The sequence below is a fragment of the Variovorax sp. MPBD4-3 genome (assembly GCF_058809745.1).
In genome coordinates this window covers 1-40,797 of record NZ_JBXASW010000055.1, presented here as the reverse complement: position 1 = coordinate 40,797, position 40,797 = coordinate 1, and the positions used below count along the sequence as shown (strand labels likewise).

The window sequence follows — 40,797 nt, the reverse complement described above, 5'->3', positions numbered from 1 at the left end:
GGGGTGGGAGAACTCATCGCCGAATTGTCTTTCAGGCCGCTTTCCGGGCGCCTGGCGCCGGGGGAAGTCGGGGCGATGGCCGACAAGACAAGTGCCGCCGTGCTGCCTATGCTGTGGTCGCTTACACAACCCAGGAGATAAAGCTCATGACCAAATATGGCACCTTTTTGCGCGCAGCCCTCATTACCGGCGTGGCCAGTGCCGCGCTGGTCGGCTGCGGAATGATGTCGAAGTCGAACGTCGCGAGCTTCAGCGGCGCGATGAATGCGGCCAGCGAAGTCCCGCCCAACATGACGCGCGGCAGCGGCATGGCAGAGGCCTGGCTCGACCGCGACACCAACGTGCTCAAGTACAAGATCACCTACACCGGCCTGAGCGGCCCCGCCACCATGGCGCACTTCCACGGCCCAGCCGCCGCGGGTGCCAATGCCGGCGTGGTGCTGCCCTTTGCCAATCCGGCGAGCCCGATCGAAGGCCAGGCCACGCTCACTCCGGCCCAGGCCGCCGATCTGAGTGCTGGCAAGTGGTACGCCAACGTGCACACCGCTGCCAACCCCGGCGGCGAGATTCGCGGGCAGATGCTGCCGAAGATGTGATTCCGCCAGGGGCAAGACCCCTGGTCAGGTTGGTGTCGCGGAGCTGGGGTCAAATGAACGCATGACGACGACACCACCCAAGAAAAAAACCCGTGGCGCCTCCTTTCAGTCCTCTCAGTCCTCCCAGCCCCTGAACCCTTTTGCTTCGCGCCGCGAAGACATGCGCACCGCCCGCAAGGCGCTGGTGCTGCAGGGTGGGGGCGCACTCGGCGCCTACCAGGCCGGTGTATTCGCCGCGCTCAGCGAGACCGAACTCGAGCCGCACTGGATCGCCGGCGTTTCCATCGGCGCCATCAACGCGGCGCTGATCGCAGGCAATGCCCCGGAAAAGCGTGTCGACCGGCTGCGCGAGTTCTGGCACCTCGTGTCTTCCGGAGCTTCGCAGCGCCTGCCTTCGTGGCTGGGCGACCGGGCGGCTCAGAACCAGTACAGCGCCACCATGGCTTCGCTGGTGGGCATTCCGGGTTTCTTCGAGCCGCGCTACTCGCCAGCCCTGCTGATGGGCGGGGCGGCGCCGCTGCTGAGCTACTACGACACCTCGCCGCTCAAGTCCACGCTGGAGCGCCTCGTCGACTTCGACCGCATCAATGCCTGCGAGGCGCGTTTCAGCGTGGGCGCCGTCAACGTGCGCACCGGCAACTCGGTGTACTTCGACAACACGCGCCAGTCCATCGGGCCCGAGCACATCATGGCCAGCGGCGCATTGCCGCCCGGCTTCGCGCCGGTGAGCATCGACGGCGACGACTACTGGGACGGCGGCATCGTGTCGAACACGCCGCTGCAGTACGTGCTGGACCTGCATCCGCGCACCGAGCCGCTGGTGGTGCTGCAGGTCGACCTGTTCAACGCGCGCGGTGAAATGCCCCGCACCATGGCCGGCGTGCTGGAGCGCCAGAAGGACATCACCTACTCGAGCCGCACCCGCATGAACACGGACGCGCTGGCGGCCAACATGAACCTGCAGCAGGCCATTGCCGACCTCATCACCAAGCTGCCCGCCAGCCTGCGCAACGACCCGAGCGTGCTGGCGGTGCAGTCGCAGCTGACGCACGAGCCGATCGACATCTTCCATCTGATCTACCGCGACAAGCCCTACGAGCTCGAATCGAAAGACTACGAGTTCTCGCGCGCCGCCGTCGAAGAGCACTGGGAGTCCGGCGTGCGCGACATGCGCAGCACGCTCGCGCACCCCGAACTGCTGCGCGCCGACGCCACCGTCAACGGCGTGACCACTTTCGACCTCGGCGAGCATGGCTCTGGGCGCGTGAAGCGGCCCGGTCTCGCACGCTGAACCGCGTATCCGGAGAGTTCAGCCTCGACTAAGAAACCAGCGCCAGACTGGGCCCGTCACTTCAACAGGAGGAAATGTTCGTGAACATTGAAGACGTGCGACGAACGGCATTCGCGATGCCGCTGACGAGCCCCGCCTTTCCGCCCGGACCCTATCGCTTCGTACGGCGTGAATTTCTCATCGTCACCTACCGCACCGACATGGACGCCTTGCGTGCCGTGGTGCCGGAGCCGCTGGAGGTGGTCGAGCCGCTGGTCAAGTACGAATTCATCCGCATGCCCGACTCCACCGGTTTCGGCGACTACACCGAATCGGGCCAGGTCATTCCGGTGCAGCTGCGCACCGCCAAGGGCGTGGAGAAGGGCGCGTACGTGCACGCCATGTACCTCGACGACCATCCGCCCATTGCTGGCGGCCGCGAGCTCTGGGGCTTTCCCAAGAAGCTCGCTTCGCCGGTGCTCGACTACGAGACCGACGTGGTCGTCGGCACGCTCGACTACGGCAAGGTGCGCGTGGCCAAGGCCACCATGGGCTTCAAGCACCGCGCGCTCGACCCGGAGCCCATCCTCGCGGGCATCGCGCAGCCCAACTTCCTGCTCAAGATCATTCCGCATGTGGACGGCACGGCGCGCATCTGCGAGCTGGTGCGCTACCACATGGTCGACGTGACGCTGCACGGTGCCTGGGGCGGCCCCGCCTCGCTCGAACTGCATCCGCATGCGCTGGCGCCGGTGGCCGACCTGCCGGTGTTGAAGGTCGAGTCGGCCGTGCACTACATCGCCGACATGACGCTCGCGCTGGGCACGGTCGAGCATGATTACCTCGCCTGATTTCCGCACTCATCTTCCAACCCAACTCTCTCAAGGAACACGCACCATGCAACTCAAGGACAAGGTCGCCTACATCACCGGCTCGGCCAGCGGCATCGGCAAGGAAATCGCCATCTTGTTCGCCCAGGAAGGCGCGAAGATCATCATTGCCGACCTCAACAAGGAGGCTGCCGACGCTACCGCGGCCGAGCTCAAGGCCTCCGGTGCGCAGGCCATCGGCGTGGCGGTCGACGTGACCAACGAAGACCAGGTGAACGCCTCGGTGGAAGAGGGCGCGAACGCCTTCGGCGGCATCGACATCCTCATCAGCAATGCCGGCATCCAGATCGTGCACCCGGTGGAAGAGTTCAGCTTTGCCGACTGGAAGAAGATGCTGGCCATCCACCTGGACGGCGCGTTCCTCACCACCAAGGCCTGCCTGAAGCACATGTACGCGCAAGGCCGTGGTGGCAGCGTGATCTACATGGGCTCGGTGCACTCGAAGGAAGCTTCGCTGCTGAAGGCGCCTTACGTCACCGCCAAGCACGGCCTCATCGGCCTGGCCAAGACGGTCGCCAAGGAAGGTGCCAAGCACGGTGTGCGCGCCAACGTGATCTGCCCGGGCTTCGTGCGCACGCCGCTGGTCGAGAAGCAGATTCCCGAACAGGCCAAGACGCTGGGCATCAGCGAAGAGGAAGTCGTCAAGAACGTGATGCTCAAGGAAACGGTCGATGGCGAATTCACGACCACGGAAGACGTGGCGCGCGTGGCGCTGCTGTTCGCGGGGTTCCCGACGAATGCGCTGACGGGGCAGTCTCTCGTCGTGAGCCACGGCTGGTTCATGCAGTGAGTTTCTCCCTCCCCCGGCGGGGGAAGGAGCAAGACCAACCAACTACAGCTTCAGCTCCCAGGTCTCGCCCACCAGCGGCGAGCCATAGCCCTCGTGCGGCTCCGACTGCGTGAGCTGGAAGCCGCGCCTGGCGTAGATGCCGCGTGCAGCCGCCAGGCAGCTGTTGGTCCACAGCACCATCTTCTTGTAGCCCTTGAGCCGCGCGAAGGCGATGCACTCGTCGACCAGCTTGCCGCCGAGCCCGAGGCCGCGCGCACCGGGCGTCAGGATCAGCATGCGCAGTTGCGCCACCGTGGCCGACTTGCGCACCACGAAGATCGCGCCCACGCGCTCGCCGTTGAGTTCGGCGATCCAGCAGCGCTCCCATTCGGGTTGGAACTTCAGCAGGAACTCGCTCGCGATGCCGGCCACGAGCGCCTCGAACTTGCTGTTCCAGCCGTATTCGCGCGCGTAGATCTCGCCGTGCTGCTGCACCACCCAGCCGATATCGCCGGGCGCTGGGTCGCGAAGGATGGCTGCCTGGGGCTTGGGCGGCGAAGCATCGGGGTCGAGCAGGGACTGCATCGTGCCCATGGCCTGAACCAATTGCTGGCGCTGCGACGGCTCGAGCGACTCGAGCAGCGCGGCGGCTTCCTCGCGCGACTTCTGTTGCAACGGCGCAAATGCGGCGTGGCCGGCTTCGGTCAGGTGCAGCACGCTCTGGCGCGCATCGCGCGGATGGGGCTCCCGGGTCAGCCAGCCTTCGGATTCGAAGCGGCGCAGGATGCGGCTCATGTAGCCCGCATCGAGCCCGAGGTCGCGCCCGATCTCGCTGGCGACCGCGGTTTCGCGGTGGGCCAGCTCGTACAGCACGCGCACGTCGGTCAGCGACATGGGGCTGCCGAGGTACGGATCGAGTGCGCCGATGCGGCGCGTATAGAAGCGGTTGAACTGCCGGATCGCCTTGACGGCGGCGGGATCGACGGGAGTTGAAGTCGTGGACATGCTTGCCATTGTCATTTGATTGATTGACTTTGGCAACCAATCGAAGTCCTGCCGACGGCATGGTCACAGGATGTTTAGAGCGACAGGGGAGGTGGAAAACCCTAAAATCGAGGGTTGCCCACAACGGCGCGCCCACGGCGCCGACTGCCCCCACCGATGAACGCCCCCGTCGACGTCTCCTTTTTCGCGCGCGCCGCCAAGCCGCTTACCAGCTACCGCAAGTACTGGGCGGCCCGTTTCGGCACGGCCAAGTTTCTGCCGACCTCGCGCAAGGAAATGGAAGCGCTCGGCTGGGACAGCTGCGACATCATCGTGGTCACGGGCGACGCCTATGTCGACCACCCCAGCTTCGGCATGTCGGTGATCGGCCGCATGCTCGAGGCGCAGGGTTTCCGCGTGGGCATCATCGCGCAGCCCGACTGGCAGAGCGCCGAGCCCTTCAAGGTGCTGGGCAAGCCGAACCTGTTCTTCGGCGTGACCGCCGGCAACATGGATTCGATGATCAACCGCTACACGGCCGATCGCAAGATCCGCAGCGACGACGCCTACACCCCCGGCGACGTCGGCGGCTCGCGCCCCGACCGCGCGGCCATCGTGTATTCGCAGCGCTGCAAGGAAGCCTGGAACGACGTGCCGATCATCCTCGGCGGCATCGAAGGCAGCCTGCGCCGCATTGCCCACTACGACTACTGGTCGGACAAGGTGCGCCGCTCCATCGTGGTCGACGCCAAGTGCGACCTGCTGCTGTACGGCAACGCCGAGCGCGCCATCGTCGAGATCGCGCACCGCCTGGCCGCCAAGGAGCCGGTGCAGCAGATCACCGACGTGCGCGGCACCGCCTTCGTGCGGCGCGAAACCCCCGACGGCTGGTTCGAGATCAACTCCACCAGCGTGGATGAACCAGGCCGCGTCGAGGCGCACGTCAATCCGTATCTGATGGTGTCCGACCAGGCCAAGGCCAACGGCGCCACCTGCGCCAAGGAAGACGAGGCGCAGGCCGTCGCCAAGGCCGCGGAAGCCGCCGGCCCGGCAGGCGCCTCGGTGGTCAACCCCGCCATCAAGCCGCTGAACTTCGTGCCGAACCCCGCGCTGCAGCCGCGCGGCAAGATCAGCGTGCCGCCGCGCGACCGTTCCGTGATCCGCCTGCCGGCTTACGAGCAGGTGCGCAGCGACCCGGTGCTCTACGCGCACGCCAACCGCGTGCTGCATCTGGAGACCAACCCCGGCAATGCCCGCGCGCTGGTGCAGGCGCACGGCGAAGGCGCCACGGCGCGCGACGTGTGGATCAACCCGCCGCCCATTCCGCTCACCACGGCCGAGATGGACTACGTGTTCGACCTGCCGTACGCCCGCAGCCCCCATCCGCGCTACGCCGACGAGAACGGCAGCCATGACGGCGCCACCAAGATCCCCGCGTGGGAAATGATCCGCTTCAGCGTGAACATCATGCGCGGCTGCTTCGGCGGCTGCACCTTCTGCTCGATCACCGAGCACGAGGGCCGCATCATCCAGAGCCGCTCCGAAGACTCGATCATCAAGGAGGTCGAGGCCATCCGCGATTCGGTCAAGGGCTTCACCGGCACCATCTCCGACCTCGGCGGCCCCACGGCCAACATGTACCGCATCGGCTGCAAGTCGCCCGAAATCGAATCGGCCTGCCGCAAGCCGAGCTGCGTGTACCCGGGCATCTGCCCGAACCTCAACACCAACCACGACCCGCTGATCAAGATCTACCGCCGGGCGCGTGCGTTGAAGGGCATCAAGAAGATCCTCATCGGCTCGGGCCTGCGCTACGACCTGGCTGTGCAGTCGCCCGAGTACGTGAAGGAACTGGTCCAGCACCACGTGGGCGGCTACCTGAAGATCGCGCCCGAGCACACCGAGCAGGGCCCGCTCACCAAGATGATGAAGCCCGGCATCGGCAGCTACGACAAGTTCAAGCAGATGTTCGAGAAATACTCGGCCGAGGCGGGCAAGAAGCAGTACCTCATTCCGTACTTCATTGCCGCGCATCCGGGCACCAGCGACGAGGACATGATGAACCTCGCCATCTGGCTCAAGAAGAACGGCTTTCGCGCCGACCAGGTGCAGACCTTCTACCCGTCGCCCATGGCCACCGCGACGACGATGTACCACACCAACAAGAACCCGCTGCGCAAGATCACGCGCGAGAGCGAGACGGTGGACATCGTGCGTGGCGACAAGCGCCGCCGCCTGCACAAGGCCTTCCTGCGCTACCACGACGCCAACAACTGGCCGCTGCTGCGCGAGGCGCTCAAAAGCATGGGCCGTGCCGACCTGATCGGCAACGGCAAGCACCACCTCATTCCGACCTGGCAGCCGCTGACCGACGGCGGATACACGAGCGCGCGGCGCAAGAATTCGACCGCGGCGCCGGCCACCGCCAAGGCCGCACCGGTCAAGCTGGCACCGGTGAAGCCCTCGAAGGGCCGCATCCTCACGCAGCACACCGGCCTGCCGCCGCGCGACAACGGCTCGGGTTCGAGCCCGCGCAAGCCATCGGGTGGTCCGGTGCGCGGCAACATCCGCAAGCCGCGCTGAGCCGCGCGAGCCGCATCGCATCAGAAGACCGCGAAGCAATCCTTGCCGCGGCTTTTGGCGACGTAGAGCGCTTCGTCGGCAGCTCTCATCAATTCGGAAAACGACTGCTCATCGCTCATTCTTGAAATGCCGACGCTGGCGGTGATTTTTCGGTCGAGCACGTCCAGTTCGCGTATCCGAGCCAGGATCTGGGCGGCCACCGTGGCTGCCCGCTCTTCTCCTCCCTGAGTGAGGAAGATCCCGAACTCCTCGCCTCCCAGCCTCCCGCACGGCTCATCCGCGACGGATCGGCGGATGGCTTGAGCTACCTGCCGAAGGACTTCGTCGCCCATCGGATGGCCGAAATCGTCATTGATGCGCTTGAAGTTGTCGATGTCGAGCATGAGCAGGCAAGCGGAACTCGCATCGCGCGACTTCTGGACCTCATCGACATCGCTCAGGAACTTCCTGCGATTGCCGATGCCGGTCAGCGCATCGGTGAAGGCCAGATCCACGAGCTTGTCGCGAAGCACAATGCTTTGGCGATGTATTCGGGCGAAGAGTGCGTTCAAGAATACGCCGACCATGATCGCGGCTGACATTGAAAGCCATGCCCATTTCACATCTCCGCCGAATGGCGCATTTATCAGCGACCCTTTGCCGAAAATGAGCCAAATGCCGATGGACACGATGATGTATTCGCTGGTCCGGGAAAAGACGGGCGCTACCGCCAGAGATACTCCGATGCTCAGCACCGCCATCCAGTGATTTCTATTGATGCTGGGTTCGGCCAGCAGCGTGAGCGCAATGCATAGCAGCCAGACGGTCGTGATGGAAAAAAATGAGAAAAATGCTATTTTCCAGCTTGCAAAAACCGAGGTGACGGTAAGGGCCGCAAGCAAAATGATCCATCGATGGTCGTATTGATAGGATTCATCCGCAAGAATCCATACCATTGCAACCAGAACCATGCCGCCCAATTGCATTCCGAGCGACAGAGGCTTGATAAGCAATCGGAATTCATTCACTCGTGTGTCTTCGTTTTTCATGATCTGCGCAATCGCAAGGCTATCGGCGCATGCTATTGCACATGTTTTTCCAGTCTTGACAGTTCGATCAGGTCATTCATGGATACTGCCTTGGAAAAAAGATAGCCCTGGCCGAATTTGATGCCCATTTTGACGAGTATTTCCAGCTGGGTTTCGGTTTCGACTCCCTCTGCGACAAGCCTTGCGCCATACCTCGTCGCGCTTTCCAGGGCCAGACCAATTGCCTTGTTCATGCGCGGTTGCTCGATCATCGAGACCATTGCATAGTCGATCTTCACTTCGTCGAACGGGATCTTGGCCAGGGTGGTCAACGTGGAATATCCAGCGCCGAAATCATCGAGAGACAACCCGACACCCGCCGAATTCAATTTATGGATGTTCTCCTTCACGGTGTCGATGTCCGGCACCTGCCCGGATTCGATGATTTCAATCGATAGCATTTCGGAGGGCACACGGTAGCGATCCAGGCGATCCAGAATTCGCTCGCCGAAGTCCGGTACCGTGATGGATGCCGCGGATATGTTGACGGACAGCGGGGTGTGGAAACCCTTGGCCATGCACTGGGCCAGTTCCCGAATCACCATTTCGACGGTACACCACTCGAGTTTCAGCAGCAGCTGGTAGCGGGTTGCAACATCCAGCACGTAGAGCGGGGACAGGGGCAGGCCTTCCGCGGAGTGCGCTCTCAGCAGCGCCTCGGCACCGCAGATCACCCGGGTCTCCAGGTTGAACTTCGGCTGGTAGTTCAATGGCGGATTGATATTGCGAATCCAGCCAATGATCAACTCGTGGACTTTTGCGTCCTTGTCGGCCTGGGCAGAAAAAGAATCGTGAAAATACCTGATCTGTTGATTGCTGCTCTGGAGCGCAAGGCTGATGTTTCTCAGAACGGATGAGGCGTTTGCGTCATCTGCCGTTCGCACATTCGTAACGCCGCAACGCAGTTGCACATTGGAGTAAGGGCCGCCGGCAACTTGCAGGTGCTCCATGACGTCGGCGTACAGACGGGGCACGAGCTGGCAATTTTCTATCTGGGCGACGCAGGTTTCCTGCACAACAAAGGCCAGTGCCAGGTCAGACAATTGAAAGCAATTCGATTTCTCGTTCGAGGTCATCTTGAGGGTTTCCTGATTCGTCAACTGGCTCGCCAGATGGCCCCAGAATTTATCCGTCCAGTCGTGCCCCAGGATGCGGACCATTTCCTTCAGATTTCCGACCTCGAATGTGAGAAGCACATGCTGCGACTGGTTTTTATGGAGAATTTTTTCAAGATACTCGCTCAAGGCTCTTCTATTGGGTAATCCGCTGAGAAGGTCCGTGCGGTACATTTTCATTCGCTGAAAATAGGAATCCCTGATATGTGCGTCCACGCGCAGCAGGGCTATGACGCATCCCAAAATGAAAAGCGAAGTGCTGAATCCGACTATCTGCAATGCAGTGACATGCGCACTCACCTTGGGCGGGACCAGTTTCAATAAGAATATGACGCCACTCGAAAACATGGAGCACGCCATTCGGGCGCTCCATATTTTCAATACTTCTTTCCACCCGAATTGCATCAGCGGCTTTTTGCTGTAGACCGAATGCGCGATGATGCCGCCCGCGGTGGTTATCGACATATCCAGCAGAAACGCTTCCACCTGGTTGAAGCCGCCGAATATCAGGCGCGCCGAAATTGTCAGGGCCAGCGTTATCGTTCCTCCCCTCCATCCTCCCAGCAGGCCTCCAAGGAAGAGCAGATCGGACGAGAGATAGGGCTTTGAGGGCAGGTTGAAAAATTGAGAGGACAGGGCGATCAGGGCGAAGCTGGTGATGCCGAAAACCGAGCCGTACAGAAGCGTTCTCGATTCGACTCTTTCGGTGGGTGTTCGGGAGAGCAGCAGGGTGATGCTCAATATTCCGAGGAGAGCCGCTGCCTGAAGAATCAGCAACGGGTAATTTGCCAGCTCGGCTTGCCAAGCGGCCATGAAAATTTCCTGCACTACGTCGTCCTCCAACGCAGGGTCCGGGCTACCGCTCCCGTCCCCGCGTTCGACAATATTTTTGAAATGGGTGCCGGGAGTCTTTCAACTCGCCGAGTTCCTGCACACCCGACATTTGTCCTTGATTCCGCCTGCCAGAACGCCATGAGCGCGTTTGCGGGCGCCAGTTCGTGCGTTCTAAGATGCGCGCCATGGCCCTGTACCGTTCTCCCCCTCCATCGACCCGCAGCTGAGGCGCGCGCCTTCCGGCGCAGCGCTCTGGCACGCAAGTGGTCGCCGCTGTCCGCCTCGAGGCGGGACGCGGCATGGACGGTCATGCCCGCTTCCGGTCGCAGCCGATCGGCTCTGGCGGGCGTCATGGAGAACTTTCAACAATGAACGCAAGAATGTCTGCCGCCCTGGCCTGGGGCGGCGTGCTGCTGGCCGGCGCGCTGTGGGGCGGTGGCGCCCTGGTTGCGCAATTCCTGATCGAGGGCGGCATCGCGCCGCAGAGCCTGTCGCTGGCGCGCTTCGCGCTTGGCCTGCCGCTGCTGTGGTGGCTGCATTGGCGAACCCCGGCGAGCGCGCAGGGGCGGTGGGCCGACATGACGGGCCGGGAGCGCCTGCAACTGCTGGCAACCGGCGCCGCAATGGCGCTCAACGTGAGCTGCTGGTTCGTGGGTATTTCCCATCTGGGTGCCGCGTTGCCGACCGTGATCTCGATCTGCTGCGCCCCGGCGATCGTCGCGCTGGTGTCGGTGCTGCGCGGCTACGAGCGCTTCGGCGCGCGCCTGCTCGCGGGACTGCTGCTCGCGCTTGCCGGGGTGCTGCTGCTGGTGATGCCGTCCGCGGGGTGGGGGCCGCTCGCGCCGGGGCATGCGGCCGGCGTGGCCTGGTCTCTGGCCTCGGCCTTCTGCTATGCGATGGTGGTGCTGGGCAACGCGCGCATGCCGGCGAGGGTGCCGGCCGCCACGGCATCTGCCTGGGGCATGACGGCCGCGGCCGCATGCATGCTGGCCGTTGCGTGGCCCGGCGGCATCACCTGGCCCGAAGGCGGCGCGCAATGGCTCGCGGTGGGCTATACGGGCGTGGTGACGACCTCGGTGGCGTACCTGGCCTTCGCCTGGGGCGCGCGGCGGCTGTCGCCGACCTCGGCGGTGATCGGCACGCTGGTCGAGCCGCTGGTGGCCGCTCTGCTGGCCGCCGCGTTGCTCGCCCAGCCGATGGCGCCGCGCCAGTGGGCGGGCGCGGTGCTGCTTGCGGGCGCGATGTTGCTGCTGGTGCGGCGCGGCAGATCCGCGCAGGCGGACTGAAGGCACGCCTGGACCTTCCGTTGTATGGTGTGGCCCCATGAGCAGTTCGCCCCACCTGCCGGTTCCATGGTTGCGCTCCTTCACGGGCGCGCTGCTGATCGCAGCTTCGTCGGCGGGGCTTGCCGCCCCGCCCGAATCGCCAGCCGCCCAGACGCTGCGTGCCACCCACCAGCGCCTGAGCGACAGGCTAGAGCACAGCAGCTTCGGGCGTCCCGTGCAGATCGATTCCGTGGAGACGGCCGACGGCCTTCAAGGCGACGTCTATGCCCTGGTCGATCATCCGCTGCAGGAGATCAGCAGCACGCTCAAGGGATCGGCCCATTGGTGCGAGGTGCTGACCCTGCACATCAACAATCGGCGCTGCACGGTGGCCAGCGGACCGCAAGGGCGCGACATGATCACGCTCTACGTGGTGCGGCGCTACGACAAGCCGATCGACCAGGCCTTCGAGCTGCCGTTCGTCTACCGCGTCGCGGGTGCCTCGCCGGAGCATCTGTCGGTCGAACTGTCGGCCGAGAGCGGGCCGCTGGGCACGAGCAACTACCGCGTCAAGCTTGAGGCCCTGGCGCTGGACGAGCACAAGAGCTTCCTGCATTTCAGCTACAGCTACGACCACAACGCGATGGTCCGGCTGGGCACCATGGCCTACCTCGCGACCTTCGGCAGCGACAAGGTGGGCTTCACCGTGGTTGGCAAGACGCCGGAGGGCCAGCCCGACTACATCCGCGGCCTGCGCGGGCTGGTGGAACGCAACGCGATGCGCTACTTCCTGACGCTGGACGCCTACCTCGCGGCACCCGGCTCCGACCAGTCCGACCGCCGCCAGCGCCGCTGGTTCGCCGCGGCCGAGCAGTACCCGCGCCAGTTGCACGAGGTCGACCTCGACACGTATCTCGCGCTCAAGCGCGAAGACCGGCAGCGCGACGGCGTGGCGACGCGCTGAATCGGCCCGATCAGCCGGCCAGCGTGAGCAGCGGCACGTCGCGCTCACGGGCCATGGCATCGAGTTCGGCGCGGGTGCGCGTCGCCAGCCAGTCGGCCAGCGCCTCGTGCGTGGCCGGCGCCAACATGTCGCGCGACGCAATCTCCGCGGCCTCGCAGAGCCGGGCCGCGAAATGCGGCTCGAGCGCAGCCACCGCGACCCGGCCGTCGGCGCAGGGGTAGACGCGGTAGCCCGCGTGCGCGCCGCCGACCGCGCCCGAAGGCTGCGTCAGGCCCCAGGCGCGGGGCAGGGCGAGCCAGTCGGCCGATGCGTTCAATGCGACTTCGAGGTACACGCCGCCGGCCTTGCGCGACCGCAGCAGCATTGCCTTGAGCACCGCCTCGCTCGCGAGCAGGGCGCCGCCCATGTCGGCGTAGAGCGTGGGCGGCAGCTCGGTGCCGGTCACGAGCCCGCTTTCCGCGAGGTAGGTAAGGTCATGGCCCGGCTCCTCGGCGCGTTCGCCCGGCGCGCCGACGATGGCGACCTGCGACAGCCTGGGGTGGCGCGCATGCAGCGCCGGCCAGTCGAGCCCGAGCTTGGCCAATGCGGACGGGCGGAACGAGGTCAGCAGCACGTCGGTCGCCGCGAGCTCGGCATGCAGTTGTTCCTGCCCGGCTTCGCTCTTCAGATCGACCGAGCGGATCTCGACGCCCTCGTGCAGTGCCGCATAGGCCCGCCGGTTGTACAGCGCCATCGGATCGCCGCCGGGCGGCTCCAGCTTGAGGCAGGCGGCGCCCATGCCGCGGCACCGCAGCAGCGCGGCCGGGCCGGGCAGGTTCAGCGCAAGGCTCAGGACGCGCACGCCCTCCAGCGGTGCGGCGTGGTCATGGGCGGGGCTTGTGGAATCGGGCATCGGCTGTTGTCTCCAGGAAACTCGTTTCGCACATTCTCACCCGGGGCGCGGGGTGCACAGGAGCCAGTTCCCGCAAGCCGGAATGCAGGCCCGCGCGTAGCATGTGCCGGTGGCAGCCACCTCCCTTGCCGCTGCCTCGACCACATGCAAACGACAGGAGACGAACCATGTTTGAAGCTTCCCTGATGAGCGGCCAGCGCATTCTCGTGACCGGCGGTGGCACCGGCCTGGGCCGCGCGATGGCCGAGCGCTTCCTGAGCCTGGGCGCGGACGTCGCCATCTGCGGGCGGCGCCAGTCGGTCTGCGAGGAAACGGCCGCGCAATGGCGCCAGCAGTTTCCGGGCCGGCGCATCGACACCTTCGGCGTCGACATCCGCATCGCGCAGCAGGTCGACGAAATGGTCGAGAGCCTGTTCCAGAGCGGCGGCCTCACCGGGCTGGTCAACAACGCGGCGGGCAACTTCGTCTCGCCGACCGAGAACCTCTCGCCGCGCGCCTTCGACGCCATCGCCAACATCGTGTTCCACGGCAGCTTCTACGTGACGCAGGCCGTGGGCAAGCGCTGGGTGGCGCAGGCCAAGGCGGGCGAGTGGAAGCAGGGCGACGCCTTCCGCAGCGTGATGAGCATCATCGTCACCTGGGTCGACAACGGCAGCCCTTACGTCGTGCCCTCGGCCATGAGCAAGGCCGGCATCGAGGTGATGACCAAGTCGCTCGCGGTGGAGTGGGCGCGGCACGGCATCCGCCTGAATGCGGTCGGCCCCGGCGAGATTCCCACCGAAGGCATGAGCAAGCGCCTGAACCCCGGCGAAGAGCCCGGCGCGCGCAGCAAGCAGACCAACCCGATGGCGCGCACCGGACGCATGAGCGAGCTGCAGAACCTGGCTTCTTTCCTGATGGCGCCCGGCCAGTGCGACTGGCTCACCGGCCAGAGCATCATGATGGACGGCGGCAACGCACTGGCCACCGGCGGCAATTTCTACGAACTGCGCCAGTGGAGCGACGCCGACTGGCAGGCCGCGCGCGAACGCATCGAGGCGCAGAACCAGAAGGACAAGGCGCAGCGCTGAGCGCCTATTTTTTCGGCGGCCGGGCCGCATGCACGGTGACGTGCTTGTTGACCGGGCTCGACAGCACCAGCGACGTGGTCACCGCGCCGTCGACCGCCAGCGCGTCGACCACGCGCTCCAGGTCCGCCGGCTCCGCGATCGCGCAGCGCACGATGAAGCAGTCTTCGCCTGTGACGCGGTCGGCGCTCAGCACTTCGGGCATGGCCTCGAACAGCTTCAGGTAGCGGGCGATGCCCGCATGCGTGGTCTCGATGCGGATGATGGCCTGCAGGCCCACGCCCAGCGCGCGCAGGTTGACGCGCGCGCCGTAGCCTTCGATCACGCCCGCTTCCTCCAGTTTGCGCACCCGCTCGCTCATGGCCGGCTGCGACAGGCCGATGCGCTTGCCCAGCGCGGCAAGGCTCTGCCGTGCATCGGCCTGCAGCGCTTCGAGGATCAGCCGGTCTTTCTTGTCGATGTTCATGTGCATGTCGGGAAGGTTGCGCGCCGATGATCGATCGGTCCGAGGCCGCGATTTTCGATGGATTGCACTTCGCCGCGAGAAGCGTGCCGGGTAACGTGGCGGCCATCTTTTCCAGGAGAACCCATGCAACTCGTCGGCTTGCTCGACTCACCCTACGTGCGGCGCGCCGCCATCTCGCTGCGGCTGCTCGGCGTGCCTTTCGAGCACCGGCCGGTCTCGGTCTTCAGCACCTTCGAAGAGTTTCGCGGGATCAATCCGGTGGTGAAGGCACCCACGCTGGTCTGCGACGACGGCACGGTGCTGATGGATTCGACGCTCGTCATCGACTACGCCGAAGCCCTGAGCGGCCGCAGCCTCATGCCTGCCGCGCTTGCCGAACGGGTGCGCGCCCTGCGCATCACCGGGCTCGCGCTCGCGGCCTGCGAGAAGACCGTGCAGATCGTCTACGAGCACAAGCTGCGGCCGGCCGAGAAGCTGCACCAGCCTTGGGTGGACAGGGTGCGCAGCCAGCTCGTGGCGGCGTATGCGGCGCTCGAACGCGAGGTGGCGGCGTCACCGCTGCCCGCCGATGAGAAAACGATGACGCAGGCCGGCGTCTCGACGGCGGTGGCCTGGTCTTTCACGCAGCTGATGCTGCCTGACGTCATTGCGGCGGACGGCTTTCCCGTGCTGTCGGCCTACGCCGCGCGGGCGGAGAGCCTGCCGGTGTTCCTGGGCGCGCCGCAGGTCTGACGGCGGCGGTCTTCAGTCCGCGATGTCCGCACCGCGCTCGGCCAGCAGGCTGCGCAGCACGGAGCGGTGGCAGTGCGACTCGTCTTCGCAATAGCAGCCGACCGACAGGGCCGTGCCGTGCGAGAGCGCGGCCAGCAGGTCGAGGCTGCGGCTCGCGTCGGACTCGGCCATCTCCGCCTTGAACTTGCGCACGAAGGCGTTCCATTGCGCGGGCGTCTGCGCTTCCTGCGCCTGCTTCATCGTCTCGACCGACGGCGCGAGGTTGGGGTACCACACGTCGTACCAGTTCTGCGATGCGAACTCGGCCTTCGGCACGCCGCGCGGCGGACGGCGCACGGTGCCGACGCGCAGGCCTTCGCCATCGGCGCGCGGTGTGCCTAGGCGGACGATGCGGATGCTCATGGGGCTTTCCTTTCTTCTCTTGAAGGCTGTGTCTCAGGTGCCGACGATGCCGCCGTCCCGCCGCCGGATCGCCAGCGTTGCCGAGCGCGGGCGCGCGCTGCCCGGCACGGTGCCGTCGGGCCAGGCGCTGTTGTGCTTGCTGTCGCCGTCGTCGCGCGCCTCGCCCGGGTGCTGGATGTTGACGAACAGCGTGCGCCGGTCGGGCGTCACCACGCAGCCGGTGATCTCGCAGCCGTTCGGCCCCGTCAGGAAGCGCTTGATGCGGCCCGACGCCGGGTCGGCGCACAGCATCTGGTTGTTGCCCAGCGAGGTGTAGGGCGGCTTGCCGATCACTTGGCCGCTCATGTCGGTCTGGATCCAGAGCAGCCCGCCCTGGTCGAAGTGCAGGCCGTCGGGCGCGCCGAACATGTCGGCCTCTGCCGCGGGATAGCGCGCGCCGCTGCCGGGCTGCGCCGGATCGCCGGCGAGTGCGAAGTGGTCCCAGGCGAAGCCGGTGCTGGCGGCGTCGCCGCCGTCCTCGCGCCACCGCAGGATGCCGCCGAAGAGGTTGTTGGCGCGCGGGTTGGCGGCGTCGGGGCCGGGCTTGCCGGCGTCGCCGCGCTGGCTGTTGTTGGTGAGGGTGACGTAGACCTCGCCGGACTGCGGATGCACCGCGATCCATTCGGGCCGGTCCATCTTGGTGCCGCCGACCACGTCGCCGGCCAGCCGCGCGTGGACCAGCACTTCGGCCTGGTCGGCAAAGCCGCCGGCCGCGTCGAGGCCGCCGCGGCCGTGCGTGAGTTCCAGCCACCGGCCGCGCCCGCCGGCGTCGTAGCGCGCCACGTGCAGCGTGCCGTCGTCGAGCAGGTGGCGGTTCTCGGCGCGCGCGGCGGCATCGGTGCCGGGGCGAACCTTGTCGCGGCTCACGAACTTGTAGATGTATTCGAAGCGGGAGTCGTCGCCCATGTAGACCACGAGGCGGCCGTCTTTCGCGACGGTGCAGGTCGCGCTTTCCTGCCGCTTGCGGCCCAGCGCCGTGCGCTTGATGGGCGTGGCGGCGGGGTCGAAGGGGTCGATCTCGACCACCCAGCCGAAGCGGTGCGCCTCGTTCGGATGCCGGCTCAGGTCGAAGCGCTCGTCGAAGCGCCAGTACTCCACCCACTGCGATCCCGGGACCGTGCCGTAGCGGCGCTGCGCGGCCGTCATGCGCGAGGCGGCTTCCTTCGGCCCGCCGAAATAGCCGTGGAAGTTTTCCTCGCAGGTCAGGTAGGTGCCCCAGGGCGTGACGCCCATCGCGCAGTTGGCGAAGGTGCCGAACACCGCGTCGCCCGCCGGGTTGGCGGCGGTGCGCATCAGCGGCGTGCAGGCGGCCGGGCCGGCGATGCGCATCGGCGTGTTGCCGTGCACGCGCCGCGCGAACGGCGAAGGCAGCACCTGGCGCCAGCCATCGGGCGTGCGGCGGATCTCGATGACCGACACGCCCATCGCATGGAGCGACTTGCGCACCTTCTCCGGCGTCCATTGCCTGGCGCCGTCGGCGTGCAGCAGCTGCTCGTCGGTGTACTCATGGTTCATCACGAGCAGGCCGCGGTCGCCGCTGGCGTCGAGGGCGAAGAAATGCATGCCGTCGTGGTGCATGCCGGCCTGCACGGCCTGGTCGTCGGCGCTGTTGGAGGCGTCGGTCGCGAAAGCCGGCATGCGGCCCGCGATGCCGGTGGGCGTACCCCAGGGGTAGAGCAGCTGCCATTCGTATTCGGGCGGTATGGCGACGCCGTCGCGCAGCGATGCGGATACGCCCGTGAAGCCGAGCACGCCGGCATCGGCTTTCCCGGTGGCGGGTGCCGCGCAGCCCTGGCCGAATAGCGCCACGACGGCGGCGGCGGAGCCCGATTGAAGAAGAAAGCGGCGGCGGTCCAATGGCATGGCGGGAGCTGTTGTGTAGGCGACAGCCGCCATCATCGCCGAGCGCCGTGCCGGGCGATACTCGCGCCCGGACCGCCCCAGGAGACATCGAATGACCGACCGCATCGAATGGACACGCCACGCCGACGGCGTGGTGGAACTGCAGCTCTCGCGCGACGACAAGATGAACGCGCTCGACCCCGCCATGTTCGACGCGCTGATCGCCGCCGGCGAAGCGCTGCGCCACGACAAGGCGGCGCGGGCGGTGGTCATTTCCGGGCGCGGCAAGGCTTTCTGCGCGGGGCTCGACATGGCGTCGTTCGAACGCATGCAGCAGGGCGCGGCCGGCGTGCTGGGCGAGGGCGCCGCCGGCACCGACCTGCTGGCGCGCACACACGGCATCGCGAATGCGGCGCAGCAGGTCGCGATGGTGTGGCGGGAAGTGCCGGTGCCGGTGATCGCGGCCGTGCATGGCGTGGCCTTCGGCGGCGGGCTGCAGGTGGCGCTGGGCGCGGACATCCGCGTCGTCGCGCCGGACACGAAGCTGTCGGTGATGGAAATCAAATGGGGCCTGGTGCCCGACATGGCCGGCATGGTGCTGATGCGCGAACTGGCGCGTGCCGACGTGGTGCGCGAACTCACCTTCACCGGCCGCATCTTCTCTGGCGAGGAAGCGCTCCGGATCGGCTTTGCCACGCGGCTGTCGGCCGACCCGCTGGCCGATGCCCTGCAGATGGCGCACGAGATTGCGGGCAAGAGCCCCGACGCCATTCGCGCCGGCAAGCGGCTGCTGAATGCGTCGGCGCACCAGAGTGCCGCCGACCTGCTGATGGCCGAATCGGTCGAGCAGCAGGCGCTGATCGGCAGCGCGAACCAGGTCGAGGCCGTGAAGGCCAACATCGAGCGGCGCGTCCCGCGTTTCGACACGCCCGCCTGACGCCGCCGGCCTTCGCCTGCGGGCGGGCCGCCAACCTTCATTCAGCCATACAGTCAGGACTGCGCGAGCGGCCGGTAACTCCGGGACCGCTCGCGTTGCGTTTTGTAAACGTTTTGCGCTCGTTAAGTCGCCGCGGAAGCCCCCGTGGCGCGTGGGCAGTGCATTTCAAACTGGTTTATGTAAGAATAAAGTAGTTGTTTTAAGGGGAAAATGAATGAATTTGGACACAGTTTCTGTGCAGAAGGTCACGTCTTTCCCCGTGTTTGCCCTAGAGAAGGATGGCTCCTGACGCCACACTCATTAACAATTGAACGTTTTGCCTAGCGACGGCGATCCTGCATGTCGACGACCACGTTTTTCTGCAATCTCAGCGTGCCCATCCTGGTGGGCGAGGATCGCTACAAGTACGTCCCCATCGTCGGGGTCTTCCGCAGCATTCCATTCGATCAAGTCAACGAATGGGTGATGCACCCCGACGGCAGCCCGCGCAGCGACCGCGAACTCGCGGCCGAAGTTCTTGTAGAGATCCGCAAGCCGCTCGGCTCGAGTGGACGCACGGCGCCGCACGCCTTCGACGTGGAGGGCATCCTCCAGCTCGACCGCGCGGCCGCGATCGTGGTGTCTACCTTCCTGGCGGCGCTGCCGCGCGTCTGAGCGCGGCGCTCGCCGCGCGCCTCACGACGCGATGGCGCCCACTGCCCAATAGAAAGTCGGCCGCGCGCCGTTGAGCAGGTGGTCGCCCACCACGCGGCCCTTGTAGATCGTCGGGTTGTGCGACGCCAGCGTGCGCGCATTGCGCCAGTGCCGGTCGAGCCGCCGGTCCTCCTGCAGCGCCGAGGCGCCGCCGATGTCGAACAGCCGCGTAGCGGCCTGCAGCACCAGGTCGACGATGCCGGCCTGGGCCTTGGCGGTGTCCAGCTCCACTTCGAACAAAAGGCTTTCGGGCGCGGCCTCGTTGCGCTGGCGGAAGCGGTCGACTTCATCGAGGCCGCGCGCCACCGCCTGTACGGTGGATGCCGCAACGAACGCCGCGCTCGCCAGTTGCCCGATCACCTGCTGCACCAGCGGGTCTTCGCGCGGCGTGTTGCCGCTGCCGTGGCTGTAGATGCGCTTGCGCGCCTGCACGAAGGCGACCGCGTCCCGCACGATGGCCCGCGCGATGCCCGCCAGCGTCGCCAGGTGAATCAGCTGGAAATGCGCGGTGAGCGGCGTGGGCTGGTCGCGCACGTACAGCAGCACGTTGCCCGGCTTCACCCGCACGTTGCGAAAGCGCGTGGTGCCCGATGCGCTCAGGCGCTGGCCGATGCCGCGCCAGTCGTCGATGCGCTCCACGCCTTCGGCCTGCGCCGGCACCAGCGCGATCACGCGCTCGCTGCTGCCGTCGGCGTTCAGCCGTTGCGCGGAGACCGAGATCCAGTCCGCGTACAGCGTGCCGGTGCTGTAGTACTTGTCGCCGTCGAGCAGCCACGCGTCGCCGTCGGGCTTCAGCGTGGTCTGCATGGTGGTGAGCGAGCCGTCGCCCAGCTCCGTGGTGGCGTTGCCGAAGATCACGCCCTCGGCCGCCAGGCGCATCCACGGACCGTGCAGCGCGGGGTCGATTTCCGCGAGCAGCCTTTCGATGAAGCCGAAGTGCGCGCGCAGTATCTGCGGCAGGTTGGAGTCGGCTTCGCCGAGTTCGACCAGCAGGTCGTAGAGCTGCGCGACCGAGGCGCCGATGCCGCCATGCGCCAGCGGCACGCGCAATGCGCCGAAGCGCTCGGCATTGAGCCATGCCACCGGCTCGTAGGCGAGTTCGCGCTCGTTTTCGCGTTGCACCGCGTGTTCGGCGATGCGCCGGAAGACGGGGCGAAAGCGCGCGAAGAGCTGTGCGGAAGAGGGGGCCTGTGCGCCGCCGACGTGCGCGGCGGGGGATTTCGTTGCTTCGATGAGGGATTCCATGTGCCCCCGACTGTCCGCCCCCCCGCCGCGCTTGTGAAATGCGCTTTCCGAGTTTTCTTATGCCGCCTATCGCTTGCCGCGCGCATCCACCGGCCAGATCGCGACCAGCGCGTCGCCCTCGACCACGTGGTACGCGTCGTGCAGGTTGACGGTCGGGTCGCAGTGCGGCGTGATGAACTCCACGCGCGCGCCGAGCGCGGGCCGTGCATCGGCGGGCAGCAGCAGCTTGCCGTGCTCGTCGCCGAAGAAGGCGTAGCGGCTCGCCGCGGGATCGACGCCGCGCGCCACCAGCGGCACGCCGCTGTCGGTGGAAAAACACTTGGTGCCGCCATCGACCGTGACCCAGTCCGCCGCGTTGGTGCTGACGACGGCCGTCTGCACGTAAAGCGACACCTCGAAGGGCGAGGGCTGGCCGCCCGAGGCCAGCACGTTCGTGTATTCCGCGTCCATGAACACATAGGAGCCGGCCTGCAGCTCGGTGAAGGCGCTTTCCTGCGAATCGAGGTCGTGCGTGCCGGTGCCCGCGCCCGTCACGATCTCGAAGCGCAGGCCCTGGCGTTCGGCCGCCGTGACGATGCCTGCCACGGTCTCGCGCAGGCCGGCTGCAGCCGCGCTGCGCCTGTCGCGCTCCACGATGTGCTGCAGGTTGCCCGCGTACGACTGCAGCCCGCGCAGCCGCAGTCGCGGCTCGGCGGCCACCAGCGCGGCGAGCTCGAGCACCTGCGCCTGGGTGGCGGCGCCGGTGCGGTTGTAGCCCGCGCCGTAGTCCACCAGCACGTCGAGCGGATGCGCGAGCGTGCCTGCGGCCTGCGCCAGGTCGGCCAGGTTGCGGGGGTTGTCGACGACCACCATCACGTCGCCGGGGCGGGCGCGCTGCGCGAGCTTGATGAGGCGCGCGATCTTGCTCGGCGTGACGGCAGGCGAGGTGATCAGCACGCCAGGAATGCCGCCGTCCACCATCACCTCCGCCTCGCCAACGGTCACGCAGCTCACGCCGATGGCGCCGGCAGCCACCTGGCGCCTTGCGATCTCGACCGACTTGTGCGTCTTCACGTGCGGGCGCAGCCCGATGCCGCGCGACCTGGCGAAGGCGGCCATGCGCTCGATGTTGCGCGTCATGGCGGGCAGGTCGATCAGCAGTGCGGGCGTGTCGAGCTGTTGGCGGCCGTTGGGCGCGCCGATGAGCGGGGCGTTGGGTTGCGTGTCCAGGAACATCGTGGGGGAGCCTTTGCGGGAGGTGTCGAAGCGGCGGAGCGCGGGAAAGTGCGTGGCGAAATGATCGCACCGAAATGAACACACTCGACATCGGGGCCGTGCAAGCCTTGAGGACGCAGTCGGCGGCCGCCTGCTCGAGCGCACGCCGCGCCAAATCGCTCGCTGGCGGATAACCTGTATGTCCAATGATCGGCCGTCCGGCCCGCCCGCTGTCCGGGGCTGCAAGGTCAGGCCAGGTGCGACGGCGAGTGCCGGGCCGGTCGCCGCAGCGCCATCCACCACAGCAGCGCGGCATTGAGCGCCCAGCTGGCCGTGAGCATCAGCAGCGCCGTATTCGCCACGCCGGGAGAAAGCCCCAGCGTGAGCAGGCTCAGCGACCACGGCAGCCCGCCCGCGATGGCCACGAGCATGCCCACGTCGCTCTCCGGCACCAGCGCGCAGCCGAGGATGCATACGGCGCCCGCGACCGTGTAGATCAGCGCGGCGGTACGCCATCCGGAGCGGCGGTGTGGCAGGGAATTCGACGAATTCGCGATGGGCATGCCTCCAGCATCGCCGATTGCGTGGCAAGGCGTGAAGGCCTGTTGCGTGAAGGGATGTAGTGTTTTGGCGATCCGGGTTTCAGCCGCGCGCCAGCCCTTGCAACGCGCCCGGAACTGGTGCGTGCGGCAAGGCGGATTCGACGCCCAGCGCGAGCGCCAGCAGCAGCGAATCGGCGCCTTCGGGCCCGGTGAGTTCCAGGCCGGCGGGCAAGCCGTCGCGGGTCAGGCCGATCGGCAGGCTCACGGCCGGCAGTCCAGCCATGCCGGCCGGGCCCGTGTTGCGGATGTACGCTGAGAAAGCCGAGGTCGGGCGCCCGCACAGCGTGACCTGCACGTCCTCGCCGATGCGCGCGGCGGTCAGCGGGCTGGTGGGGAACACCAGCGCCGCGATGTCGTGCCGGGCGAAGCAATCGCGGTAGGCCGCCTGCATGCGCGGCCGCAAGACGTTCAGCGCGTGGGCATAGGCCTCGGGCGTGATGGCGCTGTCGCCGAACAGCCGCTCGAACAGCGGGCGAACGTCGGGGCTCGCCACCGCATCGGTCAGCGCGCGTGCGTCGAAGGGGCGCTGGTGGCGCGCGAAGTAGGCGGCCAGCGCGGGCAGGATCTCGTGGAGCGAGATCGACATCGATCCTTCCTGGAAGAGCGCGCCGGCCTCCGCGAGGTCGCAAGGCACCAGCACCGCGCCCGCCGCCTGCAGGGCGCGCAGGCTCTCGCGGGCCAGTTCGGCCACGGGCGGATCGAGTTCTTCCCAGAAATAAGCCTCGGGCACGCCCAGGCGCACGCCCATGAGCGGCATCGCGCCCAGCCGCAGCGGCCCGCCGGCCACGGCATGGTCGATCAGCACGCAGTCGTCCACGCAGCGGGCCATGACGCCGGCCGTGTCGAAGGTCGGCGATATCGGCACCAGCCCGTCGTCCGGCCAGCGGTGCACCGTGGGCCTGTAGCCGACCAGCCCGCAAAGCGCGGCCGGCACGCGCACCGAGCCGCCCGTGTCGGTGCCGATGGCCGCTGGCGCGGCGCGCAGGCCCAGCAGCGCAGCGTTGCCGCCGCTCGAGCCGCCGGTGATGCGCGTGCTGTCGAACGGATTGCGCGACGGCCCGAAGCCGTGGTTGTGGCCGGTGACGCCTTGCGACCACTCGTGCAGGTTTGTCTTGCCGAGCACCAGCGCGCCGGCATCGATGAGCCGCTGCGTCACGCCGGCATGCCTGCGCGGCCGGTGGTCCGCCATCCACGGGCTGCCGGCGGTGGTCGGCATGCCGGCGACGTCGATGTTGTCCTTGAACGCGAGTGGCACGCCGCGCAGCGGCTGCGCGCCGGGTGAGGGGTTGGGCGATGCATCCAGCGCGGCCGCTGCAGCGAGCAGTTGGCCGGCGTCCAGATGGAGCAGGGCGCCGAAGGGCGCAATGGCCTCGGCGCGCGCCAGCAGCGCCTGTGCGTAGTCCGTGGCGCGCAACTCGCCGCGCGCCATCTGCTCGGCGGCCTCGCGGGCGGAAAGATCGGTCAGCGCATGGACTTGGTTCATCACGGGTTCGAAGTTGGGGCGGGAGCTGCACTCCGGTGCACATTCCGGGCCAATTGCTCAAGATTCAGCAAGAAAACAGCCTGAAAGTGCATGGCATGAATACTGCTATGAGTATTTTTTGTATCCAAGAGGCCTTCCAATGTCTTTCAAGTCCTTGCGTATCCTGGCCGCCGTCGCAGCGTCGATGGCTCTTCTGGCGGGCATGCCCGCGTCCGCCGCGGAGAAGGTGTCCGTGCGCCTCAAGTGGCTGGCGCAGGCGCAGTTCGCCGGCTTCTACGTGGCCAAGGCCAAGGGCTTCTATGACCAGGCCGGCCTCGACCTGACGATCAACCCGGGCGGCCCCAATCTCAACGTCGAGACGCTCGTGGCTTCGGGCAACGACACCTTCGGCCTGGCAGGCGGCACCGAGACCGTGCTGCTCGCACGCGAAAAGGGCCTGCCGCTGGTGTGCATCGGCGTGACCGTGCAGAACACGCCGTTCACCTACGTCACCTACAAGGATTCCGGCATCACCAAGGTGAAGGACTTCGCGGGCAAGAAGGTCGCGACCTGGTTCACGGGCACGCAGTACACGCTGTATTCGATGCTCGCCTCGGCCGGCGTGAAGCAGAGCGACCTGACCATCGTGCCGCAGTCGGGCTCCATGGCGCCTTTCGTCGAGAAGCAGTTCGACGTGGCCGCCGCCACTTACTACAACGAGCTGAACACCCTGAAAGAGCAGGGCCTGGGCGACAAGCTCACGCTCATCAAGCCCGACGACTACGGCGTGGTGGTGCAGCAGGACACGGTGCTCGTGTCCGAGAAATACCGCAACGAGAAGCCGCAGCAGGTGCAGGCTTTCATGAACGCCACCATCAAGGGCTGGAAGTACGCGCTGCAGAACAAGAAGGAGGCCATCGACATCGTCATGGCCGCCGCGCCCAGCCTGAACCGCGCACACCAGGAAGCCATGCTCGACGAGTTCGAGAAGCTGGTGAAGGCCGGCAAGGGCACCACCGACGGCATCCTGGCCATCGACCTGCCGACCGTCGAGAAGATGCAGACGCAGCTCGTCGGCTACAAGGCGCTGAAGGCACCGGCCGACCTGTCGAAGGCCTATGACGCCAGCTTCTGGAACCAGGTGCCGGCCGGCGACAAGAAGTTCTGAGCCGCCGCGCCATGAAGTTCATGCCTCACGAAGTGATGCCGCCGGTGGTTGCCGACACAGCACCGCCCATGCTCGAGCTGGTCAACGTGTGGAAGCGCTTCGGCGAAGCGCAGGCGCGGACCGTCGCGGTGTCGGGCGTCAACCTGCGGATCGCGAAGAGCGAGTTCGTCACGCTCGTGGGCCCCTCGGGTTGCGGCAAGTCGACGCTGTTCAACATGATCGCGGGCCTGCTGCCGCCGGACGACGACGGCTCGCTGCTGTTCGGCGGCGCGCCGCAGCGCGACGGCCAGTTGCTCGGCAAGGTGTCGTTCATGCCGCAGCGCGACCTGCTGTTTCCGTGGCGCACGGTGCTCGACAACGCCATCCTCGCGCTCGAGGTGGAAGGCACGCCGCGCAAGGAAGCGCGCGAACGCGCCCGCGCCATGCTGCCCGAGTTCGGCCTGGCCGGGTTCGCCAACCACTATCCGCACCAGCTGTCGGGCGGCATGCGCCAGCGCGTGGCGCTGATGCGCACCTTCCTGTTCGAGCGCGACCTGATGCTGCTCGACGAACCCTTCGGCGCGCTCGACGCGCTCACCCGCACCCGCATGCAGCACTGGCTGCTGGAGCTGTGGGCGCGCCACCGCCGCACGGTGCTCTTCATCACGCACGACATCGATGAAGCCATCCTGCTCGGCGACAAGGTGCTGGTGATGACGGCCCGCCCCGGCACCGTGAAGAGCGAGACCGTGATCGACCTGCCGCGCCCACGCGATCCTTCTGTGGTGCTGACGCCCGAGTTCATCGGCCTGAAGCAGCGTCTGCTGGCCGAGATCGAGGAAGAGAGCCAGAAGACCTTTGCGCAGGAGGGCACCGCGCCGTGAACACCTTCCTGCAGCGCGCCGTGCGCTCGCCCGCGCTGGCCTTTCTGGGCCTGGCGCTGGTGTGGGAGCTGTACGTGCACGCCTTCGCACCGTCGCCGCGCTATTTGCCGGCGCTCAGCGCCATCGCGCAGGACGCCTGGTCGGTGTGGCCGCAACTGGTGCGCGGCTTCGGCCGCACGTTGCTCGAGACGGTGCTCGGCTTTGCCCTGGGCGCGGTGTTCGGCTGCTTCTGCGGCACGGTGTTCACCTATTCGCGCTGGATGGAGCGTTCGGTGTTCCCGCTGTTCGTGGTGTCGCAGACGGTGCCGGTGGTGGCCTTCGGCGCACTGATCGTCATCTGGTTCGGCAACTCGCTGCTGGCCAAGGTGATGACCGCGTTCTTCCTGACCTTCTTTCCCGTGACGGTCAACACGTTGCGCGGGCTGAAGTCGTGCGACCCGCAGCGCATTGCGCTGATGAGGAGCTTCGGCGCGAACCGCCTCGTCATGTTCTTCAAGCTGGCCGTCCCTTCGGCGTTGCCGCAGATCATGGTGGGGCTGCGCGTGGCCATCGGCCTGAGCCTGATCGGTTCGGTGGTGGGCGAATGGTTCGGCGAAACCGTGGGCCTGGGCGTGATGCTGATGGAAGCGATGAACGCCGACCTCGTGGTGCGGCTGTGGGTGGTGATGTTCGCCTGCGGGTTGATGGGGGCGCTGCTCTACGGGCTGCTCACCTTCGTGGAAAGGAGGCTCGTATGGTGGCGCAGCGAAAGCTGATGGCTTCGCCCGTGGTGCCGGTGGTGCTGAGCATCGCCGTGCTGCTGGTGGTGTGGGAGGGCGCGATCCTGCTCTTCAAGATTCCGCCCTTCGTGCTGCCGAGCCTGGGTTCGATCGTGCAGCATGCCTTCACCGACACGGGCCGCCTGATGGCCGCGCTGCTGGCCACGCTGGGCGAGGCGCTGGGCGGCTATGCGCTGGGCAGCGTGCTGGGCTTGCTGCTGGCAGTGCTGCTGTTGATGGCGCCGCCGCTGGAGCGCATCGTGATGCCGCTGGCGGTTGCGGTCAACGCCGTGCCGACCGTGGCATATGCGCCGCTGTTCCTGATCTGGTTCGGGCTCGGTGCCGCGTCGAAGATCGCCCTGGTGGCGCTGGCCGTCGGCTTCACCATGCTGGTGAATGCGCTGCACGGCCTGAAGCAGGCCGACCTGGCGGCAGTGAACCTGATGCGCAGCTTCGGGGCGGGGCAGCTGAAGATCGTGTGGCGCCTGCGCCTGCCGGTCGCGATGCCCTCGGTGGTCACGGCGCTGCGCATTGGCGTGCCGCGCAGCATGATCGTCGCGATCGTCGGCGAGATGCTGGGCGCCTATGCGGGCCTTGGGCGAATGATCTATGAGTCGACGCAGCAGGTCGACCTGCTGAGCGTGTGGTCCGCGGTGCTCATCGCATCGGTGGCGAGCATGGTCTTCTATGGCCTGCTCGTATGGATCGACCAGAAACTGGTGTGGTGGCGGTGATGAACGTGGCGAAGAACAATCCCGCGGCATATCCGCAAACCGAAGCCGAGCTGCGCGTTCAGCTCGCCGCCTGCTACCGGCTGGTGGCGCACTTCGGCATGGACGACCTGATCTACAACCACATCTCGGCGCGCGTGCCGGGGCCGGAGCATCATTTCCTCATCAACCCGTACGGGCTGCTGTTCTCGGAAGTGACGGCTTCTTCGCTGGTGAAGATCGACCTCGACGGCAACAAGGTGGACGCCACCGATGCCGAGGTGAACCAGGCCGGCTTCGTGATCCACAGCGCCATCCACGCGGGCCGGCCCGACGCGCTGTGCGTGCTGCACACCCACTCCGAGGCCGGAACCGCCATTGCGGCCATGCCCGACGGCCTTGCGCCGCTCAGCCAGTTCGCGATGCGCTACCAAGGCCACACTGCGTTTCACGAGTACGAAGGCGTGGCACTGGAAACCGGCGAGCGCGAACGGCTGGTGCGCGACCTGGGCCCGCACCACACGCTGGTGCTGCGCAATCACGGCATCCTGACGGTGGGCCGCACCATTCCCGAGGCGTTCATCCTCATGTACTACTTCGAGAAGGCGGCCAAGGTGCAGCTGCTTGCGCAAGGCGGCGTGGCGCCCGGCCAATCGCTGGTGTATCCGCAGCCCGAAGTGAGCGAGCTGGCCGCGCGCCAGTTCACCGAATTCGCCGGCGACGTCCTGCCGCCCGGCACGCGCGAATGGCCCGCGTTCCTGCGCATGCTGGAGCGCACCCAGCCCGACTACCGGCTCTGACAGCCGCTTCTTTCCTCAATCCCTGAGACATCTTCCAACCATGCAACTCGAGAACCTCACCTCTTTCATCGGCACCGAAGTCAAAGGCATCGACCTGCGCGAGCCCGTGAGCGACGCCGACTTCGCCCTGCTGCGCGACGCGCTCAACCAGCGCTCGGTGCTGCTGTTTCGCGGCCAGCGCATCAACGAGGCGCAGCACGTCGCCTTCTCGCGCCGCTTCGGCACGCTGCTGGGGCACGTGCTCACGCAGTTCCTCAAGAAGGAATACCCCGAGGTCTACGTGCTGTCGAACGTGTCGGAAAACGGCAAGCCCATCGGCAACCACAAGGAAGGCTGGAACTGGCACTCCGACCTGTCGTACAAGGCCGAGCCCTCGATGGGCGCATTGCTCTACGCACTGGAGGTGCCGCCGGTGGAAGGCGACACCTTCTTCGCCTCGATGCACGCCGCCTACGACGCGCTGGACGACGACATGAAGGCGCGCATCCGCCATCTCACGGCCACGCACAGCTACGCCAACTACTACGGCAAGGCCTTCGCCGACCGCAACCCGCTCACGCCCGAGCAACTGGCTGCCACGCCCGACGTGGTGCATCCGCTGGTGCGCACGCATCCCGAAACCGGCCGCCTGTCGCTCTACGTGGGCGAAGACGTGGTCAAGCACATCGACGGCCTGCCCGCCGACGAGAGCGCCGCGCTGCTGGCCGAGCTGAATGCGCACGCCATCTCGCCCGAGTTCAGCTACCGCCACAAGTGGCTCGCCGGCGACCTGCTGGTGTGGGACAACCGCTGCACCATGCACCGCGCCACGCCGTACGACGACAACGTGTACCGCCGCGTGATGCATCGCACCACGGTGGCTGGCGACCGCCCGTTCTGACACTCGAATCAATCTCACAGAGCGCCCCGCGTTCGAAGACCGAAGACAACCACAAGAAGGAAGGCAAGAACATGGAACACGACGAACCCGAAATGGTGGAACCCACAGCGCTGCGCGGACGCGAGCGCCAGCGCGGCAAGGGCGCCACGCTGTCCGACGAACTGAAGGACACGCTCGAAGACCTGATCGTCAGCGGCGTCATGAAGCCCGGCGCGCGGCTCGACGAAGCCGAGCTGGCCGAGCGCTTCAAGGTGTCGCGCACGCCGGTGCGCGAGGCGCTCAAGGCGCTGGCCGCCACCGGCCTCGTCGACCTGCGAAGCCGCCAGGGCGGCGTGTGCGTGGCGCGCATCTCGCTGCCCATGCTCATCGAGATGTTCCAGATGATGGCGGTGATGGAAGGCCTGTGCGCCAAGTTCGCCGCGCGTCGCGCCACCGAGGCGCAGAAGCTGCGCATGAGCAGGCTGCACGACGAGCTGACCAGCATCCTCGCTTCGGGCGACCACTCGCGCTTCTACGACGTGAACCAGGACTTCCACGACGCGCTGTACGAGGCCTCCAACACCCACTACCTGGCCGAGCAGACCCGCGCGCTGCGCAAGCGCGTGCGCGTGTACCGCCGCTACGTCACCTTCCAGCCCGGCCGCATGACCGCCACCATCGGCGAGCACGGCGCCATCCTCGACGCCATTCGCCGCAACGACCCCGAAGCGGCGTTCTCGTCCGCCATCGACCATGTGAGCCTGCTCGAGGACGACATCGTCGACCTCATCGCCGCGCTGTCCGAACACGACGCGGGCGGCGCCTGACAAACCTCTTTCAACGAACCCGATCTCTCGAACGCATCCCAGGACATCACGCCATGAAACTCGAACTCGAAGGCAAGACCGTACTCATCACCGGCGCCTCCAAAGGCATCGGCCTCGCAGCCGCCCATTCTTTCGCGGCCGAAGGCTGCCACCTGCACCTGGCCGCGCGCGACGGCGTGGCTCTGGCAGCCGCAAAGGAAGAGATCGAGAAGATCTACCCCATCAACGTGCGCATCCACCCCATGGACCTGGCCGCGCCCGGCGCCATGTCGCAGCTGGCCGAGGCGGCCGGCCATGTCGACATCCTGGTGAACAACGCGGGCGACATTCCGGCCGGCCCCATCGAGTCGCTCGACTTCGCCGTGGTGCGGCGCGGCTTCCAGCTCAAGGTGCTGGGCTACATGGAGCTCACGCAGATCTACTACGCACGCATGAAGGCCGCCGGCGGCGGGGTGATCGTGAACGACATCGGCAACTCCGGCGAGAACTGGGACGCCAACTACATCGCCGGTTCCACCGGCAACGCGGCGGTCATGGCGTTCACGCGCGCGCTCGGCGGCGTGAGCCTGGACGACGGCATCCGGGTGGTGGGCGTGAACCCCGGGCCGGTAGCTACCGACCGCATGGTCAAGCTCATGAAGCGCCGTGCCTTCGACACCCACGGCGACGAAGGCCGCTGGGAAGAGCTGTTCGACAACTACCCGGGCGGCCGTCCTGCGACGCCGGAAGAAGTGGCCGAGCTGATGGTGTTCCTGGCCTCGGCGCGCGCGGGCTACATCACCGGCACGGTCGTGACCATCGACGGCGGCATCGCCGCGCGCGGCTCGATCATCAAGACCAGCAAGAAGGTTGTCGAGGCCGAACAGGCCCGGAGGCTCGCGGCATGAACGCGGCATTGAACCCCGCCGTGGCGGTGCCGGCCGTGACCGGCGACGCGGAAACCCGCAACCGCTACTTCGACCGCCTGTTCACCAACCCCGAGTTGATGTGGCTGGGCCAGAACACCAACCACTTTCCGCTGCATCCCGCGGTGCGCAAGGCGCTGCACGATGCCATCGACGACGAGAGCTTTCACGCCTACGCGCCGCCGCTGGGCATGGAGGCGCTTCGCACGGCCATCGTGGACGACCTGGGCGTGCCGAACCAGTCGGCCGTGGTGACGGATGGCGCGGTCGCCGCGCTCGCATTGGCCTGCCGCGCTTTCTGCGAAGCTGGCAAGGGCTTCGTGACCACCGACCCGGGCTGGAAGTGGCCGCTGCAGTTCGCGGCCAAGGCCGGCTGTGCCATCACCGAAATTCCGATCTACGGGCCCGAATATGGCTTCAAGCTGTCGGCCGAGGCATTGGCTGCTTCGACCGACGGGAACACCGCGGTCATCTACCTGGTGGACCCCAACAACCCGCTGGGCACCACCTACACCGAGGACGAGATCCGCGCCTTCGCGGACCGTGCGCGGGAGATCGGCGCGATCCTCATCCATGACTGCACATACCGCGACTTCGCCGACAGCCACACGCTGGCCTCGCGCTTCTATCCGGAAGGCACGGTGACCATCGTGAGCTTCTCCAAGTGGCTGGGCCTTGCGGGCCTGCGGCTGGGCGCGCTGGTGGCGTCGCCGGAACTGCTGGCGCGTATCCTGCCGCATTCGCAGGCGCCGCTGGGGGCCAGCGTGCTGGCGCAGCGCGCGGCCATCGCGGGCCTGGGCGTCAAGGCCGAATGGATGGCCGAGGTGATCGCGCAGCAGCGCGAGAACCAGCGGATGATCTTCGACGCCTTCGCAAAGCTGCCGGGCTTCCTGGTGCCGGTGTTCCCGTCGCAGGCCAACTTCATCGTGGTCGAGTGCACCGGCGCGGGCGTGACGCCCGAGGCGCTGGTCACCGCGCTTGGCGAGCACGACATCATGGTGCGGCAGGGCACGTACCACACGCCGCGCTTCGGCCACCGCTTCATCAAGATATCGACCACCGTGCCAAAGGCGTGGGCGCAGGCGCTGTGCGATGTGCTGCCGCAAGCGGTCGAGCGCGCGCGCACGCTGCCGGCCACGGCCGCGCTGTTCTGAGGAGGCGAACCATGAGCTTCGCCACCACGCAAGACGGCGTCCGCCTTTACTACGAGACCGCCGGCAGCGGCACGCCCATCGTGTTCGTGCACGAGTTCGGCGGCGACCACCGCAGCTGGGAACCGCAGATGCGGTACTTCGCGCGGCGCCACCAGTGCGTGACCTTCGGCGCGCGCGGCTATCCGCCGTCCGACGTGCCCGCCGACGTGGACCGCTATTCGCAGGCCACGGCGGCCGATGACATCGTGGCCGTGATGGACGCGCTGGGACTGCAGCGCGCGCACATCGTGGGGCTGTCGATGGGCGGCTTCGCGACGCTCCACTTCGGCCTGCGCCATGCGCCGCGCGCGGCTTCGCTGGTGATCGCCGGCGCGGGCTACGGCGCGGAGAAAGAACACGAGGAGTACTTCCGCGGCGTCTCGCTCGAAGTGGCCAGGCAATTCGAGACGCAGGGCTCCGAGAAATTCGCACGCACCTATTCGCTGGGTGCGAGCCGCGTGCAGTTCCAGAACAAGGACCCGCGCGGCTGGCAGGAATTTGCCACGTGGCTCGGTGAGCACGACGCGCTGGGGGCTGCCAACACCATGCGCGGCGTACAGGCGCGGCGCCCGTCGATCTACGACCTGGAGAGCGAATTGCGCGCGATGTCGGTGCCCTCGCTCGTGGTGGTCGGCGACGAGGACGACCATTGCCTGCAGCCCGGCATCTTCCTCAAGAAGACCGTGCCGGCCTGCGGCCTCGCGGTCATGCCCAAGACCGGCCACACGCTCAACCTGGAAGAGCCCGCCGCCTTCAACGCCTTGCTGGCCGAGTTCTTCGCACAGGTCGAAGCCGGCCAGTGGAAGCCGCGCGATCCGCGCGCGCTGCCCAGCCAGATCATGAAGACCGACTGACCATGAACGCCGACGCAGCCACGATCACCCATGCACAGCAGGGCGCCTGGCGCATCGACGCCACGCGCCTCTGGGACCGCCTCATGGCGCTCGCGCGCATCGGCGCCACGCCGGGCGGTGGCGTCGACCGGCAGGCGCTGAGCGCGGAAGAAATCGCTTCCTGGCGCACCATGATCGACTGGGCCTTGCAGGCCGGCCTGGAGCCTTCGACCGACGCGGCCGGCAACCTGTTCATCGCGCTGCCCGGCACCGACCGCGATGCACCGCCGGTGCTCGCGGGCAGCCATCTCGACAGCCAGCCAGGCGGCGGGCGCTTCGACGGCGTGTATGGCGTGGTGGCCGCACTGGAGGTGTTGACCACGCTGGCGCAGCGCGGCGTGCGCCCGCCGGTGGACATCGTCTGCGTCGCATGGATGAACGAGGAAGGCTCGCGCTTTGCGCCCGGCATGATGGGCTCCGAAGCCTTTGCCGGTGTGCGCAGCCTGGAAGCCGTGCGCGCGGTGCGCGATGCGCAGGGCGTTTCCGTCGCCGATGCGCTCGATGCGTTGCATGCGGCGTTTCCCGCGCTGCGGCGGCGAACCCTGGGCTTTCCGGTGAAGGCCTATGTGGAGGCGCACATCGAGCAGGGGCCATTGCTGGAAGCGCAGGAGCACGTGATCGGCGTCGTCACCGGCATCCAGGGCAAGAAGACATTCGACATCGTGATCGAGGGCGAGCGAGGCCACGCGGGCACGCTCGCGATGGTCTACCGGCGCGATGCGCTCGAAGCCTTCACGCGCATCGCGGGTGCGTTGTATGCGGAGATCGGCGGCTACGACGAAGCGGTGAAGTTCACCATCGGCCGCCTGCAGGTGGAGCCGAACGCGCCTTCGGTCGTGCCCGAGCGCGTGACCTTGCGCATCGACCTGCGCCACCCCGACAACGCCGTGCTTTCATATCTGGGCGAGCGCATCGGCATGCTGTGCGACACCTTCGCAGCGCCTTGCGAGGCCACCGTCACGCCGCTGGTCGATGCGCCTTCCAACGGTTTCGACCCCGCGCTGCAGCAGGCGATTGCCAAGGCCGCCGAGAGCATCGGCGAGTTGCACATGCCGATTCTCTCGGCCGCCGGCCACGACGCGCGCCACATGGCGCCGCTGTGCCCGAGCGCGATGATCTTCATTCCCTGCCGCGACGGCGTGAGCCATGCCGAGCACGAATGGGCCGAGCCCGAGCATGTGGCCGCCGGCGCCAATGTGCTGCTGCGGGTGCTGCTGCCGTATGCGGGTGCAGGGGAGGGGGCGGCACCGTGAACGAAACCGTCATCGACATGGCGGATCTGCCGATGCAGCATCCGGGCGCGCCGGCCAGCGCGGCGCAGGCACGCGCGCGTTTCTTCAATTCGGGCAACGCCTTCAACGTGAAGCTGCCCGAAGTGCCCGCGCGGCTCTTTTCGCCGCCGCCGGAAGCGCAGTTCGGTGTTTTCGACTGCGACCAGTCCGAGGCGCTGGGCAGCGGCTTTGCGGCAACCACGCCGCTGATGCTCGCGCGCTATGTGCGCATCGCGCCCGGCGACATGCCGTTGCCGCTGGACGTGCGCGCGACCGGAGCGGTCTGGTACGTGATCTCCGGCAGCGGGCGGCTCGATGGCGCGTTCGATGGCTTCGAGTTTGGCGCGGGCGACGTGTTCCTGCTGCCCGGTGCCACCGGCTACCGCCTTGCGGGCGGGCCTGAAGGTGCGCTGCTGTGGAGCGTCGGCAACGAGCCTCAGCTGGCCTTCGAGCGCGCGGAGCCTGCGCCGGTGGTGGACGCATCCATCGACGTCGTTCACTATCCGGCTGCCGAGATCGAGCGGCAGTTCGCAACGATCTTTTCGACAGGTACGCGCGACGAGACCTCGGGCCGCGCGCTGATCTTCTCGTCCGACAGGCAGGCCGCCGCACGCAACCTCACGCCGACCTTGACGCTGAGCTTCAACACGCTGTGTCCCGGCACCTGGCAGCGTTCGCACCGCCACAATTCCGCCGCGGTGACGCTGGTGGTGCAGGGCGAGGGCTGCCATTCCGTCGTGGGCGATGCGCATTGCCCGTGGGAGCCATGGGCAACGCTCGTCACGCCGCCGGGTGCACCGCACTCGCACCACAACCAGGGTGCACATGGCGCGCGCTTCCTGATCGTGCAGGACGGCGGACTGCACTATCACGCGAGGACCATGGGCTTTGCGTTTCTCGAAGCAGCCTGATAAGGAGTCACGCGGCTTACTTCACCCGGAAGCCGAACTGTCACTTGGCGTTGTCACCATGAGTGAATGGCTGGCCAACTTATCTCCATTGCCCTGACTGTCGACCAACACGACGCAGGCGACTATTTCTGGGTGCTCCTGGAGTCCTTCGACAACTCGATGGAATTCGAGCCGCTGATGGAAGCCGCGACAGGCTTTTCAACATACATCGAGGCGCTGCAGGCCGGGTATGTGGTGCTGAAGGGGATGTCGGAAGATTTGAATGTCGGGCCCCGGGAGGAGGGGGAGGAGCTTCTGATTGCGCCAGAGCGGGGTGCCAAAGGCCAGCTCTGATGCGCTGACAGGCGCAGACTATGCTGGCGCCTGTTTGTTTTGCGAGCGACCGAGGCACATGAAGAAATCCAAGCCCCCGAAGAAGGCGGGCACCTATGACATCAAGAAGCAGTGGCACTGGGGCCGCGCGATGCGCGAACTGCGCATTGCCGATTTCCTGAAAGAAGGCCGCCTGCTGGTTCCCGGCGAGTACACGGGGGAGGGGCCCGCCACCGACGACGGAACCGGCGCGCTTCGCACCGTGGGCGGCATCCAGGTGGGCGCCGCGAACTACGAAACTGGAATGATGTGGGTCGGCCGAAAGCTGCGGGAGGGCGACCTGCCTTCCAAGCCGGGCGGGACGGCATCAGACTGAGCGCAAATCCCGGTCACGCACGCGATCGGAAGGGCACGTATATGCTGCCGGGCACGCATCACATCCATCGGAGCCCGAGACATATGTCTGCACAGCCTATCGAGGTCTATTCCTGGCCCACGCCGAACGGCCACAAGATTCACATCATGCTCGAGGAATGCGGCCTGCCGTATCGCGCGCACCCTGTGAACATCGGCAAGGGCGACCAGTTTGCGCCCGAGTTCCTGCAGATCAGCCCCAACAACAAGATCCCCGCCATCACCGACCCTGACGGGCCGGACGGCAAGCCGATTTCGCTCTTCGAATCGGGCGCCATCCTGGTCTACCTGGCGGGCAAGACCGGCAAGCTGCTGCCGGCAGGCGACCGCGAGCGTTATGACGTGCTGCAGTGGCTCATGTTCCAGATGGGCGGCGTCGGCCCCATGCTCGGACAGGCTCACCACTTCCGCATGTACGCGCCCGAGAAGATCGCCTATGCGATCGACCGCTACACCAACGAAGCCAAGCGCATCTACGGCGTGATCGACAAGCAACTGTCGAAGAGCAAGTTCATTGCCGGCAAGAGCTATTCGATTGCCGACATCGCGATCTTCCCCTGGCTGCGCAGCTGGGAGAACCAGGGCATCACGCTCACCGACTTCCCTCACCTGAAGGCCTGGTTCGACGGCATCGCGGCGCGCCCGGCCGTGCAACGCGGCGTGAAAGTGCTGGCTGATCTGCGCCAGCCCATCACCGGCGACAAGGAACGCGAGATCCTTTTCGGCAAGACCCAGTACGAGAAACGCTGAGAAACTTCAGGAACGGGCGAATATCCGGGCTAGAATAGAAGGCTTGTCGGGGTGTAGCGCAGCCTGGTAGCGCATCTGGTTTGGGACCAGAGGGTCGAAGGTTCGAATCCTTTCGCCCCGACCAAAAAAATCGAAATGCACACAGTCTTCACAGGCTGTGTGCATTTTTCGTTCCGGGCCATGAAGAAGGTTGCCGAATCGGCAGCGTCGCCACACGGGGCCAAGTGCGGAACTGGGTAGAATCTGCGCCGCTGCCGGCCCGGAAACAAAGACGTCTAAGTCGTTGATTCTCCTGGGTTCTCTCCGGTTTGCATCTGCCCGTAGCTCAGTTGGATAGAGCACCTGCCTTCTAAGCAGGTTGTCGGGGGTTCGATCCCCTCCGGGCAGGCCATTTCAGTCTCTAACCACAGCGGTTTTCTCTAACCAAGGCAGGTCAGCACACGCTTTTCAGTGGGTCGCCGAGGTCTTTTTCGCCGACTTGTGCCGCATGTACTCGGCGGTCTGATGCTTGGTCGAATACCGTCCCATCATGCGCGCGGCGGCTATTCGTTGCGCTCGGTTTTGTCCGTCAGCGTCTTGGCGCGCAGGTCATTGAAATGCGCGTCTTAGATGCCCGCGTTCCAGCGCCCGATCCCACGCTATTCGCACACCGTGGTACTTGGAGGGACGCACATCTTGGTTGGCGATGACTAAACGGATGTTGGTGTGCTTAATCTTCTGCACGCGCTCAATGACTTCCCTTGACCGCGGTGTCCATTCGATCAGGATTGCAGCTCTGATCGCTTTTGACCACCTTGCCGGGCTTGAACGCTATGCCGTGCTCTCCGATGCCGCAGTGCGGGCAGTCGATGGTGATGCGCATGTACCGGATGTTGGCGTCGGCCGCCTGGTCTTGCTGGCACGCGTTCATTGCGGCTTTCCTCCCGAAGAAACCAGGCGGGGGCCGCGACGGCGGCCGGTGATTTGCTCGATGCCCTTGCGCAGGCGAATGCGCACCAGCCACTCCATGGCCTCGGCAACGCTGGCCAGACCATGCATGCGGCGCACCCGGTCGAACACATCGTGTTCGGCGTCGCTGAGGTCGATCTGGTGAGGCGTCATCTTTTCGGCAGACATTCGGCGTGTGTTGGGCTGGCTTCAAGCCGCGTTGGTGCGGCTTCGTTCAGCCCGCAGCGCGGGGCAGACTCGTGTCGGGCTTGGCGTCTTGACCGAGGAAGGCCTCGACCAGCATCTCTTCGGCCTGGCGCATCGCCAGTTCGCGGATGAGGGTCGAAGGCTGCGCTCCGGTGACCTTGGAAAGGAGCCGAAGCAGTTCCTCTTCGTAGTCGTCAAACCGGACGGTCTGGCGGTTGTCGCGCACGCGCTTGGGATCGGGGTACATCGTCGAAAGTCCTTCGGGCAAAGGGCTGGGAGAGACAGTTGTTTCGGGGTTTATGCTGTGGCGCTGTCGGCCTGCTCGGCCTCGTAATGCGCGAGGCCGAGCAGGTAGACGCGGCGAGCGAAATTGCCGAGCGACCTGCCTTCACGCACTGCGTGCTGTTGCGTGCGTTCCTTCTCGGCCGGTGCCAGGCGGATGGCGATTGGCGCTTCGTTGACGAGGCGAATCTCTGGAGGGAGTTGGGGACGCCCGCGGCGTTTGGTTTTGGTAACCATGCGATTAATATCCGAACGGTTTAAATAGCGTGTGTGCTGGATTTTGAGCATTAAAAGACTCGGAATCAAGGGGTTTGCGTGTCATTTGATGCTCAATGTGGAGGCAGGTTGCGCCAAGAGCGCGATCGGCTAGGTCATTCCCAGCAAGGTCTCGCTGATCTGGTGAGCGTTCAGCGAGCAATGCTGAGCAGATATGAGCGCGGGCTCGTGGAACCGGGCGCAGGCGTGCTTATCCGGCTCGCAGATGCCGGCGTCGATGTGAGCTATGTGCTTTTTGGTGCTCAGTCTTCTGCGGCTCGAACAGTGAGCGAAGAAGAGGCGACACTTTTGGATAACTACAAGGCGGCTGATGAACTGGGCCGCGCTGCGATACGCGGCGTCTTTGCAGCCCTCGCACAGCCGAAGAAGGGCAGGGCGTAGGCTGAACGCGGTTCGATGGCTCGCTGGCTATCGAATGCTTATCGGATGGAGACGCCGCGGCAGAGACGGCGAATGAGGAGGATCGATGCGATGCATTTTGTTTGCGCTCGTGGTCGGCTGCGTGCCCGTTGCCACAGTACACGCCGCCACGGTCGATCAGCTCATCGAACAGATGGCGAGGCGCAACCGCGCCCAGGATGAGGCCGAGCGGCGCGAGGAAGAGGCCGAGGAACGACGGCGCGAGCGTGCCGAAGCAGAGTCCGCGGCGGTGCAGCGCGCGCCTGTGCGTCGGGCCGCCACTCCAGAGCGAGTCAGCAATACAGCGCCTCGACCACAGCAAACCGAAGCGACTCAACGCGCACCCCGTGAAGCCTATCGGTCTGGTGGGCGTGGCTCAGGTGGATGCGGTAGCCGCGGCGGGCCTGGCTGGCGCAAGGCCAATGGCCAATGTGCGAGCTGGCGGGACTAAGCGTTTGGCTGGCTTCTAATTTTTGGCGCAACGGCGCAACGGCGCAACGGCGCAACGGCGCAACGGCGCAACGGCGCAACCGCTGAAGGGGACGCCCACAAAATGCTTGCGGCCCGCGTTGTCTATCCGAACTCGGTCCGCAACTCCGCATGTTTCGGGAGATGCATCCAACCGCGCGGATCGGACGAGCCAGATGCGCTCTCGAAGAGAGAGAGGGCTACCGCGAATATAGGATGGTCGCCTATCTGAAACTTGCGCACGATGTTATTCCTGATCAATGGAGACAGGAAATCAACATGCGAAGCAGCTACGCCCGTTGGCGAGCAAGTGACCGTAACGAAAGTGACGGTGCTGCAAACCTTGCGAAAAGCCTAAGACGGGATCAAACGTGACTATTCTCCAAGAGATCCACAAGTGGTCGCAAAGCCTACCTTTGTGGCAGCAGGATGCGATCCGTAGGCTCTACGTCAATCGAACACTTTCGCCTGCCGACTTGGAGGGCTTGTTCGCGATGGCGAAGGCCTCCTTTGGCATTAATGATCCAGAAAAGACAGAGGCGATAAAGCTAGCCGCGGAAGAGATTGCTGCGTCTTCCGTACCGAATCGTTTGGTTCAAATCGTCGCCGTAAAAAATCTTGTCAACGTCAACGCTTTGGCAGAGAAACAAAGTTTGCCAATTGGCCCCACGGGCCTGACGATCATTTATGGCGAGAACGGCGCAGGCAAGTCCGGATACACGCGGGTGCTCAAGAAGGCTTGTAGGGCTCGGGACCAAGCGGAAGCCATCCTTCCGGACGCTCGCAAGCCAGCGGGCAAACATGGACCGCCAAGCGCTGAGTTTGAGGTTCTGATAGACGGAGTGGCTAAGCCGCTGTTATGGGTTGGCGGGGAAAACGCCCCCGAAGAACTCTCCGAGATTGCGATCTTCGACTCTCACTGCGCTCGCGCGTATGTTGATAACGAAGGCGACTTCGCGTACGTCCCGTACGGGCTCGATATCCTGGAAGGGTTAGTCAAAGCCTGTACCGCTGTCAAAGCGATGGCCATCAAGGAAATATCCGCCAACAGCCCCAACGTGGCTCAGTTTGCGGGACTGGTAAAGACCAATACTAATGTAGGCAGGCTGCTCTCGACCCTGTCGTCTGCAACCAAAGTCAATCATGTCGAGGAGCTAGCTGCGCTGAGTCAGGAAGAACTTGTCAAGCTGGAGACCATCAACAAGGCGCTTGCCGAAACGGACCCTAAGCAGAAAGCCCAGATTCTGCGGAATCGTGCCTCCCGGTTTATCGCCTTGGCCGACCGTATTAACGCCGCAGCATCAACCGTGGGTGATGCGAAGGTGCAAGAGTTGCGCGAGCTTGTTGCTAAATCGAATCTCGCCAAGCAAGCTGCTCAATTAGCCTCGAAGCAGTTCAAAGAGACTCCTGGCCTGCTGCCAGGCACGGGCGGGGAGCCTTGGGAGGCGTTGTTTGAAGCGGCTCGTACCTATGCATTGATCTCGCACGTCGGCCATGCATTTCCCAACCTGCCCGCAGATTCTGCATGCCCGCTCTGTCAGAAGACTCTTGGCGACGATGGAGTCGCGAAGCTCGCGGCCTTTGACGGATTCATTCAGCAGGAAGCCGAAAAGGCGGCTATGAATCGCCCCGGATTTTGTGGAGGCTCAACACTCTGAGAGGATTGAGCCATGAAGAAGTCGAACAAGTTCTCA

General features: G+C 65.9%; 43 protein-coding genes and 2 tRNA genes. 30 read left to right on the top strand and 15 right to left on the bottom strand.

Translation table 11 applies throughout. From position 1 onward, the window contains the following. The first annotated feature begins 146 nt into the window (after window positions 1–146). The 4 genes from AC1RVW_RS24660 to AC1RVW_RS24645 all read left to right on the top strand — a co-directional run bounded on the left by AC1RVW_RS24660 (window position 147) and on the right by AC1RVW_RS24645 (window position 3,546). Window positions 147–596 carry a CHRD domain-containing protein gene (locus tag AC1RVW_RS24660; protein ID WP_081269127.1) on the top strand — a complete coding sequence of 150 codons (450 nt, stop codon included), beginning with the start codon at window positions 147–149 and terminating at the stop codon, window positions 594–596. Between the two features lie 160 nt (window positions 597–756). Next, on the top strand, window positions 757–1,887 hold the full coding sequence (locus tag AC1RVW_RS24655) for a patatin-like phospholipase family protein (protein ID WP_106934252.1): 1,131 nt from the start codon (window positions 757–759) through the stop codon (window positions 1,885–1,887). An 80-nt stretch (window positions 1,888–1,967) separates the two neighbouring features. Next, the gene (locus tag AC1RVW_RS24650) at window positions 1,968–2,717 is read left to right on the top strand and encodes an acetoacetate decarboxylase (RefSeq protein WP_493203155.1); all 750 of its coding nucleotides are present in this window, start codon (window positions 1,968–1,970) and stop codon (window positions 2,715–2,717) included. Window positions 2,718–2,763: 46 nt separating this feature from the next. Continuing rightward, entirely contained in the window at window positions 2,764–3,546 is a 783-nt protein-coding gene (locus AC1RVW_RS24645; protein WP_493203153.1) for a 3-hydroxybutyrate dehydrogenase, read from the top strand. Window positions 3,547–3,588: 42 nt separating this feature from the next. Here the strand turns inward: AC1RVW_RS24645 and AC1RVW_RS24640 are convergent, their stop codons facing one another. Continuing rightward, on the bottom strand, window positions 3,589–4,539 hold the full coding sequence (locus AC1RVW_RS24640) for a bifunctional helix-turn-helix transcriptional regulator/GNAT family N-acetyltransferase (RefSeq protein WP_493203151.1): 951 nt from the start codon (window positions 4,537–4,539) through the stop codon (window positions 3,589–3,591). A gap of 147 nt (window positions 4,540–4,686) precedes the next feature. Between AC1RVW_RS24640 and AC1RVW_RS24635 the strand changes: the two genes are divergently transcribed. Continuing rightward, window positions 4,687–7,092 carry a YgiQ family radical SAM protein gene (locus tag AC1RVW_RS24635; RefSeq protein WP_493203149.1) on the top strand — a complete coding sequence of 802 codons (2,406 nt, stop codon included), beginning with the start codon at window positions 4,687–4,689 and terminating at the stop codon, window positions 7,090–7,092. A 20-nt stretch (window positions 7,093–7,112) separates the two neighbouring features. Here the strand turns inward: AC1RVW_RS24635 and AC1RVW_RS24630 are convergent, their stop codons facing one another. Then, a complete protein-coding gene (locus tag AC1RVW_RS24630) occupies window positions 7,113–8,120 on the bottom strand; it encodes a GGDEF domain-containing protein (RefSeq protein ID WP_493203147.1) in 1,008 nt (335 codons plus the stop codon). Between the two features lie 32 nt (window positions 8,121–8,152). Then, a complete protein-coding gene (locus AC1RVW_RS24625; RefSeq protein WP_493203145.1) occupies window positions 8,153–10,087 on the bottom strand; it encodes an EAL domain-containing protein in 1,935 nt (644 codons plus the stop codon). Between the two features lie 401 nt (window positions 10,088–10,488). Between AC1RVW_RS24625 and AC1RVW_RS24620 the strand changes: the two genes are divergently transcribed. Continuing rightward, window positions 10,489–11,394, top strand: a complete 906-nt coding sequence (locus tag AC1RVW_RS24620) for a DMT family transporter (protein ID WP_493203143.1) — start codon at window positions 10,489–10,491, stop codon at window positions 11,392–11,394. A 37-nt stretch (window positions 11,395–11,431) separates the two neighbouring features. Continuing rightward, window positions 11,432–12,337: a hypothetical protein gene (locus AC1RVW_RS24615; protein WP_493203141.1), complete on the top strand. Its 906-nt coding sequence runs from the start codon at window positions 11,432–11,434 to the stop codon at window positions 12,335–12,337. 10 nt (window positions 12,338–12,347) lie between these two features. Here AC1RVW_RS24615 and AC1RVW_RS24610 read toward each other — a convergent pair whose 3' ends face one another. Then, window positions 12,348–13,229, bottom strand: coding sequence for a CoA transferase (locus AC1RVW_RS24610; RefSeq protein WP_493203139.1), 882 nt, complete (start codon window positions 13,227–13,229; stop codon window positions 12,348–12,350). 167 nt (window positions 13,230–13,396) lie between these two features. Between AC1RVW_RS24610 and AC1RVW_RS24605 the strand changes: the two genes are divergently transcribed. After that, complete coding sequence (locus AC1RVW_RS24605; protein ID WP_081269137.1) at window positions 13,397–14,299, top strand: SDR family oxidoreductase; 903 nt, start codon at window positions 13,397–13,399, stop codon at window positions 14,297–14,299. A 4-nt stretch (window positions 14,300–14,303) separates the two neighbouring features. On the opposite strand, the gene AC1RVW_RS24600 is transcribed toward AC1RVW_RS24605, so the two are convergent. Continuing rightward, a complete protein-coding gene (locus AC1RVW_RS24600; protein WP_081269176.1) occupies window positions 14,304–14,762 on the bottom strand; it encodes an Lrp/AsnC family transcriptional regulator in 459 nt (152 codons plus the stop codon). A 123-nt stretch (window positions 14,763–14,885) separates the two neighbouring features. Between AC1RVW_RS24600 and AC1RVW_RS24595 the strand changes: the two genes are divergently transcribed. After that, entirely contained in the window at window positions 14,886–15,494 is a 609-nt protein-coding gene (locus tag AC1RVW_RS24595) for a glutathione S-transferase (RefSeq protein WP_493203136.1), read from the top strand. Between the two features lie 12 nt (window positions 15,495–15,506). On the opposite strand, the gene AC1RVW_RS24590 is transcribed toward AC1RVW_RS24595, so the two are convergent. Both AC1RVW_RS24590 and AC1RVW_RS24585 read right to left on the bottom strand, forming a co-directional pair. Then, a complete protein-coding gene (locus tag AC1RVW_RS24590; protein ID WP_081269139.1) occupies window positions 15,507–15,896 on the bottom strand; it encodes a DUF488 domain-containing protein in 390 nt (129 codons plus the stop codon). Between the two features lie 33 nt (window positions 15,897–15,929). Beyond that, on the bottom strand, window positions 15,930–17,798 hold the full coding sequence (locus AC1RVW_RS24585; protein WP_493203134.1) for a PhoX family protein: 1,869 nt from the start codon (window positions 17,796–17,798) through the stop codon (window positions 15,930–15,932). A 91-nt stretch (window positions 17,799–17,889) separates the two neighbouring features. Here AC1RVW_RS24585 and AC1RVW_RS24580 point away from each other — a divergent pair, with 91 nt between their 5' ends. Continuing rightward, on the top strand, window positions 17,890–18,714 hold the full coding sequence (locus AC1RVW_RS24580; RefSeq protein WP_493203132.1) for a crotonase/enoyl-CoA hydratase family protein: 825 nt from the start codon (window positions 17,890–17,892) through the stop codon (window positions 18,712–18,714). 339 nt (window positions 18,715–19,053) lie between these two features. After that, on the top strand, window positions 19,054–19,368 hold the full coding sequence (locus AC1RVW_RS24575; protein ID WP_081269142.1) for a hypothetical protein: 315 nt from the start codon (window positions 19,054–19,056) through the stop codon (window positions 19,366–19,368). A gap of 21 nt (window positions 19,369–19,389) precedes the next feature. Here AC1RVW_RS24575 and AC1RVW_RS24570 read toward each other — a convergent pair whose 3' ends face one another. The 4 genes from AC1RVW_RS24570 to iaaH form a co-directional block, all read right to left on the bottom strand. Beyond that, on the bottom strand, window positions 19,390–20,652 hold the full coding sequence (locus AC1RVW_RS24570) for an acyl-CoA dehydrogenase family protein (protein WP_493203130.1): 1,263 nt from the start codon (window positions 20,650–20,652) through the stop codon (window positions 19,390–19,392). Between the two features lie 66 nt (window positions 20,653–20,718). Then, entirely contained in the window at window positions 20,719–21,867 is a 1,149-nt protein-coding gene (locus AC1RVW_RS24565) for a DSD1 family PLP-dependent enzyme (RefSeq protein ID WP_493203128.1), read from the bottom strand. Window positions 21,868–22,094: 227 nt separating this feature from the next. Further along, on the bottom strand, window positions 22,095–22,409 hold the full coding sequence (locus AC1RVW_RS24560) for a hypothetical protein (protein ID WP_081269145.1): 315 nt from the start codon (window positions 22,407–22,409) through the stop codon (window positions 22,095–22,097). 79 nt (window positions 22,410–22,488) lie between these two features. Then, a complete protein-coding gene (gene iaaH, locus AC1RVW_RS24555; RefSeq protein WP_493203126.1) occupies window positions 22,489–23,931 on the bottom strand; it encodes an indoleacetamide hydrolase in 1,443 nt (480 codons plus the stop codon). A gap of 139 nt (window positions 23,932–24,070) precedes the next feature. Between iaaH and AC1RVW_RS24550 the strand changes: the two genes are divergently transcribed. The 17 genes from AC1RVW_RS24550 to AC1RVW_RS24470 all read left to right on the top strand — a co-directional run bounded on the left by AC1RVW_RS24550 (window position 24,071) and on the right by AC1RVW_RS24470 (window position 36,935). Further along, the gene (locus AC1RVW_RS24550) at window positions 24,071–25,078 is read left to right on the top strand and encodes an ABC transporter substrate-binding protein (protein WP_081269147.1); all 1,008 of its coding nucleotides are present in this window, start codon (window positions 24,071–24,073) and stop codon (window positions 25,076–25,078) included. A gap of 11 nt (window positions 25,079–25,089) precedes the next feature. Continuing rightward, entirely contained in the window at window positions 25,090–25,941 is an 852-nt protein-coding gene (locus tag AC1RVW_RS24545) for an ABC transporter ATP-binding protein (RefSeq protein WP_493203124.1), read from the top strand. Continuing rightward, window positions 25,938–26,696 carry an ABC transporter permease gene (locus AC1RVW_RS24540; RefSeq protein WP_081269149.1) on the top strand — a complete coding sequence of 253 codons (759 nt, stop codon included), beginning with the start codon at window positions 25,938–25,940 and terminating at the stop codon, window positions 26,694–26,696. Before AC1RVW_RS24545 ends, AC1RVW_RS24540 begins: the two co-directional genes overlap by 4 nt. Continuing rightward, a complete protein-coding gene (locus AC1RVW_RS24535; protein WP_106934268.1) occupies window positions 26,675–27,433 on the top strand; it encodes an ABC transporter permease in 759 nt (252 codons plus the stop codon). Before AC1RVW_RS24540 ends, AC1RVW_RS24535 begins: the two co-directional genes overlap by 22 nt. Beyond that, window positions 27,433–28,209, top strand: coding sequence for a class II aldolase/adducin family protein (locus AC1RVW_RS24530; RefSeq protein WP_493203158.1), 777 nt, complete (start codon window positions 27,433–27,435; stop codon window positions 28,207–28,209). The genes AC1RVW_RS24535 and AC1RVW_RS24530 overlap by 1 nt, the downstream gene beginning before the upstream one ends. A gap of 40 nt (window positions 28,210–28,249) precedes the next feature. Then, on the top strand, window positions 28,250–29,089 hold the full coding sequence (locus AC1RVW_RS24525; protein WP_493203121.1) for a TauD/TfdA dioxygenase family protein: 840 nt from the start codon (window positions 28,250–28,252) through the stop codon (window positions 29,087–29,089). Between the two features lie 71 nt (window positions 29,090–29,160). After that, the gene (locus tag AC1RVW_RS24520; RefSeq protein WP_493203119.1) at window positions 29,161–29,895 is read left to right on the top strand and encodes a GntR family transcriptional regulator; all 735 of its coding nucleotides are present in this window, start codon (window positions 29,161–29,163) and stop codon (window positions 29,893–29,895) included. 53 nt (window positions 29,896–29,948) lie between these two features. Then, window positions 29,949–30,782, top strand: a complete 834-nt coding sequence (locus AC1RVW_RS24515; RefSeq protein ID WP_081269153.1) for an SDR family oxidoreductase — start codon at window positions 29,949–29,951, stop codon at window positions 30,780–30,782. Next, a complete protein-coding gene (locus AC1RVW_RS24510) occupies window positions 30,779–31,954 on the top strand; it encodes a pyridoxal phosphate-dependent aminotransferase (protein ID WP_493203116.1) in 1,176 nt (391 codons plus the stop codon). Before AC1RVW_RS24515 ends, AC1RVW_RS24510 begins: the two co-directional genes overlap by 4 nt. An 11-nt stretch (window positions 31,955–31,965) precedes the next feature. After that, window positions 31,966–32,847: an alpha/beta fold hydrolase gene (locus AC1RVW_RS24505; protein WP_493203114.1), complete on the top strand. Its 882-nt coding sequence runs from the start codon at window positions 31,966–31,968 to the stop codon at window positions 32,845–32,847. Between the two features lie 2 nt (window positions 32,848–32,849). Next, window positions 32,850–34,139 carry a Zn-dependent hydrolase gene (locus tag AC1RVW_RS24500; protein ID WP_285410896.1) on the top strand — a complete coding sequence of 430 codons (1,290 nt, stop codon included), beginning with the start codon at window positions 32,850–32,852 and terminating at the stop codon, window positions 34,137–34,139. Continuing rightward, entirely contained in the window at window positions 34,136–35,068 is a 933-nt protein-coding gene (locus AC1RVW_RS24495; RefSeq protein WP_493203112.1) for a cupin domain-containing protein, read from the top strand. The genes AC1RVW_RS24500 and AC1RVW_RS24495 overlap by 4 nt, the downstream gene beginning before the upstream one ends. A 66-nt stretch (window positions 35,069–35,134) precedes the next feature. Beyond that, entirely contained in the window at window positions 35,135–35,401 is a 267-nt protein-coding gene (locus AC1RVW_RS24490; RefSeq protein WP_081269158.1) for a hypothetical protein, read from the top strand. 58 nt (window positions 35,402–35,459) lie between these two features. Beyond that, window positions 35,460–35,756 carry a hypothetical protein gene (locus AC1RVW_RS24485; protein WP_493203109.1) on the top strand — a complete coding sequence of 99 codons (297 nt, stop codon included), beginning with the start codon at window positions 35,460–35,462 and terminating at the stop codon, window positions 35,754–35,756. Window positions 35,757–35,839: 83 nt separating this feature from the next. Continuing rightward, window positions 35,840–36,544, top strand: coding sequence for a glutathione binding-like protein (locus tag AC1RVW_RS24480; RefSeq protein ID WP_493203107.1), 705 nt, complete (start codon window positions 35,840–35,842; stop codon window positions 36,542–36,544). A gap of 47 nt (window positions 36,545–36,591) precedes the next feature. Further along, window positions 36,592–36,668: transfer RNA gene (locus AC1RVW_RS24475), tRNA-Pro, on the top strand. Between the two features lie 190 nt (window positions 36,669–36,858). Further along, window positions 36,859–36,935, top strand: a tRNA-Arg gene (locus tag AC1RVW_RS24470). Between the two features lie 336 nt (window positions 36,936–37,271). Here the strand turns inward: AC1RVW_RS24470 and AC1RVW_RS24465 are convergent. From AC1RVW_RS24465 to AC1RVW_RS24450, 4 genes are read right to left on the bottom strand one after another with little or no spacing between them, the layout of a single operon-like run. Beyond that, window positions 37,272–37,454: a hypothetical protein gene (locus AC1RVW_RS24465; protein WP_493203105.1), complete on the bottom strand. Its 183-nt coding sequence runs from the start codon at window positions 37,452–37,454 to the stop codon at window positions 37,272–37,274. Next, the gene (locus AC1RVW_RS24460; RefSeq protein ID WP_422086366.1) at window positions 37,451–37,660 is read right to left on the bottom strand and encodes a hypothetical protein; all 210 of its coding nucleotides are present in this window, start codon (window positions 37,658–37,660) and stop codon (window positions 37,451–37,453) included. Before AC1RVW_RS24460 ends, AC1RVW_RS24465 begins: the two co-directional genes overlap by 4 nt. A 46-nt stretch (window positions 37,661–37,706) precedes the next feature. Beyond that, window positions 37,707–37,925 (bottom strand): hypothetical protein, encoded by a 219-nt coding sequence (locus AC1RVW_RS24455; protein ID WP_493203103.1) that lies wholly within the window; start codon window positions 37,923–37,925, stop codon window positions 37,707–37,709. Window positions 37,926–37,975: 50 nt separating this feature from the next. Beyond that, window positions 37,976–38,248: a hypothetical protein gene (locus tag AC1RVW_RS24450; protein ID WP_493203101.1), complete on the bottom strand. Its 273-nt coding sequence runs from the start codon at window positions 38,246–38,248 to the stop codon at window positions 37,976–37,978. 27 nt (window positions 38,249–38,275) lie between these two features. Between AC1RVW_RS24450 and AC1RVW_RS24445 the strand changes: the two genes are divergently transcribed. Beyond that, on the top strand, window positions 38,276–38,617 hold the full coding sequence (locus tag AC1RVW_RS24445) for a helix-turn-helix domain-containing protein (RefSeq protein ID WP_493203099.1): 342 nt from the start codon (window positions 38,276–38,278) through the stop codon (window positions 38,615–38,617). 857 nt (window positions 38,618–39,474) lie between these two features. After that, a complete protein-coding gene (locus AC1RVW_RS24440; RefSeq protein WP_493203097.1) occupies window positions 39,475–40,761 on the top strand; it encodes a hypothetical protein in 1,287 nt (428 codons plus the stop codon). Window positions 40,762–40,797: the final 36 nt, after the last annotated feature.

Coding starts and splice junctions, on each gene's coding strand:
- AC1RVW_RS24660 (WP_081269127.1), top strand. CDS start 147: ATGACCAAATATGGCACCTTTTTGCGCGCAGCCCTCATTACCGGCGTG.
- AC1RVW_RS24655 (WP_106934252.1), top strand. CDS start 757: ATGCGCACCGCCCGCAAGGCGCTGGTGCTGCAGGGTGGGGGCGCACTC.
- AC1RVW_RS24645 (WP_493203153.1), top strand. CDS start 2,764: ATGCAACTCAAGGACAAGGTCGCCTACATCACCGGCTCGGCCAGCGGC.
- AC1RVW_RS24640 (WP_493203151.1), bottom strand. CDS start 4,539: ATGGCAAGCATGTCCACGACTTCAACTCCCGTCGATCCCGCCGCCGTC.
- AC1RVW_RS24635 (WP_493203149.1), top strand. CDS start 4,687: ATGAACGCCCCCGTCGACGTCTCCTTTTTCGCGCGCGCCGCCAAGCCG.
- AC1RVW_RS24630 (WP_493203147.1), bottom strand. CDS start 8,120: ATGAAAAACGAAGACACACGAGTGAATGAATTCCGATTGCTTATCAAG.
- AC1RVW_RS24625 (WP_493203145.1), bottom strand. CDS start 10,087: ATGGCCGCTTGGCAAGCCGAGCTGGCAAATTACCCGTTGCTGATTCTT.
- AC1RVW_RS24620 (WP_493203143.1), top strand. CDS start 10,489: ATGTCTGCCGCCCTGGCCTGGGGCGGCGTGCTGCTGGCCGGCGCGCTG.
- AC1RVW_RS24615 (WP_493203141.1), top strand. CDS start 11,432: ATGAGCAGTTCGCCCCACCTGCCGGTTCCATGGTTGCGCTCCTTCACG.
- AC1RVW_RS24610 (WP_493203139.1), bottom strand. CDS start 13,229: ATGCCCGATTCCACAAGCCCCGCCCATGACCACGCCGCACCGCTGGAG.
- AC1RVW_RS24605 (WP_081269137.1), top strand. CDS start 13,397: ATGTTTGAAGCTTCCCTGATGAGCGGCCAGCGCATTCTCGTGACCGGC.
- AC1RVW_RS24600 (WP_081269176.1), bottom strand. CDS start 14,762: ATGAACATCGACAAGAAAGACCGGCTGATCCTCGAAGCGCTGCAGGCC.
- AC1RVW_RS24595 (WP_493203136.1), top strand. CDS start 14,886: ATGCAACTCGTCGGCTTGCTCGACTCACCCTACGTGCGGCGCGCCGCC.
- AC1RVW_RS24590 (WP_081269139.1), bottom strand. CDS start 15,896: ATGAGCATCCGCATCGTCCGCCTAGGCACACCGCGCGCCGATGGCGAA.
- AC1RVW_RS24585 (WP_493203134.1), bottom strand. CDS start 17,798: ATGCCATTGGACCGCCGCCGCTTTCTTCTTCAATCGGGCTCCGCCGCC.
- AC1RVW_RS24580 (WP_493203132.1), top strand. CDS start 17,890: ATGACCGACCGCATCGAATGGACACGCCACGCCGACGGCGTGGTGGAA.
- AC1RVW_RS24575 (WP_081269142.1), top strand. CDS start 19,054: ATGTCGACGACCACGTTTTTCTGCAATCTCAGCGTGCCCATCCTGGTG.
- AC1RVW_RS24570 (WP_493203130.1), bottom strand. CDS start 20,652: ATGGAATCCCTCATCGAAGCAACGAAATCCCCCGCCGCGCACGTCGGC.
- AC1RVW_RS24565 (WP_493203128.1), bottom strand. CDS start 21,867: ATGTTCCTGGACACGCAACCCAACGCCCCGCTCATCGGCGCGCCCAAC.
- AC1RVW_RS24560 (WP_081269145.1), bottom strand. CDS start 22,409: ATGCCCATCGCGAATTCGTCGAATTCCCTGCCACACCGCCGCTCCGGA.
- iaaH (WP_493203126.1), bottom strand. CDS start 23,931: ATGAACCAAGTCCATGCGCTGACCGATCTTTCCGCCCGCGAGGCCGCC.
- AC1RVW_RS24550 (WP_081269147.1), top strand. CDS start 24,071: ATGTCTTTCAAGTCCTTGCGTATCCTGGCCGCCGTCGCAGCGTCGATG.
- AC1RVW_RS24545 (WP_493203124.1), top strand. CDS start 25,090: ATGAAGTTCATGCCTCACGAAGTGATGCCGCCGGTGGTTGCCGACACA.
- AC1RVW_RS24535 (WP_106934268.1), top strand. CDS start 26,675: ATGGTGGCGCAGCGAAAGCTGATGGCTTCGCCCGTGGTGCCGGTGGTG.
- AC1RVW_RS24530 (WP_493203158.1), top strand. CDS start 27,433: ATGAACGTGGCGAAGAACAATCCCGCGGCATATCCGCAAACCGAAGCC.
- AC1RVW_RS24525 (WP_493203121.1), top strand. CDS start 28,250: ATGCAACTCGAGAACCTCACCTCTTTCATCGGCACCGAAGTCAAAGGC.
- AC1RVW_RS24520 (WP_493203119.1), top strand. CDS start 29,161: ATGGAACACGACGAACCCGAAATGGTGGAACCCACAGCGCTGCGCGGA.
- AC1RVW_RS24515 (WP_081269153.1), top strand. CDS start 29,949: ATGAAACTCGAACTCGAAGGCAAGACCGTACTCATCACCGGCGCCTCC.
- AC1RVW_RS24510 (WP_493203116.1), top strand. CDS start 30,779: ATGAACGCGGCATTGAACCCCGCCGTGGCGGTGCCGGCCGTGACCGGC.
- AC1RVW_RS24505 (WP_493203114.1), top strand. CDS start 31,966: ATGAGCTTCGCCACCACGCAAGACGGCGTCCGCCTTTACTACGAGACC.
- AC1RVW_RS24500 (WP_285410896.1), top strand. CDS start 32,850: ATGAACGCCGACGCAGCCACGATCACCCATGCACAGCAGGGCGCCTGG.
- AC1RVW_RS24490 (WP_081269158.1), top strand. CDS start 35,135: ATGGCTGGCCAACTTATCTCCATTGCCCTGACTGTCGACCAACACGAC.
- AC1RVW_RS24485 (WP_493203109.1), top strand. CDS start 35,460: ATGAAGAAATCCAAGCCCCCGAAGAAGGCGGGCACCTATGACATCAAG.
- AC1RVW_RS24480 (WP_493203107.1), top strand. CDS start 35,840: ATGTCTGCACAGCCTATCGAGGTCTATTCCTGGCCCACGCCGAACGGC.
- AC1RVW_RS24465 (WP_493203105.1), bottom strand. CDS start 37,454: ATGAACGCGTGCCAGCAAGACCAGGCGGCCGACGCCAACATCCGGTAC.
- AC1RVW_RS24460 (WP_422086366.1), bottom strand. CDS start 37,660: ATGTCTGCCGAAAAGATGACGCCTCACCAGATCGACCTCAGCGACGCC.
- AC1RVW_RS24455 (WP_493203103.1), bottom strand. CDS start 37,925: ATGTACCCCGATCCCAAGCGCGTGCGCGACAACCGCCAGACCGTCCGG.
- AC1RVW_RS24450 (WP_493203101.1), bottom strand. CDS start 38,248: ATGCTCAAAATCCAGCACACACGCTATTTAAACCGTTCGGATATTAAT.